Here is a 56,900-nt window from a genome sequence, read left to right as displayed (position 1 = left end):
ACGGCCAGGCGAAGGAGTCCATCCAGGTCGTGGACGTCTCGCAGCTCCTCCTGGAGTCCGTGAAGACGCCGGCCGACCCCGCGGGCGAGCAGGAGCAGGTGGACGCGCCGGAGCCCGAACCGGCAAAGTGATGTAGCGCATCGACGCGATGAGCGGCCGGACCTGCCTCGGGGGCAGGACCGGCCGCTTTTCCGTGCCCGGGACCCCGGGACTCCGCCTGCCGGACGTGACGACCGCCGCAGGCGAACTGTGAACTCGGACATGTACGCGACGACGTATCTGGAGCATCATGTGCCCCGGAGAAACCCGCGACGGCTACCGCCACAGCTCCCGGAACACCTCCTGGAACACCTCCCCGGCGGCGGGGACACCGGTTCACGAACGACGACCGACGAACGAGGCCCCCGTGCGCACACGCACCAGCACCGAGCACCCGCAGGCAGCGGTCACCAGCAGGGTGACGGCCCTCGCCGCGGGCTGTACGGCCCTGCTGCTGGCGCTCACGGCCTGCGCGGGCCCGTCCTCCGCGTCCGGCGGCAAGAACGGCGACACCCCGCCGGCGGCACAGTCCCGGTCCCAGTCGCGTACCCAGGCCCAGGCGGGCACGGCGCGCACCCCCGTCCCGCGCGGCACCGGCAGCCGTGTCTCGTACGACTTCAACGGCGACGGCCACCGCGACCTGGTCATCGACGACCTGGTGAAGGCCCCCGAGGACAGCCACGGCGACGACGCGGGCATCGGCATCGTGTACGGCTCCGACGCCCCGGGCCGCCCCCTGGACCCGGCCGCCCGGCAACTGCTGAGCGCCCGGGCGAACGCGGCGAAGTCCGGCGACACCCTGCCCGCCGCGTTCGACGCCGAGGCGGCCTGCGACCTGGACCGGGACGGCTTCACCGACCTGATCGTCTCCACCGACCCCCCGTACAACGGCATCGGCGCCCCGCCCGTCCCCCTCCAGATCCTCTTCGGCTCCCCGCAGGGCCTGATAGGCAAGGCGGTCACCGTACGCATCCCGCAGAAGGCCCGGTTCGGCGACGAATGGCCCGAGCAGCCGGTGTGCGGCGACTTCGACGGCGACGGCAAGGCCGACCTCGCGGTCACCGCCAGCGCCGGCCAGGTCACCTTCCTGCACGGCCCCTTCACCCGCACCGGCGCCCCGCGCAGCGCGGAACTGCTGCCCGACGGCGGCCCGTACCTCTACGCCCCCGAGCCCAGGACCGACACCAACAAGGACGGTTACGACGACCTCGTCGCCGCCGCCCGCCCGCACGCCCCCGGCCAGGCGGGCAAGGGCACCCTCCTCCTCGGCTCCGCGAAGGGCCCGGCGGGTCCCGGCAGCGCGTACGCGTTCGCCGCGGAAGACCTCCCCACCGCACCGCTGAAGACGACGGGCGCCACCCGCACCGCCCTCCTGGACCACGGCGACTACGACGGCGACAGGAAGCCGGACACGGTGGTGCGGACGTACCGGGGCGAGCGGCAGGACCTGATCGCCCTCTACACGGCGGGTAACACGGCCGAGCCCGCCGTCACCTTCTCCACGAAGCTGTTCCTCCCCTGAACTCCCCCTCCCGGGCCCCGGGGTGCGGCCCCTAGGGGATGTCACAGCTCGGCCGCAATGGCGGACGGGTTCCCCCGGCCCCCACTCCCCACCCCCGGGGACCAGGTACGTTCGACGGGTGGCTGGATTCAGGATCGGACGCGGCCGGGACAACCGCACCCCGCAACAACCGCAGCAGCGGCAGCAGCCGTACGGAGGGCAGGCACCACAGCCGCCGTACGGTGCTCAGCCGTGGCCGACGGCAGGAGGCCCGGGCAACGGCGCCGCGCCACCGCCGTACGGAGCCCCGCAGGGCCCTTCGTACAACGACGGCGGCTACGCGGGACACGGCCAGGGCGGACAGGGCGGCTACGGCGGGCACGGCGGCCGTCCGCACGGCCAGGGCGGCCACGACGGCCGGCACGGTCACGGCGGCGGCCACGGCGAACCGGAGTACTTCGGCGACCCCTACGCCGACCCCGCGCCCCACGACCCGTACGCCAACAACCCGGGCCACACGCAGGCGTTCCGCGTCGACGAGGACCCGTACGGCGACGGCAACACCTACCGCGCCGGTTCCGCCCCCGCCCAGCCGGCGGGCCCGCGGCTGCGCTGGAAGGAACTGCTGACCGGCATCGTGACCCGCCCGGGTCCGACGTTCTGGCAGATGCGGGACTACCCGGTCTGGGGCCCGGCGCTGGTCGTCACCTTCGTCTACGGTCTGCTCGCGCTGTTCGGCTTCGACCAGGCCCGCGAAGAAGCGATCAACGCGACGATCTCGACGGCCATCCCGTACGTCCTGTTCACCGGCATCGGCTTCGTCATCGGCGGCCTGGTCCTCGGCGCGGTGACCCACACCCTGGCCCGCCAGCTCGGCGGCACGGGCTCGTGGCAGCCGACGGTGGGCCTGTCGATGCTGATCATGTCGATGACCGACGCCCCGCGACTGCTCTTCGCCCTCTTCCTGGGCGGCGAGAACTCCCTGGTCCAGATCGTGGGCTGGCTGACCTGGCTGGCGGCGGGGGCGCTGTTCACGTCGATGGTCAGCAAGTCGCACGACCTGCCGTGGCCGAAGGCGCTGGGAGCATCGGCGATCCAGCTGATCGCGCTGCTGTCGATCATCAAGCTGGGCACGATCTGAGCGAGTGACGCGCAAGAAGGCCCCGGAACGCGGAAGCGTTCCGGGGCCTTCTGCACAGGTCTTGCCTCGACAGGCCCTACGCGTCGAGAACCTGCCCGTCCCGCCGCACGACGGGCTTCTCCACGCTCCACGGGAAGTTGATCCACTGATCGGTCTTCTTCCACACGTACTCGCACTTCACGAGGGAGTGGGACTTCTCGTAGATGACGGCGCTGCGCACCTCGGCGACATGGTCGACGCAGAAGTCGTGGACGAGCTTGAGGGTCTTGCCCGTATCGGCGACGTCATCCGCGATCAGGACCTTCTTCTCGGAGAAGTCGATCGCGTTGGGCACGGGCGCCAGCATGACGGGCATCTCCAGGGTGGTCCCGACGCCCGTGTAGAACTCCACATTCACCAGATGGATGTTCTTGCAGTCGAGCGCGTAGGCAAGCCCACCGGCGACGAACACCCCGCCACGCGCGATGCTCAGAACCACATCAGGCTCATAGCCATCATCGGCGACGGTCTGCGCCAGCTCGCGCACGGCCCGTCCGAAGCCCTCGTAGGTCAGGTTTTCCCGCACGTCACTAGCCATGATTGATCACACCTGGGTCCGATGGAAGTTCTGGAACGACCGCGAGGCCGTCGGCCCCCGCTGCCCCTGGTACCGCGACTCGTACCGCTCGGAGCCGTACGGGAACTCGGAGGACGAGGTCAGCTTGAACAGGCACAGCTGCCCGATCTTCATCCCCGGCCAGAGCTTTATGGGCAGGGTCGCGAGGTTCGACAGCTCCAGGGTCACGTGCCCGGAGAACCCGGGGTCGATGAACCCGGCCGTCGAGTGCGTCACCAGACCGAGCCGCCCGAGCGAGCTCTTGCCCTCCAGCCGCGAGGCCAGATCGTCGGGGAGCGAGATCACCTCGTACGTGGACGCCAGCACGAACTCGCCGGGGTGCAGGATGAACGCCTCGTCGCCTTCGGGCTCGACGGTACGGGTCAGATCAGGCTGTTCCACCGCCGGGTCGATGTGCGGGTACCGGTGGTTCTCGAACACCCGGAAGTAGCGGTCCAGCCGCACGTCGATGCTCGACGGCTGCACCATCGAAGGGTCGTACGGATCGATACGGACGCGGCCGGAGTCGATCTCGGCCCGGATGTCCTTGTCTGAGAGAAGCACGTCCCGAGGATACGCAGAACGCGCGAGCCCGCCCCAACCGGACCACCCGCGCGCCTGCCGACACCCTCCGCCCGACGCCCTACCGCTCTCTACCCACGCTCCTGCTCCCGGCCCTGCTCCACCGCACTACCGCTTCTCGAACGCCACCGGCACGGCCTGCCGCAACCGGGCACACCGGGGACACCGGATCAACCGCCCGGGCCCGATCCGGCCGGCCCCGAGCTGCTGCATCGGGAACGACGAGATAGCGAAAACGTGCCCTTCGGCACAGCGGACGACGGTGCGCTCCATCGACTCCATCAAGTCCCTTCCCCAACCACATATGGACGAGAAAGCCACATTAGGGGATGAACGGGACGCCACTCCACGCGGCACTCCGACCACCCACGCTACGCCCCCAACTCCCGCCCATCACACCCCCGTCCACACCCACTCCCCCACCACGCACACGACACGAAGGCCCCACGGCTCATCCGCCGGGGGCCTGACATGGGGTAGAGTGTGGAACGATGCAGCGCCGGTGATCGGCATGCTCTGCGGGTGTAGTTTAATGGTAGAACATGAGCTTCCCAAGCTCAGAGCGCGAGTTCGATTCTCGTCACCCGCTCCACGAAAGAGCCCCAGGCCAGCCGCCCGGGGCTTTCTTGTTGGCCCGGAACAGAATCCGGGTGTCGCCGACCGGCTTCGGTCGCCGGCCAGGCCGGGGTGTACAGCAGCTCAAAAGAAGGCCTGCCGCGCCGCCCCCGGCCGTGCTTGTACCGGCGACCTGCTCATACCAAGTCATAGTCCACCTCGTCGCCCCTCTCATCTGCCGTGGGTTCGTCGTAGAACCGGAGAGAAGCTCCCACTCAGTTGCTGTCCGGTGTGCGCTCACCAACCTGTAGGACCTGGGCAGCAGCGGACTCCACTGGCCGAGTAGGCCGTCGTGTGGCAGCAGTGACGTCGCCCAAGGGCTTGAGATGCGGCAGGGGAGTCAGGCGGCGATGAGGTCCTGCTCACGGTCCGGCGTACCGACCTTGGGCTGCCTGTTCGGCAGTGCGAGCCGGAAGACCTTGTGCCACGCGGAGAACACCTGCTTGGGCAGCGGGCCGGTGACGTACTCCAGCTCGTACTTCTCGAACAGCGCGCGCACCTTCACCGCGGCCTCGGCGTACCGGTTGCTCGGCAGGTCCGGGAACAGGTGGTGCTCGATCTGGTGCGACAGGTTGCCGGTCATGAAGTGCATGGCCTTGCTGCCGCTGATGTTCGCCGAGCCCATCATCTGGCGCAGGTACCACTGGCCGCGTGTCTCGCCCGTGATCGACCGGCGCTCGAAGACCTGTACGCCCTCGGGGAAATGCCCGCACATGATCACCGAGTGGGTCCAGAGGTTGCGGACCAGGTTCGCGGTGAACGTGGCGGCGAGTGTGGGGAGGAACGACGGGCCCGACAGCAGCGGGTGGATCACGTAGTCCTTGAGTACCTGCTTACGGATCTTGCGGCCGACGGCCCTGGCCCGCGCGCGGAACTCCGGGTTCTTGCGGCGGCGCTTGCTGAGGTTCTTGCCGAGCTCCAGGTCGTACGCTGCGATGCCGTACTCGAAGAAGCAGGCGTTGAGGAAGTTCCACAGCGGCTGGCCGAGGTGGAAGGGGTGCCACTTCTGGTCCTCGTCGACGCGCATGATGCCGTAGCCGAGGTCGTTGTCCTTGCCGATCACGTTCGTGTACGTGTGGTGCAGCTCGTTGTGCGAGTGCTTCCACTGATCGGACGGCGAGACGTGATCCCACTCCCAGGTGGTGGAGTGGATCTTCGGGTCCCGCATCCAGTCCCACTGGCCGTGCAGGACGTTGTGGCCGATCTCCATGTTGTCCATGATCTTCGCCACGGACAGCCCGGCGGTGCCGATCAGCCACGCGGGCGGGAAGATCGAGAACAGCAGCACACCCCTGCTGACCAGCTCCAGCTTGCGCTGCGCCGAGATGACCCGCCGGATGTAGGCGGCGTCCTTCTCGCCGCGGTCGGCGATCACCTCGTCGCGGATGGCGTCCAGCTCGCGTCCCAGTTCCTCGATCTGCTCCGCGGTCAGGTGGGCGGTGGGGTCGATGGCGGTCAAGGTGCTCCTACCGTTCGATGTCGCAGGGGCCCGCCGCGGCGGACACACAGGTCTGGATGAGGACGCCCGGCTCGGCCTCGGTGATCTCGCCGGTACGCAGGTCGCGGACAGCGCCGGCCTTGAGCGGCGTGACGCACCCGAAGCAGATGCCCATACGGCACCCGGAGGGCATGAGCACGCCGATCTCCTCGCCGATGTCCAGCAACGGCGTGGCGCCGTCCGCGTCGATGGTCTTGCCGGTGGCGCTGAACGTGACCTCGCCACCGTCGCCGGCGACGACGATGCCGGGGCGGAAGCGTTCGGTGTGCAGGCGCTCATGGACGCCGTGCTCTCCCCAGTGCTCCTCGGCGGCGTCGAGCAGACCTGCGGGCCCGCACGCCCAGGTCTCGCGCTCGGCCCAGTCGGGCACGAGCTCTTGGAGACGGGCGATGTCGAGCTTGCCGTCCGTGTCGGTGTGCACCTCGGTGAGCCGAAGCTTCTTGTCCGCGACCAGGCTGTGCAGTTCCTTGCGGAAGATCACGTCCTGAGGCTGTGGCGCGCAGTGGACCATGACGACGTCGTCGAGTTCGATGTCGCGCAGCATGCCCATCACGGGCGTGATGCCACTGCCGGCCGTCAGGTAGAGCACCTTGGCGGGCTTGGCCTGCGGCAGGACGAAGTCACCGGTCGCCTGGTCGAGCTGGATCAGCGTGCCCGGTTTCGCCCTGCGGACCAGGTGATTGCTGACCTTGCCGTCCGGGATCGCCTTGACGGTGATCGTGATGCGGCCGTCCCGGCGGTTCGTCGGCGAGGTGATGGAGTAGGCACGCCACAGGCGCACCCCATCGACGTCGACCCCGATCCGCACGTACTGGCCGGCTGTGTGGCCGTGCCAGCCTCGCCCCGGCCTGATCACGACAGTCGCGGCGTCATCGGTCTCGGAGTGCACGGCCTCGATGCGCCCACGCAGGTCAGCGCCCGTACGGAGCGGGCTGACCAGATCGAGGTAGTCCGACGGCAGCAGCGGCGTCGTGACCATCTCCAGCAGTTTCCACGCCCTGCCGCGGAGGGCTGTACTCGTCATGACTCCAGCTTGCTGCGCCTCCAGGCGTAAAGTCCTGACCACAGGACGTAAATCTGGTCGGCTGAATTGTTCGCAGGGAACAAAAAATGAGCTATGCAATCCGGAGGGCCAGCGAACTGACCCTGGATGAGACGACGGTCACCGCCCTTCGGGCCGCACTCAAGACCACCGCCGACGAAGTCGTCCAGGCGATCATCGACGAGGTTCCCCCCTACGCCCATGCCTTGTCGGGCCGCATGGGCGCCACGATCCGCAGAGCCGTCCGCACCGCCCTGGGGCACTACCTGGACCTTGCGAGCGGGAATGCCACAGGCGGCGACGCCGGGGACGCCGCCTACGAGCTGGGCCGCGGCGAGGTGCGCGACGGCCGTTCCATGGACGCCCTGCTCAGCGCCTACCGCGTCGGCGCCCGGGTCGCCTGGCGATGTCTGGCAGCGGGTGCCGTACCCGCGGGTCTGCCCGCCGCCGAGGTCGCCAAGTTCGCCGAGCTGACCTTCGCCTACATCGACGAGCTCTCCGCCGCGAGCGCCGCGGGCCACGCCGATGAACTGGCCGCCCGGGGCAGAGCCCACGAGCGTCACCTGGAACACCTGGCCCGCGACCTCCTCGCCGGCGCGAGCCCGGACGTGCTGCTGGCCTCCGGCCAACGGGCCAGGTGGCAGCCTCCGGTTTCACTGACCGCCGTCCTGCTGCCCGCCGCGCAGGCCCGGCCTGCCTACCGGACACTCGACCCGAGCACCCTCGTCCTCGACGATCTGCCGGATGCCACCGGTGTGCTCCTCGTCCCCGATGCCGACCGATCACGTCTCCTACGGCAGCTGACCGACCGCGCCGCCGTGGTCGGCCCGGCACGGCCATGGATCCACGCGTCCGCCTCGTACGCACGAGCCCTACGCGCGCGCTCCCTTTCCTCTGACATTCGCGACACCGAGGACCACCTACCTGACCTGGTGCTCAGCGCCGACGCGGACGCGTTCGCAGACCTGCGCGCCCGAGCCCTCGCACCGTTGCAGACCCTGCCTGCCGCAACCGCACGACGGCTGGAAGAGACGTTGCGGGCGTGGCTGCTGCACCAGGGCAGACGGGACGAGGTCGCGGCGGAGTTGTTCGTCCACCCCCAGACGGTCCGATACCGGATGTCGCAGATCCGGGAGCTGTTTCCCGATCTCGCATCACCACACCGGGTCCTTGAGCTGACGCTGGCGGTCGGCCTCCGGGTCGACTGACGCGTCACCCGTCCACCGCCGCGTCCGCGAGCGTCCGGAGATCCTGCCCGTTCCCGGTGCCAAGCCGCCATGACCCGGGAACCGGCGGCTTTCCGGTCGTCGTGGCAAGGGGCCGGGCCGCTCGCCCCAGGGGCCACCGCCGTCCTGCGGCGGCCCGTACCTCCCTCCCGGCAGCCGGTCGGACGACCGGCCAGGGCCGACCTGGCACACCGCGCGATGGAGAATGGGACGGAGTACGAAACGTGAGGTCAGGAGCTCCCATGACAAAACTGGTTCACCGACCTCGTGAGGACGCGGAGTTCGATTTCATCCTCGGGAGAAGCAAGGTTCCGGTTCTCGCATACTTCACCGGGGCATGGCCCAAGGCAATCGAGCCCTGTCGGGTGATGGATGTCGTCGTGGGCGACATCGCCGCCGCCTACGCGGGCCGCCTGACGGTCGTCCGCACCGACATCACGCGTTGCCCGGCGGTAACCGAGCGATACGGGATCACCGGAGCCCCGTCCTGCCTCCTGCTGAAGGAGGGAACGGCGGTGGCGCACGGCACGGGGCCCATGACCAGCGATGAGGTACGGCAGTTCCTGGACGGTCACCTCTGAGCGGCCGCTGCGGCACCCGGACCGCCGCTTCCCGTCGCGTTCGAAGCGGGCGCGGGCGGTTGGCAGCCCGTCTCCCGCCTCACCGCCGCAGGGCGGTTCGAGGTCGTGCGCGAGACCGCGGAGCCGCTCACTCCCAAGCGGGTTCGTACCGTCATCTCCGGCCAGTTCAGCTTGCGTCGAACGACCAGATGAGGCCGACTTCGTCGTTGGACACTGCGAGGAGCCCGAAGTCCCAGACGTACCGGGACATCGGCCGGCAACCGGAAACCCGCTCATAGAAATCCGGATTCTCACCGCCATGACTGGTGTTGGTGAAGAACGCCGAATCATCGGGAAAGCGTGAAAGCATCGCTGCCGCGTGGCGTTCCATCCCGGCTCTGCGCTCGGCGAAACCCTGTTGCCGCGGCACGTTCATCGCATTGGTCGCCAGCATGACGAGGAGACGCACCACCGAACGGCGCGGAACTTCGAACAGTCCGCTCCGCCACTCCGCAGCACCCTCCTCGTCCACCGGCGGAACGCGGAACGGGAAGGCGGGGTCTTCCAGCAACTCCGGCTCCCCCACCTCCGGGTCCTCGCCTCGCCACCCCCGAGGGTCCGCCACCTCCCTGCGCATGATCGCGGCGACGTCGGGCAGCCAGTTCTCCCCGGTCCGCGGACCCACCGCGATGAATGAGTATCGATGGCGGTACATCTCAACCGCCGCCGACCATATGCCGGCGTCCGGAGCCGCCGACGGTCCGCACGTAGGGTCGTGGTGGGATTCGCTGTGCATCCGAGGCCTCTCGCTTGGGCGTCGAGCTGAAGTCGATGTAGCGCCTGGACGTGACACGACATCATGCACGCATGATCACCATTCACCTGAAGTACGAGATCGACGCTGACAAGCTCGAGGATTTCGAGGAGTACGGTCGCCGCTGGGTCCGGCTCGTCAATCGGTTCGGCGGAACGCACCACGGCTACTTCCTGCCGAGTGAGGGCGACAGCGACATCGCGTACGCCTTGTTCTCCTTCCCCAGTCTGGCCGCCTACGAGCAGTACCGAACGGACAGCATGTCCGACCCCGAGTGCCGACAAGCGTTCCAGCTGGCTCGTGATACCCGCTGCATCAAGCGCTACGAGCGCCGTTTCCTCAGGCCGCTCGACGGCCTGTCCTAGCCGACGAGCTCCCGCGGACAGCAAGCCGTCCGGTGCAGTGCTGTGCCCAAGCCGTAATTCGCTTGCCCCGGCCGCGGGGCAACGCTGCACTGGGGCCGGACATCACGCGTCGTGGTGCCGGTGCTTCGAGGAGGTCGCCGCAGCGATGGAGATCCGTTCCACGACCGATGAGGACCTTGACGTCTTCGTCGACACGGTCCATGCCGCGTTCGGGCGCTTCCCGGAAACGCCGGTCGAGGGCGGCGGGCTGTGGTGGTCGGCGCTCGAGATGGACCGCTGCCTGCTTGCCCTGGCGGCGGACGGGCGGCCCGTCGGTACCGCCGGCGCGTACGCCTTCGAGCTCACCCTGCCCGGTGAGGCCCTCGTCCCGGTCTCAGGGGTGACCGCCGTCGGTGTCCTGCCCTCGCACCGGCGCCAGGGCGTGCTCAGCGCGATGATGCGGCATCAGCTCGGTGAGTTGCGGGCCCGTGGGGAGTTCCTGGCCGTGCTGCTGGCCTCCGAGGCTCCGATCTACGGCCGGTTCGGCTACGGACCGGCGACCTATACGGCGCGGCTGACAGTGCCGCGCCATCAGGCCGCCCTCGCCGTTCCCCGGGGGCGCGGCGCGGCCGACGCGTCGGCGGGCGGGGTGGACAAGGACGGCGGATCGGTCGAGGTGGTCCGGCGTGACGAGTGCGGCGCGGTCCTGGAAAAGGTCTACGACCGGTACCGCCGTGCCCAGCCCGGCGCGTTGTCCCGGCCTCACCGCTGGTGGGACTTGCGCGCGGGGCAGCCCCCGATCTCGCCCGCACCGCGCTACATCGCCGTCCACCGGGATGGCGATGGCGTCCCGGACGGGTACGCGAGCTACTCCATCGAGTCCGGCACCTTGACCGTCGACGAGACCATCGCCACCGACGACACCGTCTTCACGGCCCTGGCCCGGTTCGTGCTCGGGCACGATCTCGTTTCTCGGATCGTGTTCAGGCACGTGCCGCCCGAGCACCCGCTGCGCTGGCAGCTTGCGGATTTCCGGGCCGGCGAGGTGGGCGGCGACACCGACTGGCTCTGGGTGCGGCTGCTAGACGTCCCGGGCGCGCTGACCGCGCGCGGCTGGTTCATGGACGGCGAGCTGGTCCTCGACGTCGAGGACCCCTTCCTCGGCGAGCGCGGCCGGTACCTGCTGACCGTCCGGGACGGTCAGGCCGACTGCGTCCCGACGGGCCGGGAGCCCGACCTGTCCCTGGACGTCAGCGACCTGGGCTCGGTCTACCTCGGCGGCACCGCCCCGAGCACGCTGGTACGGGCCGGACACATCCGCGCTCACCGCCCGGGCGCGGCCACCCTGGCCGACGCCCTCTTCCGCGCCGAGCGCGCCCCTCACTGTCTGCACTGGTTCTGACCGCGCCCCCGCCGACCCTGCGCAGCGGGACGCCGAGGGGCGACGGGTACGTCAGCTCTGGGCGGTGTCGTCGTCGCCCGTCCGGTCGGCGTCCCCGGCCGCCGCTGCCTTCTCGCGCATCTTGCGCACCAGCTCCGCCTTCTGCTCGGCAGCGCTCTGGCGGTCGCGGTTGCGGTGAGGGCCGTTGTTCTGCCGCTCGGCGCGGGACTGCCGCTTGCGCTGGCCGCCGCCCTGGCCCACGGGGTTGTTGATGTTCTTGCTCACGGTCATGGGCTCTCCCGGTAAGGATGTGAAGTGATCTACGGATTCATCGGTGGGGACGGGCGGCGGCGACGATGTCGAGGGCGTCAGCGGGGGCCCATCACGCGCTCACTCGTGAATCGCCGTCTGGAAGAGCATGCCAAAGACGTTACCCGGTTCCGTCGGCGCCGCACGCCAACGTTTCCCCGTCCCGACGTCGGCCGGCCGGTTCCTCGTCGCCCCGGCCCGGTCTGCCGTGGGGCTCTGTTTCCGAGCACACTTCTCGGATGATGCACAGCAGGGACAGCCTGGCCGGCGAGTACCGGCGGCTTCTGGATCGCCCGTGTGACGATGCCGCGCCGCCCGTCCTCTCCCTCTTCGTCGTTGACCTCCCCTGGGGCCGGGACGGGGGCGCCGCGGAGTACGAACGGCGTCTGCGGGCGGTCCTCGCTGCCGCCGTGCGGCTGGGCGGCACCGCGGATTTCGAGCTGGAGAGCGTTCCGGGAGTGGTGGGACGCCACACAGGTCGGGCCGTCCCGCGTCCACATCTGGGTGGACAGTTGCGTCCACATCCGGGTGGACAGTTGGGGCGAATCCTTCTTCGGGTGCCACGATCTGCTCTGGGCCGCCTACGCGGCAGGCGCGGTCCGTGTCGACGGGCCTGCCGTCCGGAAGTCCGCCGCGTGGTCGGCGGAGCGGACGTCGTCGATCAGCGGGTCCGCCGGTGACCAGTGAGCTCGGTGGGTACGAGGACGTCGTCCGGTACGTACTCGACGGGGAGTTCCGCGAGTTCCGCCCCAGCGAACGGTGGCTGTCGGGCATCGGCTGGAGCGTCGTCCCGGTGCCTGCGGGAAGCGGTACCGATGACTCGCTCGTCCGGCGGATCGCCGCAGGGTGCCGAGCGGTGGGGGCCGATGCCGTTCTGGTGGCCGGTCCCGAGATCGGTTCCGGCATCCGTACGCACCTTCTGGCGTCGGCCGACCCGGGCCTGCTCGGGCAGCGCCCGCCTCTTCTCCTCGCCGCCCCGGGGCTGGGGGGTGCGGTCCTCTTTCCTCGGCCCGGTTACGCCCTGGTCGCCGGTACGTCGGCGTTCCTCGCGGGAGCCGTGCCGGAGGGGGTGGACCAGGGCCGGGCACGCTTCGCCCGTTACGTACGGGCTGTGGCGCGGCAATGGCCCGGTACGAAGGTGCCCGGTCTGGAGTTGTCCCGTCTGGAGTCGGCGGCCCGGTCGTATCCTCCCGTGCACGTCGCCTGGAAGCGCCCGGAAGACGTACCCGAGGGGACCTCCACCGACCGGCAACTCGCCCTCATGCGCGCCTTCGTGACGGGACAGTGCACGGGCGCGGAGTTCGCCATCGGCTGGCTGGACGCACGGCGGAGCTCGCAGCGGCGGGGAGAGCGGGTACGTGGTCCGTTGGAGGCGCTTCTCGACCGTGTCTTCTCCTTGGTGGAGGGCTACTCCGTGGACCCTCGGTTCAAGGAGGCCGACGATCTGTCGGACGAAGAGCTGAAGGACGTCCTCGTCGGACTGCTGGAGACAGGTGGTAGGGAGTAGGTAGTAGGTGTGCGAAGTAATCCTCTGATGAGGGAGATGCTGCGAGCTACGGACCTTGTCGGCTTGGGTGAGCAGGACATCCCTCCTCTGTTCCGTGAGGTGGTCGATCGCGGATGGTCGGTCACGGCCTCCGGTGGGCGGGTGCTGACCGGCCTCCGACCGGAGGCCCCTGGCTCCTTCTTCGACCGGCTCGCGGAAGAGACGACGGTCAATGGGAGAGGGATGACCGACTACGACCTCCCCGCCGCCCCGCACGTACGCTCCCCGCTCCTCGTCCGGAGGTGCCTGGCATACGTGTGTGCCTGCCTCCGGACCGCACAGGAGACGTTCGGCGATACGCAGGTGACGGCGTACGTCTCGTTGTCCTTCGCCTACACCGAGGAGCGGCTGCTCACCTCGAATGTCACCTTCTGTACACCGCTCCCCGACGTGAGTGCCTACATCCCGCGCCTCGAAGAGGTGAGGGACAGCGCGGTTGCCGAGATCACCCTTGAGGACTGCTCGATGGAGTGGTGGGGTCGTTGAGGTTCCGGTCAGCGTGGGGACGCGTGGTCACGGGCGGCTCGCGGGCACGGTGTCCTTCGCGGCCAACGTGTCGCCGGACCAGCAGAGCCGGTACAGGTCGACCTCGTCCAGCAGGTCGCGGCCGGAGCGGTAGAAATCGCAGGTCGTGCCGGGCGGCCGGGGTGCGGAACGGGCGTGGTCGGGCGGGTAGGGGTAGGGGCGGGCCGGTAGCAGGGCGGCCAGTTCGGCGCGTGGCCGGCCCGTGGTCAGTTCGTCGAACCGGGACGGTGGCAGGGCGCTCGTGGTCAGTTGCCAGGCCAGATAGACGGCGGCGGGTACGAAGAAGGCCGCTGCGACGACGGGCGCCACGGCCGCGGCCACGGACCGGCGGCGGGCGGCGCCCCGCACGTCGGCCAGCCGCCTGGCGGACTCCGGGGTGGCGTCCGTGTCCGTGTCCGCGTATGTGTGCGTGTCTGCGTACGTGTGCGTGTCTGCGTACGGGATCGGGTGCGTGTCCCGGTGGGCGTGAGCGGCCGCCTCCGCGTCCGGATGCGGAGGCGAATGCGGATCGGGAACGCGTCGGATGCGGTGCGCCGTGATCTGGTGCGGGAGGGCGGCGGTGACCCGGAACCCGTCCTCGTACGGGCCGGTCCGCAACGTGCCGCCGAGGACCGCCACTCGCTCCCGAAGGCCCGTCAGGCCCCTTCCGCCGACGCCGGACGTCGCGGATCCGGCCGCCGTGCGCGCCGGTCCGTCGGGCGACGAGGCGACGGCGTTCACGACGCTCACGTGCGTACGGTCGGGCCGGTGGGTGATCCGTACCCGGATCTGCCTGCCCGGCGCGTGCTTCACGGCGTTGGTGAGGGCCTCCTGCACGACCCGGTACATCCCGCGTTCGACCAGCGGGGACAGCGTGGGCACCGATCCGTGGCGCTCCCACCTGACCGGTACGCCGAACTCGACCGCTCGTCCCAGGAGGTCCTCCACGGTGTCCTGCGGGGAGGGCGGGGGCGATCCCGTACCCGTCGTACCCGTGCCCGTATCTGTTGCTGGTTCTGTTTCCGGCTCGTCGTGCAGGACCGCCACCGTTTCCCTCAGTTGTTCCACCGCGTCCGCGATCGTCCCGCGCAGCTCGGCCAGGTCGGTGCGGTCGCGGTCGGTGAGGTCCGGGGAGAGTTCCAGGGCTCCGGCGCGCAGGGCGACCAGGCTCAGGGCGTGGCCGAGGGAGTCGTGCATGTCGGCCGCGATGTCCGCCCGTTCGGCCAGCCGCGCCCGCTCCGCGACCAGGTGCTGCCGCTCCTCCAGGCGTCGGGCCAGCCGCCAGCCCTCCCGTACGAGTTCGCGTCGGCCGCGCCGGTGCCGTCCGGCCAGCCACGGCAGCAGAAGGGCGGCGGGCGGCACGGTCAGCGTGTAGAACCACCACACGGGCGGCACCCGCAGCACGGCACACACCGCGATGTCGACCGCGAGGCACCCGACGAGCACCAGGAGCGGGCCCCGGGCCGCGGCGACCCGGGCTCCCAGCAGGCAGCTCAGGGCCGCCAACGACAGGACCTGGGCGTTGGCGGGGGTCGCGGAGTCGGCCAGGCCCAGCGCGCACAGCCCGTTGACGAGGACGACCGCGGTCCCCGGGCGGCGGCGGGACAGCGGCACGGCCACCGCCAGGACCGCCAGCGGGAGGAACAGGTCCAGGACCGGCGACGGCGCGCCCGCGTCCCGGAACCCGTAACCGGTCGCGGCGGCGAGCACCGCCCACAGCGCCACGTCGCCGAGCACGGACCTGGCCGGGAGGACGGACCTGGCCGGGAGCACGGGTATGCGCGGGGGGTGCGGCGTGGTGTGCGGCATGGTGCGGCGACCGTCCTTCCGATGGGGCTCCTACCGGCCCGGTCGATTCTGCGCGACGGGCCCGGCCCTCTGACCGTGCGGTCAGGGCACCGGCCCGTCCGCACAAGGTCAGGCGTCCCGGCGGCGTAGCACGTACAGGCCGGCCAGGTGCGCCGCCGCGGCCCACGCCGCCACGATCAGGACCGCCGTCGCCGGCGCGTACGGCGCCTCGACGCCGGCGCGCATGAAGTGGTCCCCCGCACCGTGCGGCAGATAGTCGTTGACGGCGGCGAGCTCCGGGCCCCCGACCCCGAGGAGCACGGTCGGCAGCGCCCACAGCAGTGTGACGAGGATCGACAGCGCCCCGGCCGGGTGGCGCGTGACGAACGCGGTCCCGATCGTCGACGCGGCGACGAGCGCCAGGTAGAGGCCGATGGACAGGACCTGCCGGAGCGCCGTGCCGGCCTCGAACGAGGCCCGTCCGTCGAACGCCCCCCACGCCACCGCCACGCCCACGACCGCGTACACGACGCCGACGGCGAACGAGACGGCGGCCACCACCAGCGCCTTCGCCGCCTGGACCCGATGCCTCCGGGGCACCCACAGCAGGGCAGCCCGCACGCTCCCCGTCGCGTACTCCGAGGTCACCGTGACCGTGGCCAGGATGACGACGGCGAACTGGGTGAGGACGGCGGAGGAGGCCGCCGCGTTCCCGACCGGCTCCACCGGATGCGCGTTGATGCGGGCGATCGAGGCGTAGTAGTAGGTGAAGACGCTGGTGGTCGCGAGGCCCGCGAGGAGACAGAGGTAGGGGGCTCGGACCGACCACAGTTTGGTCCATTCGGAGGCGATGGCCCCGGTGAAGCCACCGGGGGCGCCTCCGCCGGGGGTGTCGCCGCCGGAGGTGCCTCCGGCGGCGTCGCGCACGGCTCGGGGCGGGTCCGTCCGGCGGCGGCCGGGGGGCGTCGTCGTGGTCACCGTGCTTCCCCTTCACCGGAAGTTGAGGCGGTTGTGGCGGTTGTGGCGGGTCCGTACGTCGGTTCCGCGCCGCCGCCCGTCGCGTACTCCACGCTGCGCGCGGTCAGGTCCATGTACGCCTGCTCCAGCGAGACCCGGACGTCGCTCAGCCCGTGCAGCCGGACCCGGCAGTGGTGGGCGAGGTCGCCGATCTCGGCGGCGGTGCGGCCCTCGACGGTGAGGTCGCCCGTCGCGGACGTCTCGACGCTCACGCCGTCGGCCGTCATCAGGCGACGGACCAGCGTCGCCCGTTCCTCGGGGTCGGGCACCACGGCACGCGCCGACGCGGGAGAGGCGGCGGCGAGGAAGTCCGTCATGGAGGTGTCGCTCAGCAGCCGGCCCCGCCCGATGACGACGAGACGGTCGGCCGTCAGCTGCATCTCGCTCATCAGGTGGCTGGAGAGGAACACGGTGCGGCCTTCCGCCGCCTGGTCGCGGACGAGCCGGCGGATCCACCGCACGCCGTCCGGGTCGAGGCCGTTGACCGGCTCGTCCAGCACCAGCACCGGAGGATCGCCGAGCAGCGCGCCCGCCACTCCGAGCCGCCCGCTCATGCCGAGCGAGTACGTACCCGCGGGCCGACGGGCCGCCTTGGTCAGGCCCACCGTCTCCAGCACCTCGTCCACACGGCGTACGGGGATGCCGTTGGACCGGGCCTGGGCGACGAGGTGCGTGCGGCCGGAACGGGCCGGGTGGACGGCCCGGGCGTCGAGCATCGCGCCGACCGCGCGCAGCGGCCGCCGCAGGCTCGCGTACGGGCGGCCGGCGATCAGGGCCCGGCCTCGGGTGGGGTGGTCCAGACCCAGGATCATGCGCATCGTGGTGGACTTCCCGGCGCCGTTGGGGCCCAGGAAACCGGTGACGCTGCCGGCCTTGATGTCGCAGGTCAGCCCATCCACGGCGAGGGTGTCGCCGTAGCGTTTCGTGAGTCCTTGGAGGGTGATCACGGAGTTCCTTCGCTGGTCGATGGCCGCGTTCGCCTTACGGAATCGACGCTAGGAGTCCGCGGCGCCCGCGCCCATCGGTCGATCGGCAGCGGTGTCCTGCCTTTCGTCGGGGGTACGCCAGGCCCTCGGGCGGATCTTCGGGCATACGGTCCGGGAGGCGTTCGTACGGTGGCGCCTCGGCCGTAGGCTCGCCGCGTGGAAGCCGGGGAAGCCGGGGAACGCGTGGGAGGCGGGGAACGCGTGGAAGACGGGGACGAGGCGACGCCGAGCAGCCGGCCGGTCCGGGTCCTGGTGGCCGACGACGAGGCGATGGTCCGGGCGGGGGTACGGGCCATCCTGGCCAGGGACCCGCAGGTCGAAGTGGTCGCGGAGGCGGGCGACGGGCACGAGGCCATCGCGCTCGCCCGTCGACACCGGCCCGACGTCGTGCTGTTGGACATCCAGATGCCCGGCCTGGACGGCCTGACGGCGGTGGCGCGGTTCCATCGCGAGCTGCCGCCGGTCGGCGTGATCATGCTGACGACCTTCGGTCAGGACGAGTACGTCACCCGCGCCCTGGAAGAGGGCGCCGACGGTTTCCTGCTGAAGGCGGACGACCCGAGGGAACTGCTCAACGGGGTACGGGCCGTGGGCGCCGGCGGGGCCTACCTGTCCCCGCGGGTCGCCGGCCGGGTCATCGCCGGGCTGCGCGCGCACCGGGCCGCGCATCCCCACCGCTCGCTGGAGCGGCTCACGGAACGGGAGCACGAGGTGCTGGCCGGCATCGGGGCGGGGCTGTCCAACGCGGAGATCGCGGGCCGTCTGCACCTGGTCGAGGGCACGGTGAAGGCGCATGTCAGCGCGGTGCTCGCGAAGTTGGGCGTACGCAACCGGGTGGAGGCGGCCATCTCCGCGTACGAGGCCGGGCTGGTCCCGCCGGGCCGCCGCTGATCCGGTCTAGGTCCTGGGCGTCCTGGGCGTCCTGGGCGACCTGAGCGGCCTGAGCGGCCTGAGCGGCCTGGGCGGCCTGGGCGGCCTGAGCGGCCTGAGCGGCCTGAGCATCGTGGGGGCCCTGGGTGGCCTGGCCAGCCTCTGTAATATTTGACCGATCGTTTCAGTATCGCCTAGAGTTCGAGCGTGGCCAGGACCAAGGAATTCGACCCCGAAGCCGCACTGCAGTCAGCCCTTGAGCTGTTCTGGCAGCGCGGCTACGAGGCGACTTCGATGGCGGACCTCGTCGAGCACCTCGACATCGGGCGCGCCAGCATCTACGCCACCTTCGGCAACAAGCACGAGCTGTATCTGAAAGCACTGGACCGGTACAACGAGAACCGCGATCCGAGCCTGCTGGGGGAACTGTCCCAGCCCGGCCCCGCACTGCCCGCCGTGCGGGCGCTCGTGCGGCGGTTCGCGGCCGAGGCGGAATCCGACGACCGGCGCGCACAAGGGTGCTTCGTCACCAACACGGCCGCCGAGCTGGGCCCGCACGACCCGGCGGCGGCCCGTCGGGTCGAGGCGAGCTGGGGCCACATCGAGACCCTGCTGCACTCGGCGCTGGTACGGGCCCAGTCGCAGGGCGAGCTGCCCACGGACCGCGATCCGCGCGCGCTCGCACGGATGCTTCTGGTGCTGATGCAGGGCCTGCGGGTCGTGGGCAAGGCGTCGAACGACCCGGGCCGGGTGCGGGACGCCGCCGAACAGGCGCTGACCCTGCTCGACTGAACGGCCGTCCCACCGAACCACGTTGCTCTACCGCACCACGCCGCACCACGCCGCACTACCGCGCCACCGCCCTACTGCTCCACTTCGCCCTACTGCTCCACTTCGCTACCGCTCGACCGGACCGCCCCTCCTGCGGGAGGGGTGACTTCATGGCCTCATAACAGAACGATCGGTCAAATATCGGGGGAGAAATGGCTGCCACGCAGCGCTGGAACAGCACCACCGAGGTCGCCTCGGCCCCGGCCGCCTCTCCCGGGGCCGCGCCCGGACCCGCCTTCGCGCTGCTCGGCGCCGTACAGATGGCGCTGATCTTCACGCTCACCTCGCTCATCGTGCCGCTGCCCCGGATCGGCCGTGCGTTCTCGCTCGACCGGACCGACCTGATCCTCCTCAGCTCCGCCTACGGGCTGTCCTTCTCCGGGCTGTTGCTCCTCGGCGGACGTGTCGCCGACCGGTTCGGCGGGCGGCGCGCCCTCACCGCCGGGCTGCTCGTCTTCACCGCGGCGTCCCTCGCCGCGCTGCTCGCCCCGGGTCCGGGGACTCTGCTCGCCGCCCGCTTCGCGCAGGGCGTGGGCGCCGCGCTCGCCGCGCCCGCAGCCATGGCCGTCCTGCGGGCCGCCTTCCCCCAACCTGCCGCGTACGGACGGGCGATGGCCACCTGGGGTGGGCTCTCGGTGCTCGGCGCGACCGCGGGGCACCTGCTCTCCGGGGTCATCTCGGCGCTCGCGTCCTGGCGGCTGACCCAGGCCGTCCCGGTCGCGGTGGCCGTCCTCGCCCTCGCCCTCGGGCCCCGGCTGCTGCCGGGGACGCCGGTCGGCAGCCCGCGCCGTTCTCTGGATCTGCCGGGCGCACTGCTCTCAACTGCCGGGATCACTCTGGCCAGTTACGGACTCGTCCTCACCGACGCCCGACCCTGGGGATCGGCGGCCGTCCTGATTCCCCTGCTCACCGGGGCCGCGCTCCTCATCGCGTTCCTGGGCGTCGAGCGCCGCTCCCACGACCCGCTGCTGCCCCTCGCGTTCCTCCGCGACCGCCGCCGGGCCATCGCGCTCGCCACCGTCGGACTGACCGCCGCCGGGACCGCCACGACGTTCATCCTCCTCTCGCTCCATCTTCAGCAGGAGCGCGACTGGTCGGCGCTGCAGACCTCCGCCGCCTTCGTTCCCTTCGCGGTGGCTCTGCTCGCCTCGGGCCGTACGGCAGGGCCGCTCATCGCCAGGTACGGGGCGCCGGCCGTCACCACCTCCGGGCTCGCCGTCGCCGCGACGGGCCTCGCACTGCTCGCGCTCACCGGCCTGGCCCCGCACACCCCGTACGCGTACGGGCTCCTCCCGGGCCTGCTCCTGCTGCCGGCCGGCGCGGCGGCCGCCTTCTCGGGGGCCGCCGTTCTCGCGACCGACCGGGTGGAGCCGCGGCGGACCGGGCTCGCGGGCGGCGTCCTGAACACCGCGATGGAGCTGGGCCCGACCGTCGTCCTCGCCGCTCTGCTCACCCTCGGCTCCGACGCCACCTCACTCGCCGCGACGGCAGCCGTGCTCGCCGCCGCCGCGTTCCTCAACACCCGTACCAAGTAACCGATCGACAACCCAGGGAGTCATCACCATGACCGCACGCTTCACCGGCAAGGCCGTCCTCGTCACCGGCGCGGGTTCCGGCATAGGCCGGGCCGTCGCTCTCGCCTTCGCCGCCGAGGGGGCCTCGGTGGTCGCGGCCGGACGGACCGCCGGACCGCTCGACGAGACGGTCGCCCTGATCGAGAAGGAGGGCGGGTCGGCGGTCGCGGTCACGGCGGACGTGACCCGGTCCGAGGACGTCAGGATGCTGGTCCGCCGCACCGTCGAGCTCTTCGGCAGCCTCGATGCCGCCGTCAACAACGCGGGCGTCTTCAGGGGCGGCGCGCCCGTGGGCGACCTCCCCGAGGAGGACTGGCGCACGCTGCTCGACGTCAATGTCACCGGTGTGTTCCTCTGCCTCCAGGCCGAGGTCGCCCGGATGCGCGAGCAGCCCACCGGCGGCGCGATCGTCAACATCGCCTCCAACCTCGGTGCGCACGCCCGCATCCCGGGCGTGGCCGGCTACATCGCCACCAAGGCGGCCGTCTCCGCCCTGACCCGGGCCGCCGCCCTGGACCACATCGCCGACGGCGTCCGCATCAACGCCGTCAGCCCCGGCGCGTCCGCCACCGCCATGTCGCTGCTGCCGGGCGAGACCGACGCCGACCGCGCCGAGCGGATGAAGAGCGCGTCGCCGCTGGGGCGGGTCTCCTCCACCGCCGAGGTCGCGGCGGCCGTGCTGTATCTGGCCTCGCCGGACGCCGCTTCGGTGGTCGGCGGCGATCTGGTCATCGACGGCGGCGCCTCCGCCTGAGCCCTGAGCCCTGAGCCCGGCCCCGGAGCCGGACCCGGTACCGGTCCTGGCCCCGGCTCCGGTCCCGGTCCAGGCCCTGGTCCCGCCGAGTGGGGCGTACCGCCGTCGCGTCAGGTCGAGCGCAGGCGCCCGCCCTTCTGCTCCTCCGGGGTCAGCAGGTCCCACGGCATCACCACGGGGACGCCCTTCACCCGTGTCACGTACGCGAGGTGTACGCCGGGCGTTCCCGTGCCGGGGTCGCGGCACAGGATCCAGTGGGCGATGTCGGTGCTGCCGACGCGGATTCCGTACTCCTTCAGGAGCCGGTCCAGTTGGGCGATGTAGCCGCCGGGCAGGTGGTCGCGGATGACGGCGGGGTCGATCGTGTCGAAGGAGCTGACGAGGACGTCGAGATCGCCGAACCGGCGTACCTTGCAGGCGACTTGGCCACCCTCGGGTCCGGACGTGTGCACGCGCAGCACCTGTTCGTGCACCTCGTCGCTCGTCAGCACCGACCAGTTGGCATGCGAGGCGAGGTCGGGCAGGTCCCGCTCCACCCGTGCGATGTGGCGCGCCATCAGGTCCGCCGCCCACGGATTGGCCCGCTCGGTGGGGGGTGGGGCGCCTCCGCACGGCCGGGACACGATCTCGGTGACGATTCCCCGGGTGACGGTGACGATCGTGTCCTGGCCCTCCGGGAATCCGGGGTAGAACCAGTTGAACGACGAGGAGAACGAGGCCGGCGGCCCGCTCCTCACGACCACCGGGTGCGGGGCCGACGCCGCCTCGCGTCGCCCGAACAGGCGCCCGAACAGCCCTCTCCCCCTGCCGGTCCGCGCCGGACGACCGGCCGACTCCCCGCCACCCGTACGGCCAACATCCGCAGGGCCGACACCCGTACGGCTACCACCCGCAGGGCCGCCATCCGCGAGGCCGTCACCCCCTGGGCCGCCACTCACGAAGCCGCTGACCGACGCGCCGCCGAACATCAGGTCCATGCGCAGGCTGTCCAGCGGCGGCCCGATCAGATCGGTGACCTCCTCGCCCGTCATTCCCTGCTGGATACCGGTCGTTGACATGCCGTCCCCTTACGTCGCACGGTCGCGGCAAGGTCCTGCCCAGCCCGTCCGCCTTCCACTCGGGCCGGAACCACGTCACCCGCCGCGACCGGGTCACCGGAAGGCCGGCAGGTTGCGCGCGACCCACTCCCCGAAGGGCCGGGCCGGGCGGTGGAGGACCTTCTCCACATCGGGTCCGATCGCCTGCTCGGCCGGCAGCGGGAGGCCGAGGACGTCCAGGGTGCCGCCGATGACCTCCTCCGGCATGAACCGGGCCAGGTGGCTGTGGGCCTCCTCGCGGGACAGCTCCACGAAGGCCACCTCCTCGCCCAGGGCCTCGGAGATCACCGCGGTCTGCCGACGGGGGCTGATGGGCTCGGGTCCGGTCAGCTCGTACGTACGGCCCGCATGGCCGTCCTCGGTCAGCGCGGCGGCGGCGACCGCGGCGATGTCCGCCGGGTCGACGACGGGCAGCGCCACATCGCCGAACGGGGCGAACACCGTGCGCCGCGTGCGGACCGACTCGGCCCAGGCGAAGGCGTTGGAGGCGAACCCGCCCGGGCGCAGGACGGTGAAGTCCGGTCCGGATGTGCGCACGGCCGCCTCGAACTCACGCAGGCGGGCGTGCGAAAGCTCCTCGGGGCGGGTGGCGCCGACCTGGGAGGAGAGCAGGACGATCCGCTTCACCCCGGCGGCCACAGCCGCGCCCAACAGCGCCTTCGGGCTCTCGCCGTGGCCGTTGAGCTCGCCGCCCAGCAGGAGGAAGAAGGCGTCGGCGCCCTTGAGGACCGGCGCCATGCTCGCGGCGTCCCCGACGTCGGCCCGGGCGTGCCGGGCGCCGTCCGGAAGCCCGGCGGCGGGGTGCGGTCGCCGCGATACGGCCACGACCTCCTCGCCCGCCCCGGCCAGCAGCGGCACCAGCGTCTGGCCGATGTTTCCGGTCGCACCCGTCACCACGATCATGTCTGCTCCTGAGTTGGTCAATTAGGTAGTTAGTTAGCTGGCTGACTTGAATGACGCTAGCACGCACCCCCGGGCCGCTGTCTATAGTTGGTTGGGTGACTGACTCAGTTAAGCCCCGAGGTTCCCGCGGGGCCCGGGGAGCCCGGGGAGCCGACAAGCGGCGGCGGCTCACCGCCGCCGCGGCCCAGGTCCTGCACGAGCAGGGCGTCGAACGGACCACCCTCGCCGACATCGCGCGCGTGGCCGAAGTCCCGGTAGGGAACGTCTACTACTACTTCAAGACCAAGGACGAACTCGTCCAGGCCGCACTCTCCGAGCACAGCGCGCACCTGGAGGAGCTCACCCGTCGGCTCGACGAGCTGCCCGACCCGCTCGACCGGCTCAAGGCCCTGATCGAGGCCTGGGTCGGCCGGCGCGACATCGCCGCCCGGTACGGCTGCCCCACCGGCACCCTGGCCGTCGAGCTCGACAAGCGCGCGGACGGGACGCTCGACGTGGAGGCCGGCACGGTGATCCGGAAGCTGCTCGACTGGACCGGGCACCAGTTCCGCACCCTGGGCCTGCCCGACCCGGACGGCCTCGCCGTCACCCTCGTCGCCGGCTACCAGGGCATGTCACTCCTGGCCAACGCCCTGCGCGATCCGGAGATCATGACCAGCGAGGGCGCGCGCCTCGTCCGCTGGCTCGACTCCTTGGAGGCTCCCGGCCTGCGCCCGGCCTGATCTCCGGGTTCCTGCGTCACCGCCGGACGGGTCAGTAGTGACGCACGGTGCCGTAGGCGCTGTAGACGTACAGGGCGACCACGCCCACGACGCAGGCCATGATCACCCACGAGCTGAACCCGGTGTGCCTTCCCCGGCCGTTTCGCCGCTCCGCCCTCCGGGACCGACGGGACCGCCGGAGGCGCTGGGTTCGCCGGGGCCGGTCGGACCGCCCGGACTCCGCCCGGCCCGGAGGCACCCGTATCGCGTCGGCCGCCGCCTCGGCCAGCAGCCGTCGGCAGGTCGCGGCGAGCGGGCCCATGCCGGCGGAGAGGGGCACCACGGCCTCCGAACGCGCCGGGGCGGTGGTGCCGCCGTCCAGGATGCGCCCCGCGCGCACGAGAACCTCGCCCGCGCCGCCCGCCGGAGCGAGGCTGATCCACCGCTCCACGTGCTCCCCCCGGATCACCATCCCGCCGGACCGCTCCCGGTACACGGTGTGTTCCCGCCACAGCATCGCCGCCAACTCCTCTGCGGTACCTCTCAGTTGTGCGCCCACCAGCCATCCCCCCACCTCGTAGCGAATCGAACAAGCATCGAACTCTACTGGCGGGCGCGGATCCTGGACCAGCAGCCCACCGCGACGGGCCACCACACCGGGCCGGTCGCGACCGGCGGTCGTTAGAGTTGCCGTCAAGGACGGGGGGCAGCTGTGGACTTCGGGGTGCTGGGTCCGCTGACCGTGCGGCGGGCCGGCGTACCGCTGGAACTGGGCACGCCGAAAGGGCGGGTGCTCCTGGCGGTCCTGCTGAGCCGGCCGGACCGGCCGGTCACCGAGGACGCGCTGGTGGAAGCGGTCTGGGGCACGGAGCAGCCGAAGAGCGCCACCAAGAACGTGCAGACCTACGTCCACCGCCTCCGGCACCGCCTGGAGGACGCGGGACGCATCACCCGGGAGGGCCGGGGCTATCGGCTGCGCGCCGACCGTGCCGAGCTGGACTCGGCGCGCTTCGAGGATCTGGCGGGCGCGGCCCGGGCGGCACTTGCGGCCGGTGACCACGAGCGCTCGCGCCGGCTCTTCGGCGAGGCCCTGGCGCTCTGGCGGGGCCCCGCGTTCGCCGGGATCGCCGACGTACCGGCGCTGCGGTCGGAGGCCTCCCGCCTCGATGAACTGCGGCTCGGCGTACGGGAGGAGCGGGTCGACGTCGATCTCCGGCTCGGTCGGCACAGCGAGGTTCTGGGCGAGCTGACCGCGCTGACGATGGAGCACCCGTTCCGCGAGCGGATGTGGGCGCAGCTCATGCTCGCGCTGTACCGCTGCGGCCGGCGGGCGGACGCTCTGCTGGCCTATCTCCAGGTCCGGGACGTCCTGGTCGAGGAGACCGGGCTGGAGCCCGGGCACCGGTTGCGGGACCTGCACCGGGCCATCCTCGGCGAGGATCCCGCGCTGGACCGCGCGGCGGTCACGGCTCACGCACCGGACCGGGTGGCCGTCGTGGGCCACGATGCCGCGCCGGACCGGACGCCGTTCGCTGCCGAGTACGCCGCGCCGGTCCGGACGGCTGTCACGGCCGACGACCCCGCCCCGGACCGGACGGCTGTCACGGCCGAGGACGCCGCCGCGCTGGGCACGGCCGAGGACGCCGCTCCGGACCCTGCGCCCGGCCCTGCGCCGGACCTCGCGGCGCTCGTGGCCGAGGAGCGGGCCCGGCCGGACGTCGCCCGTGCCCGGATGCTGCCCCCGGCGCTCGGCGATTTCAGCGGGCAGCAGGGCGAGTTGGCGGAGATCGAGGCGGTGCTCCGTACCGGGCACGCCGCCGACGAGCCCGCCGCGACGGTGACGGTCTCGGGCCCCGGCGGGGTCGGCAAGACCGCCCTCGCGGTGCAGGCCGCGCATCGGCTGCGGTCCGCGTACCCCGACGGCCAGCTCTTCGCGACGCTGGCCGGTACCCGTACGCAGCCGGTCTCCCCGACCGCCGTGCTCGGCCGCTTCCTGCGTGCGCTGGGAGTGCCCGCCACGGCCGTGCCGGACGATCCGGAGGAGCGCGTGGGCCTCTACCGGGGCCTGCTCGCGGAACGGCGGATCCTGGTGGTGCTCGACGACGCGTTCGACGAGAAGCAGTTGGCTCCCCTGCTGCCGGCGAGCGGTACGTGCGGGGTGATCGCCACCGGCCGCGTACGGCTGGGAGGTCTGGGCGGCGCGCACCGGGTCGAGCTCCGCGAGATGTCCGAGGCCGACAGTGCGGCCCTGCTGCGCGGCAGCACCGACGGACGCCTCGCCTCGGCTTCCGGGGCGGAGGTGTCCCAACTGGTCGGGCTGTGCGCGCGGTTGCCGCTCGCGCTGCGCATCGCCGGGTCGCTCCTGGTGTCCCGACCGCATTGGCGGCCGGCGGATCTCGTGTCCCGGTTGGCGGACGAACAGCACCGGCTGGACGCACTGCGCTATCGCGACCTCGAAGTACGGGCCAGTTTCGGGCTGAGTTACGAGGGCCTGCGGCCCGGCGCACGGCGGCTGTTCCGGCTCCTCGGGTTGCTGGAGGCGCCCGACTTCCCGCTCTGGGCAGCGGCCGCCGCCGTCGACGCCGACCTGCGGGAGGCCCAGGAACTCCTCGACGAGCTGGTGGACGTCCATCTGCTCGACGTCCGCCTGCCCGACGTCGACGGAACGCCGAGCGGGCAGGCGCGTTACGCGTTCCACGACCTGATCCGCGCGTACGCCCGGGAACGCGCGGAGGCGGAGGAGTCGGCTGCCGCCCGGGACGGGTCCGTCGTCCGCGTCCTGGGCGCGCTCCTGGCCTTCACGGACATCGCCGACCGTGACCACATGGGGCAGAACATGTTCCAGCAGGACGCCGACCGGTGGCGGCCCGCGCGGGTGGAGGCCGGCCTGCCGCCCTCCGTGCCGCCGATGGAGCTGCTGGACGCGGAACGCACCTCCTTGGTGGCAGGTGTGCGGCAGGCCGCCGAGCTGGGCCAGGACGAGCTGTGCTGGGAACTGGCCGTGGGCGCACACGCGTTGTTCGAGACGGAGCGGTACTTCGACGACTGGCAGGAGTGCTACGAAACGGCGATGGGCCTGGCGAGGGCCGCGGGACATCTGCGGGGCCGGGCCAGACTGCTCATCTCGATGGCCGGGCTTCTCTACACCCGGCGTCGGTACGGTCCGGCCGAGGAGTCCAACACCGAGGCCATGGGCCTGTTCGAGCGGATCGGGGACCGGCGGGGCCATCTGGAGGCGCTGAGCAACGCGCCGTTCTTCCTCGTGCCCAACGGCCGTCTGACCGAGGCGATCACGGCGGGCCGCGAGGCCTACGAACGGCTCGTCGCGGGCGGTCAGACGGCGGCGGCCCTGCACGCGTACTCACAGGTCGGCCTGGCTCATCTGCAGGCGGGCCGGCCGGAACGCGCGGCGGCGGTCCTCACGGAGATCGTCGCCGGGGCGCGGAAGCAGGGGATCCGGACCCTGATCGCACGGGACACCTACTGGCTCGGCCAGGCGCAGCTCGCACTCGGCCGGCACCGGGAGGCCGAGGAGTCGTTCGCCGAACTGACGGAGTGTGCCCGGGGCATCGGGGTGTCGGGCCCGTTCTACATCGCCCACGCCTGGGGCTGTCTCCACCTGGCCCGGGGCGAGTACGCCGAGGCGCGGAGTCGGCTCCTCGAAGGCGTCGAGGTCGCGCGCGCACTCCATGACCCCATGTTCGAGACCCGGGTTCTCGTCGACCTGCTCGACGCCCGTCTGTACGAGCTCCCTGACGACCATGACGGCCACGGCCCCCATGACCTGGCGGCCGCGATCGTCCAGGGGGAGCACGCGGTCGAGGTGGCCCGCGGGATCGACTACCCGTATCTGCTCGCGGGTGTGCTGGAGAAGCTCGCCCGGCTGCGGGCGGCGGCGGGAGACCCGGGCGTCGCGAATGACCTGGACGACGAGGCGAACGCCCTGCGGGACACGATCCGCTGAGCAGTGCCCGGGCGGCGGGGGTGCCCGGCAACACTCCCTGTGTGTACCGGCAACGCTCCCGGCGTGTACCCGACGTATTCCGCGAGGTGACAGCCTGCGCGTCACAGCGGAACCCTTCTCGGAACTCTCGTACATCGGTAGTGAGGTAGTAACAGTGCACAAGCGACGCATCGTTCTCGCGGCTTCTGCGGTCGCCCTGGGGCTCGGACTCTCGGCCTGCAACGGTGACGACGGCGAGCCGGCCACGAAGGAGACTCCGGCCGCGTCCGCGTCGGCCCCGGCCTCGTCCGAACCCAGCAGCGAGAGCCCGACCGACGACAGTGACGACGGCGGCAACGGAGGAGAGGCCCCCGCGGGCGACGCCACCGCCCCGGGCACCAAGCTCAAGGTCGGCGACCGGGCCGTGGTGCCGTTCCGGTACACGAGCGACAAGAAGGGCACCATCGCCGTCACCGTCACAGCCATCGAGAAGGGCGCCGAGTCCGACATGGCCGCCTTCGGCGACAAGGCGAAAGGCATGACGCCCTACTTCATCAAGATGAAGGTGGAGAACGTCGGCGGCACCGACCTCTCGTACGCCTCCCTCAAGCTCGACGGCGTACTGGAAGGCGGCGCGGGCACCGGCGTCATCCTCATGGGCGACATCCCGGGCAAGTGCGACCGCGAAACCGCACCCCGCGACTTCACCACCGAGGGCGCCTCCTACGAAACCTGCTCGCTGGCCGCGACGAAGACCACACCCGTCACCGGCGCCGAATTCGACGAAGGCGACACCTACAGCGACAGCCCGGTCGTCTGGACCAACTGACGGTCACGTCGTCCGGTACGGGCCGGCCTCGCTCAGCGCACCGGGAAGCCGAACGCGTACCCCTGTTCCTTCAGCCAGGGCAGGACCTCGCGCAGGGCGGCCACGGTCTCCGAGCGCTCTCCTCCCGCGTCGTGGAAGAGGACGGTCGGCCCGTTGGCGATCTCGCGCTTGACGGTGGCGACCATGGTGTCCGCACCGGGGTGTTCAAAGTCCTTGGTGTCGACGTTCCAGCCCAGCGGCCGCATCCCGTGGGACGCGGCGAGCTTCCGGCTGTACGGGGTGAAGGCGCCGCCCGGGGCCCGGTAGTACTGCGAGCGGACGCCGCCGGACGCCTTGGTGATCATGCGCTCGGCGTCCAGGATCTGCTGCCGCTGATAGGCCTCGGACTTGGTGTCCATGGTGGTGTCGTGCGAGACGGTGTGGTTGCACAGCCGGTGGCCGTCCGCCACGACCGCCTTGACCAGGTCCGGGTAGGCCCTGGCCTGGGTGCCGACCATGCAGAACGTGGCCTTCACCCCGCGGTCCTTCAGCAGGCGCAGCACCTGGGGCGTCCAGACCGGGTCCGGCCCGTCGTCGATGGTGATGTTGACGCCCCGGGCGCCGCGGTCCGAGGCGTGCGCGATGTCCGCCGCCACCTCGGCCACGGGCCGGTCCTGGGCGTCGGGTGAGGAGACACGCCCCTGCGGCGGCCGGGCTCCGGTGGTGTCGGCCTGCGCGGTCCACACCGAGGTGGCGGCGGCCAGCGCCGTCACGCCGAGCGCCGCCGCGAGGAGCCGGCTGTGCCAGGCCCTTCCCTTGTGCTTCGCCATGTCCGCCCGCCCCTTTTGCCGTCTCCACCGATGCCGTGCACCCACCTAGACATGCGAAGGTCCCGGCGGGATGCCTCGGTTACCGTTCGCGGACACAGCTGCAGGCGGTCGGCGACAAACGGAGAGCCGGTCAGCGGTCGCCGTCCTCGGCGCGGGTGTGCGCGACCAGGGCGTTGGCGTGGCCGTGGCCCAGGCCGTGTTCCGACTTGAGCCAGGCGACCAGTTCCCCGTGCCTGGTCAGCGGGGAGGAGCGGATGAGGTCCTTCCACTCGGAGACCGGGCGGCCGTACTTCTTCTCGATCGAGGGGAAGTAGCTCGCAGGGCCCTTCACGGCGTCGGTCATGGGGTGTCCCGTCTGTTGTGGTGCGCATGATGTCGCGGGTATGACCGGCGCCGGACGGCGAAGTCATCGGCCTCCGGCCGCCGATCAGGTCACCACTCGGTCTCGCCGTAAGGCTCCGGCAGCTCCGAGCGGCTTGGAGGGCGGTGACCCCGGAGGGCGGGGCATCAAGGCCGTTGCTCACACTGGTACGGACGTGGCGTACGGGCGAGCGGGGGAGTCGAGAGTGGAGCCGAGGCCGGCGAATCGGACGGGGACCCGGCTGGAGGACCAGGTGAAGGACTGGTCCTCCCGGCACCGCACGTGGCTGGTGGCCGGGCTCTGGGCGGTGGTCGTCCTGCTGATCGTCGGCTACTCGGTGCGGGAGCCGGTGAAGGACTGGTGGCTGGCGCGCGAGGCGTGCGGGGGCCAACTGCCCGCCGGGGACCTGGAGATCGTGCGGACGGACCTGCGGCTCGGGGAGGCGGAGGAGTCCTTCGACGCCGAGGACGGCACGTACAGCTGTGTGCTGAGGAACGAGAACGGCGGCCCCGTGGTCGCGGTCGACACCTACCCGGCGGGTCACGACCGTGACAGGGTGCTCGGGTTCGTGGGAACGTCCCGCCCGCCGGACGCCGTGCTGCCGGGCGGCCTGCCCGGCTTCGAGGAGGACCCCGGCATCGTCCATCTGATGCCGGAATGCCCGCGTGGCGTCCTGTCGGCGGCGGAGAAGAAGGAAGCGAGGGCGGAAGCGGGCGAGAAGGAGAAGGCGGCCCCGGAGCGTCGCCGGCTGCTCGTGAGCACCAGGACGTACTCCGCCCACAGCCCTGCGGAGAAGGCGGCCATGCTGCGGCTCGCCGTCCACATGACGAACGCGGTGACCGAGAAGCTCGGCTGCGGCGGCGAGCCGTTGCCCGCCCCGGCGGACGGCGCGGTGCCGGACGAGGGGACGTACGTGCCCCGCGCCCGGGCGAAGGGCACCGCCTGCGACGCCCTCGCCACCACCCGCGTCCCGGAGGCGGGGCGCGACGGCGACGTGCGCATCGCCGTCGCCGACGGCGGGATCGTCGGCCGGTGCACCCTGCGCGCCACGGAGGCGTACCCGGACGCGCGAAAGGGGACGTCGATCGTCGAGCTGACCTCCTGGCTCGGCGACTGGGGCCCGCTGGTCCACGAGATGGGCTCGGACCCCGACCCTCTGCCGATGGGCCGGGGCGCCGCCCGGAGGCCCGACCTCACCGAGCACCGGGCGTGGGCCGTCGCCAGGTGCGACGGGGACGACGTCGGCTTCGCCGCGCGCTGGGGTCAGGACTATCCCGACCGGCACCGGAAGCCGGGCACGGCGTACGTGCCGCCGACCGAGGCCGAACGGTACGAGCAGCGCGTGCTGCTGCGCACGTACGTGTCCGCGTTCGCGGCGGATCAGGTACGGCGCGGGGCCTGCACGGACCTGAAGCTGCCGGAGAAGCCCGAGAAGCCCGAGAAGCCTGAGTAGGCGGAGCAGCCTGAGCAGGGGGAGCGGCCTGAGCAGGTGGAGCGGCCTGAGCAGGCGTGGGGCGGAGCGCGGGCTCCGGAGGCACCGGAGGCGGACTCCGTTCTTTGCCCACTCTTTACCCGGATCGCGGCCGTTGCCGGGATGGCGACGCCGCGCGAGCGCGTTGGGGCCGGGTGGACCACCCCCACAACGGACAGGAATCCGACGTGACAGACGTGACAGACGTGACGGACCCGGCAGCCCCTGCGGCCCCGGCAGGTGGGCAGGACGAGGCGGAGGCGAGCGCCGCGGCCCGCGCGGCGGCCACCCTCTCCCGCCCGTTCACGGTCCGCGGCCTCACCTCCCGGAACCGGATCGCGATGGCGCCCATGACCCGGCAGTTCTCCCCGGACGGCGTTCCGGGGCAGGACGTGGCGGACTACTACACGCGGCGGGCCGCCGGTGACGTCGGGCTGATCATCACCGAGGGCACCTACGTCGACCACGAGTCCGCCGGGACCAGCGACCGGGTCCCGCGCTTCCACGGCGAGGCGGCGCTCGCGGGCTGGGGACATGTCGCGGACTCCGTGCACCGGGCGGGCGGCGCGATCATTCCGCAGCTCTGGCATGTGGGCGTCACCCGTACCGAGGGCGCCGGGCCCGTCCCGGACGCCGAGCCGGTCGGGCCCTCGGGGCTGTCGCTGAGCGGTGAGCCCAAGGGCCGTGCCATGACGCAGAAGGACCTCGACGACGTCATCGCCGCCTTCGCCGACGCGGCTGCCGCCGCCGAGCGCCTCGGCTTCGACGGCGCCGAACTGCACGGCGCCCACGGCTACTTGATCGACCAGTTCCTGTGGTCCGGCAGCAACCGGCGTACCGACGCCTACGGTGGCGACCTGGTCGCCCGGACCCGGTTCGCCGCCGAGATCGTGGCGGCCTGCCGCGCCGCCGTCTCCGACGCCTTCCCCCTCTTCTTCCGGATGTCCCAGTGGAAGTCGGACAACTACGAGGCGAAGCTCGCCCGGACGCCGGAGGAACTGGACGCCCTGCTCACGCCGTTGGCCGAGGCCGGCGTCGACGTCTTCCACGCGTCCACCCGCCGCTACTGGCTGCCGGAGTTCGAGGGCTCCGACCTCAACCTGGCCGGCTGGGTGAAGAAGATCAGCGGCCGGCCGACCCTCACCGTCGGCTCGGTCGGCCTGGACGGCGACTTCTTCAGCGCCTTCCAGGGCAACGACTCCCGGGTCACCGGCATCGAGCAGCTGCTCGACCGGATGGAGCGCGACGAGTTCGACATGGTCGCCGTCGGCCGCGCGCTGATCTCCGACCCCGAGTGGGCGGCGAAGACCCTGAACGGGCGCACGGCGGACATCACCCCGTTCTCCGCGGAGATGCTGAAGACCCTGCACTGACCCTCAAGCCCGCTGCCGCTGTGCCCTGTTCGCCGCCGCCGGGAGGTCCGCGCGGATCGCGGTGATCAGGGCGCGGCTGGCCTCGTGCGCGGCGGCGCTGCCCTCGGCGGGCGATGTACCGGCGCGCTGGTGCAGCACGACGCCGATGACCAGGCGATCGGCCCCGGCGACCTTCTGCCTGGTCGCCCAGACGAGGTTGCCGCCCGCCGGGGTGGAGGAGCCGGTCTTCAGGCCGATGACCCCGTCGTGCCCGAGCAGCTTGTTGGTGTTGCGGAAGGTCACCCCGGCGCCCGGGGCCGTGACGGAGCCGGTCGCCACGATCTGCCGGAAGGCCGGGTCCTTCATGGCGGCGCGGGCCAGCCTCAGTTGGTCCGCCGCCGTGCTCCTCGTGCTCGTCTCCATGCCGCTCACCCCGGTGTACGTGGTGGCGCTCATGCCGAGTCCGGCGGCGGTGCGGTTCATCTTCGCGACGAACGCCTTCTCGTCGCCCGCGTCCCAACGGCCAGCAGCCGGGCCACGTTGTTGCCGGACGGCACCATCATCAGTTCCAGCAGCCGACGTTGGGTGTACTTCCTCCCGGCGAGCACCGGGGCGGTCGTCTCGACGGAGGAGTACGACTCGTCGGCCGCCCGCTGATCGGCGACCACGGTCGCGCCGGGGGCGTCGGCGCGCATCGGACGGTCCTTGAGGATCACGTAGGCCGTCATGACCTTGGTGACACTGGCGATCGGCACCGGCTTCTGCTCGCCCCGGGTGCCGAGGCTGCCGATCCCCTCGACCGCCACGCTCGCCTGGCCCTCGCGCGGCCAGGGCAGATGCATCGACCGGGCGAGCGGCGCCACCCCCTCCCCCGGCCCCTCGCCGCCGGGCCCGGTCGCCGGCCCGCCGCCGCCGAACGCGTACCACCCTCCCGTGCCGGCCGCGAGGACCACGGCGGCGGTCAGCGGTACGAGGACCGAGCGCCGGAAACGCACACCGCTCCCGGCGGAAGGGGTGGCAGTGGGGGCTGCGGGCATGGGCTCCTCCAGGTGACAGCGCGGTTTCCCGTACCGGAGTCACCTTCGAGGAGTCGTTCTTCCGGACCCGTACAGCACCGTTTCCGCACCCGCGAGAGTGCGTTTCGGTTCCGTATCAGGCGGAGGGTGCGTGCGGAGCCAGGTCGAGGGTCGCGAGCGCTCCTCCGCCCGGGGCGTCGGCGAAGGCCAGCCGGGCGCCGAGCACCTCCGCCTGGCCCTGGGCGACCGTCAGGCCGAGACCGTGCCCCCGGCCGCGTTCGCTCGCGCCGGTGCGGAAGCGCTGCGGGCCCCGCTCCAGCAGGTCGGGCGGGAAGCCTGGACCGTGGTCGCGTACGGCGATCCGCGCGCCGGTGACGGTCACCTCGACGGGGTCCGCGCCGTGCCGGTGGGCGTTGGTGACGAGGTTGACCACGATCCGCTCCACCCGGCGCGGATCGGTCTCCACCACCTCGGCGTCCGCCACGGTGACGTGGGTGTCCGTGCCCGTACGCCGCACCACGTCGGCGACCAGTTCGCCCAGCGGCACCGCATCGAGGCGGGCCCGCTCGGCGCCCGCGTCCAGCCGGGAGATCTCCAGCAGGTCCTCGACCAGGGCGTTCAGGGCCCGCAGCCGGTCCCGTACGAGACCGGCCGCCTCGTCGGTCTCGGGCAGCAGCCCGGCGGCGGTGACCAGGCCCATCAGCGGGGTGCGCAGTTCGTGCGCGACGTCGGCGGTGAAGCGCCGCTCGTTCTCCAGCTTGCGCTGGAGGGCGTCCGCCATGTCGTCGACGGCCGCCGACATCTCGGTGATCTCGTCGCGGGCCCGCCCGGCGGGGCCGATGCGCGCGTCGAGGTCGCCGTCGGCGATCCGGCGGGCGGTACGGGCCCCGTGGCGCAGCCGCCGGTTGATCGGTTCCGTGGCGAGGGCGGCGAGCGGCACGACGAACAGGAGGGCGGCGAGGACGGACTTCACGATGCTGCGGTCCAGGAGCTGGAGGCTGCGGACCTCGGTGCTCATGTCGTCCCGGACGACGAGGACCTGGTCGTCGCCGACCGCCACCGCGCCCCACATCCAGTACCAGTTCGGCGGATCGGCGTCGTACCAGGTGGCGTATCCGCGGCCGGTGCCCGGCAGCTCGTCGCCGGTGACGTCGGCGAGATCGCGCGCCAGCGGCTCCGGCAGCTCGGCCCTGGTCCGTACGTCGATGTCGGCCGGCGCCTTCCCCGTACGGTCGAACTCCCGCTCGGCGGCGGTCAGCCGGGTCAGCGCCCGGTCGTTGCCGACGCGCAGGCCGCGCTCGCGGGTCGCGTCGTGCACCAGGAAGCCGACCACGGCGGCGACCGCGCAGCACGCTGCGGCGGCGAGTGCGGCGATCTTCCAGCGCAGGGCACGGGGGTTGAGGAAGTCCACGGCGGTCGTCGGCCGCTCAGCCGCGGACGAGCTTGTAGCCGAAGCCGCGGACGGTCTCGATCCGCCCGCTGCCGATCTTCTTGCGCAGCCGCAGCACGCACAGGTCCACGACCCGGGTGTCGCCCTCCCAGCCGTAGTCCCACACGTCGCGCAGCAGCCGCCTGCGGTCGAGCACGGAGCCGGGCGCGGCGGCGAACTCCAGCAGCAGGCGCAGCTCGGTCGGCGTCAGCGACAAGGTCTCACCGGCCCGGCGCACCTCCATGCCGAGGGTGTCGACGGTCAGGTCGCCGAAGGTCAGGACGTGATCGGGGGCCCGGTCGGACTTGCCGCGTGCGGGCCGGTCCGGCCGGTCCGCGTCCGGGCGGAAGGTGGCGCGGCGCAGCAGGGCGCGGATCCGGGCGACCAGTACGGCGGTGTCGACGGGCTTGACGACATAGTCGTCGGCCCCCGCCTCCAGGCCCGCGACCACGTCGAGGGCGTCGCCGCGCGCGGACATCATCAGGACCGGTACGGGGCTCTCCTCGCGGATCCGGTGGCAGAGGCCGATGCCGTCGAGCTCGGGCAGCATCACGTCGAGGATCAGCAGGTCGTGCCCGCCCGCACGGAAGGCCTCCAGACCGCTGAGCCCGTCGGCGGCGACCGCGACCCGGTAGCCGTAGCGTTCCAGGGCCAGCTGGACGGCGCGGCGGATGGTGGCGTCGTCCTCGACCACGAGCACGCTGATGGGGGCCGGGCCCCGGGCTTCGGACACGCTGCCTACCTGGGCGTTCGAGGTCATCGGTCGGTCGATCGCATCGTAGTCGGGGGAGGGCGGGTGGCCCGGTGATCGGCTCACCGGGTCATCGGCTCACCAGGTCATCGGCTCACCGGGTCAGTGGGTCAGTGGGTCAGTGGGTCAGTGGGTCAGCGTGGCCGCGACGGGGAGGTGGTCGCTGCCGGTGGCGGGGAGGGTCCAGGCCGCGCGCGGGGTCAGCCCCCGTACCAGTACGTCGTCGATGCGGGCCATCGGGAACGTGGCGGGCCAGGTGAACCCGAGGCCGGCGCCCGCCTCTCCCTGCGCGGACCGCAGCTGCGAGGTCACCGGGGCCAGCGCGCCGTCCCGGTACGTCCCGTTGAAGTCGCCCAGCACCACGACCCGGCGCGCGGGCTCCGCCCGGAGCGCGGCCGCCAGCTCCCGGGCCGCCTCGTTGCGGCGGCCCGTCGTGAAGCCGGCCGCCGAGACCCGTACCGACGCCAGATGGACCGCGTACACGGCGACGGGCGGTCCGTCCGGGGCCCGCACCGTGGCGCGCATCGCGCGGGTCCACGGCATGATCGGCACCGCCTTCACATCCGCCAGCGGGTGCCTGCTCCAGATGCCGACCCCGCCGAGCACCGCGTGGTGCGGGTAGGCGGCGGCCAGCTCGCGGGAGTAGACGGGCGCCGACGCGTCGGACAGCTCTTCGAGCGCCAGCACGTCCGCGCCCGCCCCGGCGAGCACGCGCGCGGTGCCGGCCGGATCGGTGTTCCCCTCGTCCACGTTGTGGCTGACCACGGTCAGATCGCCACCGCCGGAACGCTTGTCGGTCAGGGCACCGCCGAAGAGCGTGACCCACACGACGGCGGGCGCGAGGACCGCGACGGCGGCGAGCCGGGACCGGAGTACGGCGGCGAGAACGAGCAGGAACGGCACGCCCAGGCCCGTCCAGGGCAGCAGCGTCTGGAACAGGCTGCCCGCGTTGACGCCCGCGTTCGGGATCGATGCGTGCAGTGCCATCGCCGCCGCCCAGGCGACCGCCCCGGCGGCGAGCCACCGGGCGGCGCGGTGGCGTGCGGTGCCGTGGTGGCGGGCGGTGCGTCCGGCGGGAGCGGGGTCGGGCCCGGGGGCGGGCGTCATGTCCGTGGCAGGCGCTGCGGCTTCCGGTGGGCTCAGCACGGCACAGGTCTCCTGACAGTCGCGTACGCCGCGGATCGGGTACGTACGACAGCCTCCGGGAACGCCGCTTCCGGCCGGTCAGGGGTGTGCTTCGAGCACCGCGCGGCTCTGTTTCAGGTACGTATCGGCCCAGTGCGCGGCTCCGGGGTGCTCGACGCTCTCCCGGCCGCCCCGGTCGAACTCCTCGGTGAACGCCGGTTCGCCCACGACGGCCCGCGCCGCCGCCGTGACGCGGTCGACGTCGGCGCGCTCGGCGGGCGGCAGCGGGGCTCCGGCACGGCAGCGGGCAGCGGCGGCGGCGCCGAGGAGACGGGCGGCGCGGACCGCGTCCGGCACACGCCCCGCAAGGGCCGCCGCCCCGGCCAGGCCCTCCAGCGACAGGGCCAGGGCACGCGGCTCGGCGAGGACCCGGGCGATGTCCAGGCCGCGCAGATGGTGGGCGGCGGCCACGCCCGCCTCGCCCCGGAGTTCGGCGATGAAGCCGAGCTCCGCACAGACCAGGTGGTCGCCCGCCCGGGACGACACGGCGGCGAACCCGTCGCGGATCCGCAGGAGGTGCGCCTCGGCGGCGTCGAGGTCGCCGGAGCGGCGGGCGCCGAGGGCGAGGCCCATCCCGGAGTGGATCTCGCCGTAGGTGTAGCCCTGCTCGGCGGCGATGCGCCGCGCCCGCTCGTGCAGATCGCGGGCCCGGTCCCAGTCGCGGGCAAGCAGCGCCAGCCGGCCGAGCCCGGAGAGCCGGGCCGACACCTCCGCCTCAAGACCCAGCTCCCGCGCCATGCGCAGGCCCTCGTGCTGCCGTTGTTCGGCCTCCTCGTACGCGCCTTTGATCTCGGCGAGCGCGGCGAGCGGCGACACCGTCTGCAACTCGCCCCAGCGGTCGCCCAGTTCGCGGAAGAGCGCGGCGCTGCGGCGTCCGTCGCGGCCGAGTCCGGCGAGGTCGCCGCCGACCAGTGCGAGCGTCGACCGCAGGCCGAGCGCGGCCGCGGTGCCCCAGGAGTCGTCCGCCGCGGTGAAGAGGGCGAGCGCGCGGGCGTTCAGCGCCTCGCCCCCGGCGGTGTCGCCCGCGCTGAACAGGCCGTACGCGCACAGCCACAGCGCGCGGGCCCGCCGCACGGGGTCGGGCACGGCCTCGGCGGCAGCCGCGATCCCGGCCTCGGCCGTGGTCTCGGCCCTGGTCCCGGCCCTGGTCCCGGCCCTGGTCCCGGTCCCGACCTCGGCCCTGGTCCCGGCCCCGGTCTCGGTCCCGGACGCAGCGGCCCCGGCGAAGCCGTCGGTATCGCCGGTATCGCCGGTATCGCCGGTATCGCCGGTGTCGCCGGTCAGCAGGGTGAACGCTCGGTGCAGCAGCGCGAGTTCGGCCACGTCGGCAGCTCCGCCGGGTACGGCCGCCAGGACCGCGTGCAGGCTGCGGCGGGCCTCGGTGAGGCGGCCGCGCAGCAGCCACCACCAGGCCAGGGCGGTGGCCGGCCGCACGGTCTCGCCCGCCGCGCCCGGGTCGGTCGGCGCACGGCGTACCGCCTCGTCGAGGGCCGCCCGCAGATTCCCGGCCTCGGCGTCCAGCCGGTCCAGCCAAGGGCGTTGCTCCGCGCCGCGCAGCCGGGGTTCGGCGCGCACGGCGAACGCGAGGTAGTGGCGAAGGTGGCGGTGGCGTACGGCCGCGAGGCCCTCCGTCGCGTGCAGTTGCTCCGTCGCGTACGCGGCGACGGACTCCAGGAGCCGGTAGCGCGGCCCGTCCGGACCGTTCGCCACGACCACGAGCGACCGGTCGACGAGCCGCCCGACGAGGTCGAGCACATCGTCCCGGGCGACCCCGTCCCCCGCGCAGACCGCCTCGGCCGCGGCGAGATCGCAGCCGTCGCGGTGGACGGCGAGGCGGCGCAGGACGATGCGTTCGGGTTCGCCGAGCAGCTCCCAGCTCCAGTCGATGACCGCCCGCAGGGTCTGCTGGCGGGCCGGGGCGCCTCGCTGTCCGGTGGTCAGGACCCGGAAGCGGTCGCCCAGCCGCGCCGCCAACTCCCGTACGCCCAGCGCCCTTACGCGGGTGGCGGCGAGCTCCAGCGCCAGCGGGATGCCGTCGAGTCGGCGGCAGATCTCGGCCACGGCCTCCCGCTCGGGCCCGTCCGGATCGCGGGGGAAGCCGGGGGCCGAGGCACCGGCCCGCTCCACGAACAGCCGGGCGGCCTCGGCGGGCGGCAGCGGCTCGACCAGGAACACCGCCTCGCCCGCCAGGCCGAGGGGCTCCTGGCCGGTGGCGAGGACGCGCAGCCCGGGGGCGGTGCGCAGGAGCAGTTCGGCGAGCCCGGCGGCGGCGTCCACGACGTGCTCGCAGTTGTCCAGGACCAATAGGGTCCGGCGGTCGCGCAGGGCGGCGGCCAGCCGGTGCGGCAGGGAACGGGCCCCGGAGCCCGCGCCCGGTGCGGCGCTGGGGGCGTCGTCCCGGATGCCGAGGGTGGCGGCGACGATCTCGGCGAGGTCGGCGGCCGTGCCCGTACGGACACCCGCGAACTCGACGAACCAGATGCCGTCCTCCGGGCCGCTGTCCCCCGGTCCGTCGCCCTCCGGACCGTCCGTCGCGGCACGGTCCCTCTCGGCGGTCGCCGCGGCGACCGCCAGCCGGGTCTTGCCGACCCCGCCGGGCCCGGTGAGGGTCACCAGCCGCTCACTGGCGATGAGTTGAGAGATCCCGGCGAGCGCCGGACGGCGACCGACGAGCGGGGTCAGCGGCAGCGGAAGGTTCCCCTGAGGAGGGTGTGAAATCCGAGCAGCATGCGAAACCCGAGGAGCCACGGAAACCCCCCGCATCAACACCGGGTCCTGCCGCAGCACCGCCAGCCGCAGCGCGCCGAGTTCGGGCCCGGGGTCGACGCCCAGCTCCTCGGCGAGGCGGCCCCGGAGGTCGTCGTACGACGCGAGGGCCTCGCTCTGGCGGCCCGCCGAGTACAGCGCCCGCATCTGCACCGCGCGCAGCCGCTCCCGCAGCGGGTGCCGGGCCACGAGATCGGCCAGTTCCCCGGCGAGCAGCACATGGTCACCCGCCTCCCAGCGGGCCTCCGCCTGCTCCTCCAGCACGGACAGCCGCTGTTCCGCGAGGCGTTGGGCGGCCTCGCGGGCGAACGGGGCGTCCGCGAAGTCCGCGTAGGCGGGGCCCCGCCACAGCCCGAGGGCCTCGGTGAGCAGCGCGGCCCGCGCGCGCGGATCCCGTACGGGGCGGGCCTCGGTCACCAGGGCCCGGAAGCGGTCGGCGTCCACCTCGTCCGTACCGCGCTCCAGCCGCAGCCGGTAGCCCGGAGGCTGCCGCACCACGCGGTCGCGGCCGAGCACCCGGCGCAGCTGGGAGACCTTGGCCTGGAGCGCGCCCGAGGGCCGACCGGGCGGTGCGTCGCCCCAGAGGTCGTGGATGAGCCGGTCGGCGGAGACCGGGCCGCCGCCGTGGACGAGGAGGTCCGCCAGCAGGGCCCGGACCTTGCGCTCGGGGACGGTGATGTCACGTCCCTCGACGTCCCCCACCACCAGTGGGCCGAGCACCCCGAACCGCATACGGGCCACCGTACATGCGAGGAAAGGGCTGGTCGCGGGCGTTCCCGAAGAACTCCCGAAGGTTTCCCGAAGCCCTCCGGCGCACGGTCGTGCTCGCCCGCAGCGGCCGACCACGTACCGGGAGACCAGGAGCCGACCCCATGAGCACCGCACCCGACACCACCGACACCGACACCACCGCCGCCGCCGCGGCGCCCGAGCCCCGGAGCAGGGGGCAGGCGCAGCAGAAGCTCCCGCTGCTCGCGCTGCTCGCCCTCGCCACCGCCGTCTTCATCACCAGCCTCACCGAGACCCTCCCCGCAGGCCTGCTCCCGGCCATGAGCGACGATCTCCGGGTGAGCGAGTCCGCGACCGGGCAGACGGTCACGGTCTACGCGATCGGCACCGCCCTCACCGCGATCCCGCTGACGGCGGCCACCGCCGGATGGCGGCGCAAGCGACTGCTGCTCGCCGCCATGGCCGGCTTCGCCCTCGCCAACACCGTGACCGCCGTGTCGTCCAGTTACGGACTGACCATGGCGGCCCGGTTCGTCGCCGGGGTCGCGGCCGGGCTGGCCTGGGCGCTGCTCGCCGGATACGCGCGCCGGATGGCTCCGGCGCACCTCCAGGGCAAGGCCATCGCCATCGCCATGGCCGGTATCCCGGTGGCGCTGTCGCTCGGCGTGCCCGCCGGGACCTTCCTCGGCGACGCGCTCGGCTGGCGGGTGGCGTTCCTCTCCATGACCGGGCTCACCGTGCTGCTCCTGGCGTGGATCCACGCGGCCGTGCCGGACTTCCCCGGGCAGGAGCGCGGCGAGCGGCCGAGGATGCTGCGGACCCTGCGCATCCCGGGGGTGAGCCCGGTCCTGTTCGTCACGCTGTTCTTCGTCCTGGCCCACACCATCCTGTACGCGTACATCGCCACGTACCTGGAAGACCTCGGCCTCGGCGGCTCCACCGGGCTGGTCCTCCTCGTCTTCGGCGCCGCCTCGCTGGCGAGCATCTGGATCACCGGCGTCCTGATCCACGACCGGCTGCGCGGCCTCACCGTCGCGGGTGCCCTGCTGGTCGCCGTCGCCGCCGCGCTGCTGGCCGGGCTCTCCGACACCACCGCGCTCGTCTACGCCGCCGCCGCGCTGTGGGGCCTGGGCTGGGGCGGCGTGCCCACCCTGCTCCAGACCGCCGTGGGCGACGCGGGCGGCGCGTCCGCCGACGCGGCGCAGGCGATGCTGGTGACGCTCTGGAACGCCGCCATGGCGGGCGGCGGCATCGTCGGCGGAATCCTGCTCGACTCCGCCGGCAGCGCGTCCTTCCCCTGGACCGTCCTGCTGCTCCTGCTGCCGGTGATCGCGGTGGTCCTGTACGCCCGCGACGCGGGCTTCCCGGCCCGGCGGAATGTCACCGCGTCGGCCGCGGAGAGCGAGGGCGGCCCGGCATGAGCACAAGACGGACCCCCCGCGCCAGACAGGTCCACCTCGCCGCGCAGCTGCCCGGCATCCACAACGTGACCGTCTGGTCGGACCCCCGGTCCGAGAGCCAGATAGCGATCGACTCGTTCATCCGGCTCGCGCAGACCGTCGAACGCGGAAAGTTCGACTTCTTCTTCCTCGCCGAGGGGCTGCGACTGCGCGAACACCGGGGCCGTATCTACGACCTGGACATCGCGGGCCGCCCGGAGAACCTCACCGTGCTCGGCGCGCTGGCCGCCGTCACCACCCGCCTCGGGCTCGCCGCCACGGTCAACGCGACCTTCAACGAGCCGTACGAGGTGGCGCGCCGGTTCGCGACCCTCGACCATCTCAGCGGCGGGCGGGCCGCCTGGAACGTGGTCACCAGCTACGACGCGTTCACCGGCGAGAACTTCCGCCGGGGCGGCTTCCTGCCGGAGGCCGACCGGTACACCCGGGCCGCCGAATTCCTGTCCGTGGCCCGTACGTTGTGGGACAGCTGGTCGGACGGCGACCTGCGCGCCGACGCGGCGGCGGGCGAGTTCGTCCGGGCCGGAGCGGGCCGATTCGCCCACCACGGGCGGCACTTCGACATCGCGGGCCGGTTCACCACCCCGCCGGGGCCGCAGGGGCACCCGGTCGTCATCCAGTCCGGCGAGTCGGACGCGGGCCGCGAGTTCGCCGCGTCCGACGCCGACGTCATCTTCAGCAAGCACAACCGGCTCGACGCGGCCCAGGACTTCTACCGGGACGTGAAGCGGCGGCTGGCCCGGTACGGACGGGCGCCGGACGACCTGAAGATCCTGCCCACCGCCAACGCGGTCGTCGCCGACACCGACGAGGAGGCGGTGGCGTACGCGGAGGAGATCGGCCGCGAGCTGGTGAGCCCGCAGACCGCCATCGCCCATCTGGAGGCCGTCTGGGGCCGCGACCTGTCCGGCTACGACCCGGACGGGCCGCTGCCCGACATCGAGCCGGAGGACGACGCGCACTTCCTGAAGGGGCACTCGGTGTTCCGCAAGGGGCGGGCCGAGACGGCCCGGGAGTGGCGCAAGGTCGCCGAGGAACGCGGTCTGTCCATAAGGGAGTTGGTCATCGAGGTCGGTGGCCGGCCGACGTTCGTCGGCAGTCCGCGCACGGTCGCGGACGCCATCGACCACTTCGTGCAGACGGAGGGCGCCGACGGCTTCGTCCTCGTACCGCATCTGACGCCCGGCGGCCTGGACGACGTGGTGGACCGGGTGGTGCCGCTGCTCCAGGAGAAGGGCGTGTTCCGCGAGGACTACACCGGGACGACCCTGCGGGACCACCTCGGCCTGTCCACGAACGAAGAGACGTCGCCGTACGAAGACACCGAAGAGAACGAAGCGAAGGAGAAGCCCGTATGACCGGTGCCCCGCTGCATCTCGCCGTCGCGCTCGACGGCGCGGGCTGGCACCCCGCGGCATGGCGGGCCGCCGGAGCCCGGCCCGGAGAGCTGCTCTCGGCCGCGTACTGGGCCGACCTGGTCGCCGAGGCCGAGCGCGGCCTGCTCGACTACGTCACCTTCGAGGACGCCCTCGGCCTCCAGTCCGCCGCCTTCCACCGGCCCGACGACCGCACCGACCAGGTGCGGGGCAGCATGGACGCGGTGCTGCTCGCGGCCCACCTCGCACCCCTCACCACCCACATCGGGCTGGTCCCCACCACGAACGTCACGCACACCGAGCCGTTCCACGTCGGCATCGGCATCGGCACGCTCGACCATGCGAGCAGGGGCCGTGCGGGGTGGCGGCCGCAGATCTCCTCACGCGCCGCCGACGCCCGGCACTTCGGCCGCCGTACGACCCCGCAGCTGACCGACGCCGACGTGGCCGACCCGGAGCTGATCGCCGCCCGGCTGAGCGCGCTGTTCTCGGAGGGCGCGGAAGCGGTGGAGGCGGTGCGGCGGCTGTGGGACAGCTGGGAGGACGACGCGGAGATACGGGACGCGGCCACGGGCCGCTTCCTGGACCGCGACAAGGTCCACCACATCGACTTCGAAGGCACGCACTTCTCCGTCAAGGGCCCCTCGATCACGCCGCGTTCACCGCAGGGCGCGCCGCCGGTGGTGAGCCTGGCGCACGCCACGGTGCCGTACGAGTTCGCGGCGCTGGCCTCGGACGTCGTCCACATCACGCCGCACGACCGGGCGGGGGTCGCGGCGATCCTCGCGGAGGTCGACACGGCGGTGGAGCGCACCGGCCGCGACGTACGGGGGCGGCCGCTGCTGCGCTTCGCCGACCTGGTGGTCCTGCTGGACGAGCAGCCGGGCGAGGCCGAGCGCCGCAAGGAGCGTCTGGACGAACTGGCCGGGGCCCGGCTCGCCTCCGACGCCGCGATCTTCACCGGCACGCCCGGCGACCTGGCCGACCTGCTGCTGGACTGGCGTGGAGCCGGGCTCGACGGCTTCCGGCTCCGCCCCGGCGTCCTGCCGCACGACCTCACCGCGATCACCCGCGGCCTGGTGCCGGAGCTCCAGCGGCGCGGCGCGTTCCGGACGGCGTACGGGGCGACGACGCTCCGCGGTCACCTGGGCCTGGCCCGGCCCAGGAGCCGTTACGCGAAGGCGGGTTGAACCCGTTCCGCCCGTCCTCAGCGGGGCTCGGTGAGCGGGCCGTACGCGTCGGGGCGGCGGGTGGTCAGGAACGGGAACAGCTCCAGCCAGTCGCGGCGGGCGTCCAGGTCGAGATCGGCGACCAGGACGGCGGGCTCGTCGCGGGGGGCCTGGGCCAGGACGCGGCCGTACGGGTCCACGATGAAGGAGCTGCCATAGAAGGTGAGGCCGTTCTCGGCGCCGATGCGGTTCGGCACGATCATGAAGGTGGCGTTGGCGATGGCGTTGCCGGTGATCACCTTCTGCCAGAGCGGCTGGGAGTCGAAGCCGGGGAAGCCGGGCTCGGAGCCGATGGCGGTCGGGTAGACGAGGACGTCGGCCCCGGCGAGCGAGTAGGCGCGGGCCAGCTCCGGGAACCACTGGTCCCAGCAGGTGGGCAGGCCGAAACGGGCCTCGTCGACCGTGACCAGCGGAAAGGCGTCGTCGCCCGCCGGACCGGCCCGGAACCAGTCGTCCTCGTAATAGCCCTCGGTCACCGGGATGTGGGTCTTGCGGGTGCGCTGGGCGAGGGTGCCGTCGGGGGCGACGAGGATCGCGGTGTTGTAGCCGAGGCCGTCGTCCTCGCCGCCGGGCGCCGGGGCCTTCTCGTACAGCGAGGCGTGTACGTACACCCCGTGCTCGCGGGCGGCCTCGGCGGCGAAGGCGAAGGTGGGGCCGGTCAGCAGCTCCTCCGGGGCGGCGGGCTCGGGGTGGTCGGCGCGGCGGACGACCGCGAAGTACGGCGAGAGCGTCAGCTCCTGGAGGCAGACCACCCGGGCCCCCTCGGCGGCGGCGAGCCGGATGCCCTCCAGCAGGGCGGCGCGGTGCTCGGCGGGGTCTCGGTGCCAGCGCTGCTGGACCGCCGCGACGCGCAGGGGGGCGCGCTCGGCGGGGCGGGTCCGGGTCGGGGAGGCGGGCGGGTTGTACGCGGTGATCAGACGCATGACCAGTTCCAGGGGGGCGGGGTGTGGGGCGGAGGGGACGGGGCGAGCGGGCGATGACGAGAGCGTGCCGGAACGTTCCGGCAACAGGACCGAATCTAACCCTGCCGGAACGTTCCGGCAACCCTCCGGCCCATACGATCGCCGACATCGCGACCGCCTAGACTTCACCCCCGTGACCTCCCGGACCGTGACCCTGCTCGACGTAGCCCGCGCCGCCGGGGTCTCCAAGAGCACCGTGTCGGACGCGCTCCAGGGATCGGGGCGGGTCGCCGAGGCCACCCGGGACCGGGTCCGCTCGGTGGCGGAGGAGCTCGGCTACCGGCCCAACAGCGCCGCCCGGCGGCTGCGCCGCGCCAGCACCGGGGCCGTCGGGCTGCATCTGCCGGCCACCGCGACCCGGCTGGACTACTACATGAACCTCGCCTTCGGGGCGGTGGAGCGCGCCCAGGAGGACGGGCTCGACATGGTGCTGCTCGCGCCCTCGGGGGCATCGGGCGGGCGGATCGCCTCGCGCGTCGACGGGCTGCTGGTGATCGACCCCGAGGCGGGCGACAGCGCGGTGCCGGGGCTGCTCGACGCGGGCGTCCCGGTGGTGACCGGCGAGCGCTACCTCGGCCCGGCCACCGGCCCCAGCGGCGCCGTGGTCTGCGACAACGCGGCCTCGCTGACCGCCCTCCTCGACCATGTCACCGAGCGCGGCGCCCGCCGCCCCGCGCTCCTGGCCCCGTCCGGCTCCTCCGCCTGGGCGACCGCCCTGCGCGCGACGGCCCGGTCCTGGGGCCTGGCCCACGGGGTGGAGGTGGCGCTGCGCACCGTGCCGTTCGCGGCGACCCCGGCGGAGACCGAGGAGACCACCCGCGCACTGCTCACCGCCGACCCCGCCGTCGACGCCGTGATCTGCGCCCCCGACGGCTCCACCCCGGGCGTCCTGCGCGCGGCGGCCGCCCTCGGCCGCGAGGTCGGTGGGGGCGGCGGGAGCGGCGGGGTGGGCGGCGACAGGACGGACGGCGGCAGGACGGGCACCGGTCCCGGCACCGGCCTGCTCGTCGCGGCCTGCGTCGACGGTCCCGCCACGCGCAACGCCGCACCGCCCGTCACCGCCGTCGACCTGCGCCCCGCCGCGTACGGCCGCGCCTGCGCCGAGCTGCTCTGCGACATCCTCGCGAACCGCGCCGCCCCCGACACCGTCCGCCGCCACGCCTGGTCCCTGGAGACCCGCGCCTCCACCGGCCCCGCCTGAGCGACGCGCCACCCGGCCGCCCGGCGAGGCTCCGGGCGGGGAACAACACCCCCCGGGGCGGGGCGGAACGCGTCTCCGGGCGGGCAGGTCCGTGAGCCGGGGCTGCGGGTCGAGTCCGGGCGCGGCGACACCGGCCGCGCGCAGGACGCCCACACCAGCGCCCCGGCGGCCAGGACACAGGAGTCCATCGCCATGATCAGGGTCTCCCGGTCCACCGCGAGCACCGGCAGATCCGTGACCGGGTACGGCAGGAACTGCGCCAGGGCGACCGCGACGGCCACCCAGGGGCGCCGGACAGGAAGCGGAACGTTGAATTCCATGCCTTCGGAGGCCACGGCCGCGCCCGCCGACCACGCCCTCCGGACCCCGCCGGCCGTACCGGCGGCACCGGGACGCCGTCCGCCACGTCTCCTCAATGTGAACATCCTGCGTCGAGTGGCAACTGGCGTGGCGGCCTTGACATTTCGGCGAGCGGCCGGTGATAAGATCATCTTACTTCCAGTGGGCTGATGGCGTATGGGGGCATTCCGGGAGGAATGAATTCCTCGGCCCCACCTTCGGAGGGGCACCTCCCGAAGCGGCGCACGGTCGTGGCGAACGAGCCCTGGCTGCGTGCCGCATGACGGGGTGTCAAGCCGTTTCCGCCATGGCACTTGAAGTGAGTCTCATGACATTTCCACAGGGCCCCGTCATCTGGGCGCTGGTTGTCGTAGCACTGGTCGCCGTGGGTGCCGTTCTGCGGGCTCGCGCGACCAACGTCAAGCTGCGCAGACACAACACCGACCTGCGCGGTGAGCGCGACGCGCTCCTGCGCCAACGGGACGAACTCCACGTCGTCCACAACGGTCTGCTGCAACGTCAGTCCGCCGAACTCGCGGAGGTCCGCAAGGACGCCGAGGAGGAGACCAAGGCCGTCCTCAAGGCCGCCGTCCGCACCCTCCAGGGCCTCGCCGACGAGCAGCAGGTCGTGATCGAGAAGGCGCAGCGCAAGTACGGCGACGATCCCAGGATCCTCTCCGACCTGATGGCCATGGACCACGCCAACAGCCAGTTCGGCCGGCGCGCCCAGGGCATCGCCGTGCTCTGCGGCGGCTGGCTCGGCCGGCGCGAGACCGTGGCCTCCGTCTTCGACGTGGCCCGCAGCGCCCAGGGCCGTATCCGGCACTTCGACCGGGTCCGGGTCAACGGCCAGGTGAACTTCTCGGTGGTCAGCCGGGCGGTGGAGCCCGTCGCCGTGGTCCTCGCCGAGCTGCTCGCCAACGCCACGAACTACTCCGCCCCCGGCACCCCGGTGGAGATCAACATCCAGGCCGTGCCGACGGGCGTCTGCCTCATCGTCGACGACGCCGGGCTCGGCATGGGCCAGGAGGAGAAGGACCGCGCGGCGGCCCTCCTCTCCCCCCAGGCCGCGATCAGCGTCTCCAGCCTGGGCATCCCGCCGCAGTTCGGGTTCGCCGTCTCCGGGATGCTCGCCGCCCGCTACGGCTTCCGGGTCTCGGTGGACTCCGTTTCCCCCTATGGAGGCGTACGCGCGGTGGTCCTGATCCCCGACGAACTGCTCACCACCGAGGCGCCGCCCGCCGCGGCCCCCGTGGAAGCGCCCGAAGCCGTCGCTCCGCACCCGCAGCGGGTGGACCACCGGCAGGCCGCCCCCGCCCCGGCGCCCACCCCGCTGTTCCCGCCCACGCCCCAGCCGGACACCGCGACCCAGCCGCTGGCCCAGATCACCACCACCGCCGGGGGGCTGCCGAAGCGTCGTCGCAAGAGCCCGGTCTCCGCGGTGCCCTCGGCCGAGCCGCAGCCCGTGCGCAGCAACGAGGAGACCGCCTCCCGACTGGGCGCGTTCCAGCGCGGCACCCGGTCCGGACGCGACACGACGACGACGGAAGGACCCGAGTTCCAGTGAACCCCGATCTGTCCTGGGTGCTCAACGACCTGCTCCAGGTGCCCGGCGCCCGGCACGCGATCCTGGTCTCCGCCGACGGGCTGCTGCTCGCCAACTCCAGCGAGATCGGCCGCGACGACGCGGAGACCGTCGCCGCGGCCATGAGCTCCATGCAGTCCCTCAGCCGCGCCGTCGCCCCCTTCATCGGCACCCGCGACCCGGGCCGCTGGCGGCAGACGCTCCTGGAGTACGAGGACGGCTGGATCTTCCTGATCGCCGCCGGCACCGGCGCCTACCTCGCCGCCACCGCCGCCGCCGACGTGGACATGGAGGCGATGTCCTTCCGGATGCAGCAGCAGGTCACCGCGCTGGGGAAGGCGATGACCACGCCGCCCCGCCGACACGCGGACAGCGAGATATGACGGCGCCGGGCGAGGAGTCCAGCGTCAGCAGCGGGTTCGTCCGGTCCTATGTCATCACCGGCGGCCGGGGGCTGCCCGACGCGGAGGACCTCTCCCTCGTCACGCTGGTCACCCTCGCCCCCGAGAGCCAGCCGCCGCCGAACCCCAGCCCCGAGGTCAAGGCGATCTGGGAGCTGTGCTCCGGCGGCTACCTGTCCGTGGCCGAGGTGGCCGGCCACCTCGGCCTGCCGGTCGGGGTGGCCCGCCTGCTGCTCCAGGACTTAAACCAGCAGGGACACCTGCTGCGCCGGAAGGCGCCGCCGCCGGCCCAGCTCGTTGACAGGAAGATCCTCGAAGAGGTGTTGCATGGACTCCAAGTCCGGTTCGGCTGAGAGCATCTATGTGCCGGACGCGGTGCAACGCGCGGCGAAGATCCTCGTCGTCGGGCACTTCGCCGTGGGCAAGACGACGCTGATCGGCACGCTGTCCGAGATCACCCCTCTGCGCACCGAGGAGCGGATGACCCAGGCCGCGGCCCAGGTCGACGATCTGCGCGGCGCCCCCGACAAGAAGACGACCACGGTCGCCCTGGACTTCGGGCGGCTCACCCTCAGCGACGAGCTGGTGCTCTACCTGTTCGGCACGCCGGGCCAGCAGCGGTTCGTGGAGCTGTGGGAGGACATGGCGCGCGGTTCGCTGGGCGCGCTGCTCCTGGTCGACCCGGCGCGGCTCGCCGACACGTTCCCCGTCATCGACCTGGTCGAGACGTACGGGCTGGAGTACGCGGTCGCCGTCAACAGCTTCGACCCGTACTCGCAGCACGCCGAGAACGAGCTGCGCGAGGCGCTCGACCTGCTGCCGGACACCCCGGTCGTCTTCTGCGACGCGCGGGACCAGAAGTCCTCCGCGCAGGCGCTGATCACCCTGGTCCGCCACCTGCTCTCGCACGCGGCCTGACGCACGCGGCCGACCGCACCCGAAACGTATACCGAAGCCGGGGCCGACCGGGCCCCGCGATCACACCGAGGAAGCCGACATGGACCCGTCGCCGGGAGCCACCCCGTACAGCGCCCCCGCCGGGTGCCCCATGCACCAGCAGCAGACGTCGCTGTACGGGCCGGAGTTCGCCGCCGATCCGCACCGCTTCTACGACGCGGCACGCACCCACGGCCCCGCCGCGCCCATCGAGCTGGCCCCCGGCGTGGACGCCACGCTGATCGTGCAGCACGAGGCGGCGCTGCGGGTGCTGCAGAACCCGGCGCTGTTCGCCCGGGACTCGCGGCGCTGGGCCGCGCTGCGCGAGGGCGCCATACCCATGGACAGCCCGGTGCTGCCGATGATGATCTACCGGCCCAACTGCCTGTTCACCGACGGCGCGGAGCACCTGCGGCTGCGCAAGGCGGTCACCGAGTCGCTGGCCCGGCTCAACAGCAGCCGGCTCAGCCGTGACGTCGAGCGGATCGCCGACTATCTGATCGACCAGTTCATCGAGCGCGGCACCGCCGACCTGCTCAACGAGTACGCCAAGCTCCTGCCGCTGCTGCTGTTCAACCAGCTCTTCGGCTGCCCCGGCGACATCGGCGACCGGCTGACCCGCTCGATGTCGGCCATCTTCGACGGCGAGGACGTGCTCCGCGCCAACGCCGAGCTGACCGAGTGCCTGATGGAGCTGGTCGCGATCAAGCGCCGCCAGCCCGGCGAGGACATCACCTCCTGGCTGATCCAGCACCCGGCGGGGCTGCGGGACGAGGAGCTGAAGGACCAGCTGGTCATGCTGATGGGCGCGGGCGTCGAGCCCGAGCGCAATCTGATCGGCAACGCGCTGCTGCTGATGCTCGCCGGCGAGCAGCCGGGCGCACCCGAGCGGCGCGGTTCGGGGATGCTCGTCGAGGACGCGCTGGACGACGTCCTGTGGAACAACCCGCCGATCGCCAACTACGCCACGCACTACCCGGTACGGGACATCGAGCTGGACGGGGTGGTGCTGAAGGCGGAGACCCCGGTCCTGATCAGCTTCGCCGCCGCGAACAGCGACCCGGGGCTCACCGACGCCCGCCAGACCCTGAGCAAGGGCGCCCATCTGGCCTGGGGCGCGGGCCCGCACGTGTGCCCGGCCAAGTCGCCCGCGACGCTGATCGCGCTGACCGCGATCGAGAAGATCCTCAACACCGTCCCGGACCTCTCGCTGGCCGTGCCCGCCTCGGGTGTGGCCTGGCGGCCGGGCCCCTTCCACCGGGCCCTGGTGGCGCTGCCCGTACGGTTCACGCCGACGGCCGCGCGGCGTACGGGGACCGGGGTGCAGGCCCCGGCGCAGACCTCGGCCCAGCTGCCCGACCCGTACCGGAACGCCCCCGCCGCACCCCCTGTGACGCACCGTCACGAAGCGGATTCCGGCAAGAAGCAGAAGGGCTGGTGGAGTTCGTTCCTCGACGTGTTCCGCGTATGACTCACGGACCGACAATTCGCATATGACAACGGGCATTTGTGACGATTGCATGTGACGGGGGCAACAAAGATCGATGCTTGGCGCAGATATCCGGAGGGGTAGGTTCAGGTCGGTAACCACGGGCCTAGGTCAAGGAACTCTGCGTGAGCATCACGGGCGGTACGAGCAGGACCCCGGACGGTCGGCGCGCGGTCATCGGGCTGCTCCGCCGGCTCAATACACCCGAAGGACAGGCCGATCCGTACGGAATACTCGCGGAGCTGCGGACGATGGGTGACGTCGTCCGCGCTCCGTGGAACGGGTATTTCGTCACCGGCTTCGACACCTGCAGCCAGGTGCTCCGGGGCCGCAACTGGCTCGCCCCGGATCTCGCCTGGCAGGAGCGGCAGGACGACTCCAAGCAGTGGGACGCCATCGCGACCCGCGAGATGACCACCACCCTCGCCCGGCTCAACGCCCCCGAGCACACCTGCCAGCGCCGCTCGCTGGGCAATCTCTTCGACCGTTCCACCATCGAACGCCTCACCCCCGACGTCGAGCGCGACACCGACCGGCTGCTGGACGAGCTGGCGGAGAAGCTCCGCTGGGGTGAGGCGGACTTCGTCTCCACCGTCAGCGAGCAGCTGCCGATCAGCACCGTCGGCTCCTGGCTGGGGATACCGCCCGAGGACTATCCGGACATCCTGGAGATCACCCACAACCAGGTGTTCGCCCAGGAACTGCTGCCCACCAAGTCGCAGTTGGCCGTCTCCGCCGAGGCGACCCTGCGACTGCGCGCCTACTTCACCGAGCTGGTCGCCCGCCGCCGGGCGGAGCCCCGCCACGATGTGCTGACCGGCTGGATCCACACCTGGGACGCCATGGAGCCGGACCGGGAGCGGGCGGACGAGATCCTCTACCGGCTCACCATGTTCGTCACCATCGCCTCGCTGGAGACCACCGCGACGCTGCTCTCCTCGATGACCGCCCTGCTGACCGACCCGGCTCGGTGGGCGTGGCTGCGGGAGCACCCGGAGCACATCGACGCGGCCGTCGACGAGGCGCTGCGCTACGACCCGCCCATCCACATCAACACCCGGATCGCCGCCGAGGACACCGTCCTGGCCGGGGTCCCGATCAAGAAGGACAGCATGATCCACGTCCTGTACGGAGCCGCCAACCACGATCCGCGGCGGAACCCGGACCCGGACACCTTCGACATCCTGCGCGGCGGCAGCCACCTCACCTTCGGCGGCGGGGTGCACTACTGCCTGGGCGCGGCGCTGGCCAAGCTGGAGGCGCGGACGCTGCTGGCGCGGATGCTGGACCGTTTCCCCACCCTGCACACCGCCTCGCCGCCGGTCTACGCCCCCCGGATGGTCTTCAGACGGATCACCTCGCTGGGCGTGGCGCTGTGAAGCTCTCGCTGCCCGACTTCCTGACGGCGGGCGACCGCTCCGACGGCCTCCCCGCGACGGTACGCACCCGGCGTGAGGGCCCCGTCCTGTACGTGGAGCTGAACGCGCCGGAGTCCGGCAACGCGGTGACCGAGGCGATGCTCGACGAGCTGCTGGACGTCGTCGCCGCCCCGGACCCGGAGGTGCGGGTCCTGGTGCTCAGCGGCGCGGGCGAGGACTTCTGCCTCGGCGGCGACCGCACCGAGTTCGGCCAGTGGCTGGAGGAGGACCCGAGCGGCCGGGGCATCCGGGTCGCCGGGGAGAAGGCCCGCCGGGTCTGCGAGGCGATCTCCGGCGGCCGGGCCGTGACCATCGCCCGGGTGCAGGGCAAGGCGGTCGGCGCGGGGTTCGCGCTGGCCCTGGCCTGCGATCTGCGGGTCGGCGCCAAGACCGCCGCCTTCCGGCTGCCGGAGCTGGCGCTCGGGCTGCCGACCGCCTGGGGCGGGCTGCTGCCCCGGCTGATCCACGAGGTGGGCGCGGCCCGGGTCCGCGAGCTGATCCTGACCGGCCGGGCCTTCGAGGCCGCCGAGGCGTACGAGCTGTCGGTGCTCCAGCGGGTGGTGCCCGAGGCCGAGCTGGACGCGGCGGTCGCCGCCTGGGCGAAGCCGGTGGTCCGCCGCCCGGAGGCCGCGCTGCGGGTCACCAAGGCGCTGCTGAACTCCTACGCCGCCGCCACCCGGCTGGCCGACCCCTCGTTCCTCGACGCGGAGCTGATGGCCTCGGTCGCGGCCGCCACCCGGCGCACTCCGGCGGGCGGCAACGGGGCGGGCGGGTCACACTCGTAAAAACCCGAGTGGGAGGTCTGCGGCGTGGACGTACCGGTGTGGCTCTGGATCGTGTTCGCCGCGACCGTGATCGTCTCGCTGACGGTCGACCTGCTGGCGCATCGCAAGGCGCATGTCATCGGCTTCAAGGAGGCCGGACTGTGGAGCGCCCTGTGGGTGAGCCTCGCGCTGATCTTCGGCGCGGTCGTCTTCCTGGTCCTCGGGACGACCGCCGGAACGGAGTACACCACCGCCTGGCTGCTGGAGAAGAGCCTGTCGGTCGACAACCTCTTCGTCTTCGCGCTGATCTTCGCCTATTTCAAGGTGCCCCGGGAATACCAGCACCGGGTGCTCTTCTTCGGTGTCATCGGCGCGCTGGTGTTCCGGGCGGTGTTCCTGACACTCGGTGTCGCGGTGGTCAACCGCTTCACCTTCGTGCTGTTCCTCTTCGCCGCGATCCTTTTCTACAGCAGCTATAAAATCCTCAGCGGCCAGGAGGAGAATTTCGATCCGGGCAAGAGCTTCGCGGTGCGGCTGCTGCGGAAGATCATGCCGGTCCAGGACGACTATTCCGGTACGCATTTCGTCGTCCACAAGGAGGGGCGGCGGATCGCCACTCCACTGCTCGCGGTGGTCGCCGCGATCGAGGCGGCCGACCTCATCTTCGCGGTTGACAGCGTGCCGGCGGTGCTCGCGGTCAGCGACGACCTGTTCATCGTCTACACCAGCAACGCCTTCGCGATCCTGGGCCTGCGGGCCCTGTACTTCCTGCTGGCGGGGCTGCTGGACCGGTTCCACTACCTGAGCCACGGCCTGGCGGTCATCCTCGCCTTCATCGCGGTCAAGCTCGTCCTGCAGGCCTGCCACAAGATGATCAGCACCTCGATCCCGGAGATCCCCTCGCCGATCAGCCTGGCGGTGATCGTCGTCATTCTGGCGGTGTCGGTGACGCTGAGCATGCGCCGTCCACCGAAAGGCACGGACGGAGCGGACGCGCCCGAAGCTGATTCGAGCACGTAGGCAACGGCACAGCCGGATAAAGCGGAGGGAAAGCGCAGGGCAAGACTTTCCAAAATCTCGCGCCCCGCCTATCGTGAATAAATGGACAGCAAAAAGCGTGACCTTCACCAGCGGGCCGCTTTCATGTGCCCGACCTGCAAGCAGCCCGTCCCCTCCGAGATCCACCGCCACAAGTCCCTCGGGATCTTCGTCCCGGTATGGCGCGCGGGCCCCTGCGAGAACCCCGACTGCGCGGAGTACGCCGCCGAGGCGCGGCCCGCCCGGCACCGGACCCGGGGGTGACCCGGAAGCGCCCCCGGCGAGCGGTCGCCCGACGCGCGGACCGACCCCCGGCTGACTAGCGTGGGCCCTGCGGGCGGGACCCGTAGGGCGGGGCCGAAGGCAGGGACTCCAGGGAAGGACCGGCGCGCCATGGCTGTACAACCCGAGGGCACCCCGTGCTGGGCGGACGCCATGTTCGCCGACATCGAGGGCGCCAAGAGCTTCTACGGAGACGTGCTCGGCTGGACGTTCGGCGAGAGCTGGCCGGAGTTCGGCGGCTACACGCAGGCGTACGTGGACGGCAGGGCGGCCGCCGCCGTCTCCCCGCCCATGCCGGGCGCCGAAGAGGCCCCCTCGGCGTGGTGCCTCTACCTCGCCTCGCCGGACGCCGCCGCGACCGTCGAAAAGGTCCGCGCACAGGGCGGCGAGGTGCTGGTGGAGCCGATGCAGGTCGGCGAGTTCGGCACGATGGCGCTGGCCCGCGACCCCGGCGGAGCGGTCTTCGGCATCTGGCAGGCGAACACCCACGAGGGGTTCGAGACGACGATGGGCGAGCCCGGCGGGTACTGCTGGGGCGAGGTCTTCACCCGCGACCCGAAGCAGGTCGACGCGTTCTACCCCGAGGTCTTCTCGTACACGCCGCGGAAGTTCGACGACGAGTCGATGGACTTCGCCATGTTCGACGTCGAGGGGCAGACGGTCCTCGGCCGCATGGCGATGGGCGACGACTTCCCGCCCGATCTGCCCGCGTACCTGAACGTGTACTTCGCCGTGCCGGACTGCGACGCGGCGGTGGCGAAGGCGACCGAGCGCGGCGGGGTGCTGCGGTTCGGGCCGATGGACAGCCCCTTCGGCCGGTTCGCGGCGCTCAGCGACCCGCAGGGGGCCGCGTTCACCGTGATCGACGTGACCACCACCGAGGGCGAGATGCCGACGACGAGCACGGTGACCTGACCGACCCGCCCCCGACCCGGGGCCGACACCCCCACCACGGGCCGCGACCGGAGGACCGGCGCGGCCCGTTCGCGTGCCCCGTACATTCCTCCGATACGTCTCGCATCTGCGATGGATCATCGTCCAGAGAATGGTAAATGCCAGCCTGATTGCCCTAGCGTGTTGCACATGCAGTCCTACACAATCGGCCAGGCCGCACGACTTCTCGGAGTCAGTCCCGACACCGCCCGCCGCTGGGCGGACGCCGGCCGGGTCGCGACCCATCGCGACGAGGCCGGCCGGCGGCTGATCGACGGCCGCGCGCTGGCCGCCTTCTCGATCGAGGTCGGCCAGGGCGCGGGCGGCGAGGACGAGGCCGCGTACACCTCGGCCCGCAACGCGTTCCCCGGCATCGTCACCGCGGTGAAACTCGGCGATGTCGCGGCCCAGGTCGAGATCCAGGCCGGGCCGCACCGGCTCGTCTCGCTCCTGACCCGGGAGGCGGTGGAGGAGCTGGGCCTGGAGGTCGGCATGCAGGCGACCGCCCGTGTGAAGTCGACCAGCGTGCACATCGACCGCACCTGAGACCGGCCGACGACGGGCCCGGCCGGCCCCGCGCCGCCGGCCCGCCGCCGCCCACGTACCGCAGCCCCGCCCGCCCGGCGCC

General features: G+C 72.4%; 53 protein-coding genes, 1 tRNA gene and 1 pseudogene (1 of these 55 running past the window's edge). 35 read left to right on the top strand and 20 right to left on the bottom strand.

Annotated features, from left to right (window positions below):
• The 3 genes from G3I54_RS13720 to G3I54_RS13710 form a co-directional block, all read left to right on the top strand.
• Window positions 1-131 carry the 3' portion of a (Fe-S)-binding protein gene (locus G3I54_RS13720; RefSeq protein WP_164614471.1) on the top strand. Its footprint begins 2,137 nt before the window's first position, so 131 of the gene's 2,268 nt are visible here — the last part of the coding sequence; the start codon falls outside the window, past its left edge; the stop codon is at window positions 129-131.
• 275 nt (window positions 132-406) lie between these two features.
• A complete protein-coding gene (locus G3I54_RS13715) occupies window positions 407-1,561 on the top strand; it encodes a VCBS repeat-containing protein (protein ID WP_343240331.1) in 1,155 nt (384 codons plus the stop codon).
• Between the two features lie 118 nt (window positions 1,562-1,679).
• Window positions 1,680-2,681: a Yip1 family protein gene (locus G3I54_RS13710; RefSeq protein ID WP_164614467.1), complete on the top strand. Its 1,002-nt coding sequence runs from the start codon at window positions 1,680-1,682 to the stop codon at window positions 2,679-2,681.
• Window positions 2,682-2,757: 76 nt separating this feature from the next.
• Here G3I54_RS13710 and G3I54_RS13705 read toward each other — a convergent pair whose 3' ends face one another.
• The gene (locus tag G3I54_RS13705; RefSeq protein ID WP_093690008.1) at window positions 2,758-3,258 is read right to left on the bottom strand and encodes a phosphoribosyltransferase; all 501 of its coding nucleotides are present in this window, start codon (window positions 3,256-3,258) and stop codon (window positions 2,758-2,760) included.
• Between the two features lie 6 nt (window positions 3,259-3,264).
• The gene (gene dcd / locus G3I54_RS13700) at window positions 3,265-3,840 is read right to left on the bottom strand and encodes a dCTP deaminase (protein WP_030588741.1); all 576 of its coding nucleotides are present in this window, start codon (window positions 3,838-3,840) and stop codon (window positions 3,265-3,267) included.
• 536 nt (window positions 3,841-4,376) lie between these two features.
• Here dcd and G3I54_RS13695 point away from each other — a divergent pair.
• Window positions 4,377-4,450, top strand: a tRNA-Gly gene (locus G3I54_RS13695).
• 363 nt (window positions 4,451-4,813) lie between these two features.
• Here G3I54_RS13695 and G3I54_RS13690 read toward each other — a convergent pair.
• The gene (locus G3I54_RS13690) at window positions 4,814-5,932 is read right to left on the bottom strand and encodes an acyl-CoA desaturase (RefSeq protein WP_164614465.1); all 1,119 of its coding nucleotides are present in this window, start codon (window positions 5,930-5,932) and stop codon (window positions 4,814-4,816) included.
• Window positions 5,933-5,939: 7 nt separating this feature from the next.
• Entirely contained in the window at window positions 5,940-6,995 is a 1,056-nt protein-coding gene (locus tag G3I54_RS13685; protein ID WP_164614463.1) for a ferredoxin reductase, read from the bottom strand.
• Window positions 6,996-7,081: 86 nt separating this feature from the next.
• Between G3I54_RS13685 and G3I54_RS13680 the strand changes: the two genes are divergently transcribed.
• Together G3I54_RS13680 and G3I54_RS13675 are read left to right on the top strand one after the other, a co-directional pair.
• Window positions 7,082-8,221, top strand: coding sequence for a PucR family transcriptional regulator (locus tag G3I54_RS13680; protein WP_164614461.1), 1,140 nt, complete (start codon window positions 7,082-7,084; stop codon window positions 8,219-8,221).
• Between the two features lie 260 nt (window positions 8,222-8,481).
• Window positions 8,482-8,820, top strand: coding sequence for a thioredoxin domain-containing protein (locus G3I54_RS13675; RefSeq protein WP_164614459.1), 339 nt, complete (start codon window positions 8,482-8,484; stop codon window positions 8,818-8,820).
• A 166-nt stretch (window positions 8,821-8,986) separates the two neighbouring features.
• Here G3I54_RS13675 and G3I54_RS13670 read toward each other — a convergent pair whose 3' ends face one another.
• Complete coding sequence (locus G3I54_RS13670) at window positions 8,987-9,385, bottom strand: hypothetical protein (RefSeq protein ID WP_239144355.1); 399 nt, start codon at window positions 9,383-9,385, stop codon at window positions 8,987-8,989.
• A 281-nt stretch (window positions 9,386-9,666) separates the two neighbouring features.
• Between G3I54_RS13670 and G3I54_RS13665 the strand changes: the two genes are divergently transcribed.
• Window positions 9,667-9,978, top strand: a complete 312-nt coding sequence (locus G3I54_RS13665; RefSeq protein WP_164614457.1) for an NIPSNAP family protein — start codon at window positions 9,667-9,669, stop codon at window positions 9,976-9,978.
• Between the two features lie 145 nt (window positions 9,979-10,123).
• Window positions 10,124-11,359: a GNAT family N-acetyltransferase gene (locus G3I54_RS13660; protein WP_164614455.1), complete on the top strand. Its 1,236-nt coding sequence runs from the start codon at window positions 10,124-10,126 to the stop codon at window positions 11,357-11,359.
• Between the two features lie 51 nt (window positions 11,360-11,410).
• Here G3I54_RS13660 and G3I54_RS13655 read toward each other — a convergent pair whose 3' ends face one another.
• Window positions 11,411-11,629: a DUF6243 family protein gene (locus G3I54_RS13655; RefSeq protein WP_164614453.1), complete on the bottom strand. Its 219-nt coding sequence runs from the start codon at window positions 11,627-11,629 to the stop codon at window positions 11,411-11,413.
• Window positions 11,630-12,151: 522 nt separating this feature from the next.
• On the opposite strand from G3I54_RS13655, the gene G3I54_RS39450 reads away from it, so the two are divergent.
• The 3 genes from G3I54_RS39450 to G3I54_RS38985 are packed head-to-tail and all read left to right on the top strand — an operon-like array spanning window position 12,152 to window position 13,679.
• Window positions 12,152-12,334: a hypothetical protein gene (locus tag G3I54_RS39450; protein ID WP_239144354.1), complete on the top strand. Its 183-nt coding sequence runs from the start codon at window positions 12,152-12,154 to the stop codon at window positions 12,332-12,334.
• On the top strand, window positions 12,324-13,154 hold the full coding sequence (locus tag G3I54_RS13645) for a colicin immunity domain-containing protein (protein WP_164614450.1): 831 nt from the start codon (window positions 12,324-12,326) through the stop codon (window positions 13,152-13,154). The genes G3I54_RS39450 and G3I54_RS13645 overlap by 11 nt, the downstream gene beginning before the upstream one ends.
• A gap of 27 nt (window positions 13,155-13,181) precedes the next feature.
• Window positions 13,182-13,679, top strand: a complete 498-nt coding sequence (locus tag G3I54_RS38985) for a hypothetical protein (RefSeq protein WP_203686175.1) — start codon at window positions 13,182-13,184, stop codon at window positions 13,677-13,679.
• Between the two features lie 27 nt (window positions 13,680-13,706).
• On the opposite strand, the gene G3I54_RS13635 is transcribed toward G3I54_RS38985, so the two are convergent.
• The 3 genes from G3I54_RS13635 to G3I54_RS13625 all read right to left on the bottom strand — a co-directional run bounded on the left by G3I54_RS13635 (window position 13,707) and on the right by G3I54_RS13625 (window position 17,449).
• Window positions 13,707-15,506 (bottom strand): histidine kinase, encoded by a 1,800-nt coding sequence (locus G3I54_RS13635; RefSeq protein WP_203686173.1) that lies wholly within the window; start codon window positions 15,504-15,506, stop codon window positions 13,707-13,709.
• A 108-nt stretch (window positions 15,507-15,614) separates the two neighbouring features.
• Window positions 15,615-16,463: an ABC transporter permease gene (locus G3I54_RS13630; protein WP_164614448.1), complete on the bottom strand. Its 849-nt coding sequence runs from the start codon at window positions 16,461-16,463 to the stop codon at window positions 15,615-15,617.
• On the bottom strand, window positions 16,460-17,449 hold the full coding sequence (locus G3I54_RS13625; protein WP_164614446.1) for an ATP-binding cassette domain-containing protein: 990 nt from the start codon (window positions 17,447-17,449) through the stop codon (window positions 16,460-16,462). Before G3I54_RS13625 ends, G3I54_RS13630 begins: the two co-directional genes overlap by 4 nt.
• 240 nt (window positions 17,450-17,689) lie before the next feature.
• Here G3I54_RS13625 and G3I54_RS13620 point away from each other — a divergent pair, with 240 nt between their 5' ends.
• The 4 genes from G3I54_RS13620 (at window position 17,690) to G3I54_RS13605 (ending at window position 21,517) form a co-directional block, all read left to right on the top strand.
• Entirely contained in the window at window positions 17,690-18,379 is a 690-nt protein-coding gene (locus tag G3I54_RS13620; RefSeq protein WP_164614444.1) for a response regulator transcription factor, read from the top strand.
• Between the two features lie 186 nt (window positions 18,380-18,565).
• Window positions 18,566-19,150 (top strand): TetR/AcrR family transcriptional regulator, encoded by a 585-nt coding sequence (locus tag G3I54_RS13615; protein ID WP_164614442.1) that lies wholly within the window; start codon window positions 18,566-18,568, stop codon window positions 19,148-19,150.
• Between the two features lie 191 nt (window positions 19,151-19,341).
• Complete coding sequence (locus tag G3I54_RS13610; protein ID WP_164614440.1) at window positions 19,342-20,724, top strand: MFS transporter; 1,383 nt, start codon at window positions 19,342-19,344, stop codon at window positions 20,722-20,724.
• 28 nt (window positions 20,725-20,752) lie between these two features.
• Window positions 20,753-21,517, top strand: coding sequence for an SDR family oxidoreductase (locus tag G3I54_RS13605; protein WP_164614438.1), 765 nt, complete (start codon window positions 20,753-20,755; stop codon window positions 21,515-21,517).
• Window positions 21,518-21,627: 110 nt separating this feature from the next.
• On the opposite strand, the gene G3I54_RS13600 is transcribed toward G3I54_RS13605, so the two are convergent.
• Window positions 21,628-22,575 carry a DUF5320 domain-containing protein gene (locus G3I54_RS13600; RefSeq protein WP_164614436.1) on the bottom strand — a complete coding sequence of 316 codons (948 nt, stop codon included), beginning with the start codon at window positions 22,573-22,575 and terminating at the stop codon, window positions 21,628-21,630.
• A 93-nt stretch (window positions 22,576-22,668) separates the two neighbouring features.
• Entirely contained in the window at window positions 22,669-23,517 is an 849-nt protein-coding gene (locus G3I54_RS13595; protein ID WP_164614433.1) for an NAD(P)H-binding protein, read from the bottom strand.
• Window positions 23,518-23,612: 95 nt separating this feature from the next.
• Between G3I54_RS13595 and G3I54_RS13590 the strand changes: the two genes are divergently transcribed.
• Window positions 23,613-24,239 (top strand): TetR/AcrR family transcriptional regulator, encoded by a 627-nt coding sequence (locus G3I54_RS13590; RefSeq protein WP_343240330.1) that lies wholly within the window; start codon window positions 23,613-23,615, stop codon window positions 24,237-24,239.
• 31 nt (window positions 24,240-24,270) lie between these two features.
• Here G3I54_RS13590 and G3I54_RS13585 read toward each other — a convergent pair whose 3' ends face one another.
• On the bottom strand, window positions 24,271-24,735 hold the full coding sequence (locus G3I54_RS13585) for a hypothetical protein (RefSeq protein WP_164614429.1): 465 nt from the start codon (window positions 24,733-24,735) through the stop codon (window positions 24,271-24,273).
• Window positions 24,736-24,930: 195 nt separating this feature from the next.
• Between G3I54_RS13585 and G3I54_RS13580 the strand changes: the two genes are divergently transcribed.
• Window positions 24,931-28,182, top strand: a complete 3,252-nt coding sequence (locus tag G3I54_RS13580; RefSeq protein WP_164614427.1) for a BTAD domain-containing putative transcriptional regulator — start codon at window positions 24,931-24,933, stop codon at window positions 28,180-28,182.
• A gap of 154 nt (window positions 28,183-28,336) precedes the next feature.
• Window positions 28,337-28,990 carry a hypothetical protein gene (locus G3I54_RS13575; RefSeq protein WP_164614425.1) on the top strand — a complete coding sequence of 218 codons (654 nt, stop codon included), beginning with the start codon at window positions 28,337-28,339 and terminating at the stop codon, window positions 28,988-28,990.
• A gap of 32 nt (window positions 28,991-29,022) precedes the next feature.
• On the opposite strand, the gene G3I54_RS13570 is transcribed toward G3I54_RS13575, so the two are convergent.
• Together G3I54_RS13570 and G3I54_RS13565 are read right to left on the bottom strand one after the other, a co-directional pair.
• Window positions 29,023-29,799 carry a polysaccharide deacetylase family protein gene (locus G3I54_RS13570; RefSeq protein WP_164614423.1) on the bottom strand — a complete coding sequence of 259 codons (777 nt, stop codon included), beginning with the start codon at window positions 29,797-29,799 and terminating at the stop codon, window positions 29,023-29,025.
• Window positions 29,800-29,929: 130 nt separating this feature from the next.
• Window positions 29,930-30,142, bottom strand: coding sequence for a DUF4287 domain-containing protein (locus tag G3I54_RS13565; protein ID WP_137229774.1), 213 nt, complete (start codon window positions 30,140-30,142; stop codon window positions 29,930-29,932).
• 223 nt (window positions 30,143-30,365) lie between these two features.
• Between G3I54_RS13565 and G3I54_RS13560 the strand changes: the two genes are divergently transcribed.
• The gene (locus G3I54_RS13560; protein ID WP_164614421.1) at window positions 30,366-31,613 is read left to right on the top strand and encodes a hypothetical protein; all 1,248 of its coding nucleotides are present in this window, start codon (window positions 30,366-30,368) and stop codon (window positions 31,611-31,613) included.
• A 224-nt stretch (window positions 31,614-31,837) separates the two neighbouring features.
• Complete coding sequence (locus tag G3I54_RS13555) at window positions 31,838-33,004, top strand: NADH:flavin oxidoreductase (protein WP_164614656.1); 1,167 nt, start codon at window positions 31,838-31,840, stop codon at window positions 33,002-33,004.
• A gap of 3 nt (window positions 33,005-33,007) precedes the next feature.
• Here the strand turns inward: G3I54_RS13555 and G3I54_RS13550 are convergent.
• From G3I54_RS13550 to G3I54_RS13530, 5 genes and pseudogenes are all read right to left on the bottom strand, one after another.
• Window positions 33,008-33,978, bottom strand: a pseudogene (locus tag G3I54_RS13550) (serine hydrolase).
• Between the two features lie 157 nt (window positions 33,979-34,135).
• A complete protein-coding gene (locus tag G3I54_RS13545) occupies window positions 34,136-35,410 on the bottom strand; it encodes a HAMP domain-containing sensor histidine kinase (RefSeq protein WP_164614419.1) in 1,275 nt (424 codons plus the stop codon).
• A 16-nt stretch (window positions 35,411-35,426) separates the two neighbouring features.
• On the bottom strand, window positions 35,427-36,188 hold the full coding sequence (cseB, locus tag G3I54_RS13540) for a two-component system response regulator CseB (RefSeq protein ID WP_164614417.1): 762 nt from the start codon (window positions 36,186-36,188) through the stop codon (window positions 35,427-35,429).
• Window positions 36,189-36,305: 117 nt separating this feature from the next.
• Complete coding sequence (locus tag G3I54_RS13535) at window positions 36,306-37,325, bottom strand: endonuclease/exonuclease/phosphatase family protein (RefSeq protein WP_343240329.1); 1,020 nt, start codon at window positions 37,323-37,325, stop codon at window positions 36,306-36,308.
• Between the two features lie 78 nt (window positions 37,326-37,403).
• On the bottom strand, window positions 37,404-40,862 hold the full coding sequence (locus G3I54_RS13530) for a BTAD domain-containing putative transcriptional regulator (RefSeq protein WP_203686171.1): 3,459 nt from the start codon (window positions 40,860-40,862) through the stop codon (window positions 37,404-37,406).
• Between the two features lie 140 nt (window positions 40,863-41,002).
• Between G3I54_RS13530 and G3I54_RS13525 the strand changes: the two genes are divergently transcribed.
• From G3I54_RS13525 to G3I54_RS13515, 3 genes are read left to right on the top strand one after another with little or no spacing between them, the layout of a single operon-like run.
• Window positions 41,003-42,280 carry an MFS transporter gene (locus G3I54_RS13525; protein WP_164614415.1) on the top strand — a complete coding sequence of 426 codons (1,278 nt, stop codon included), beginning with the start codon at window positions 41,003-41,005 and terminating at the stop codon, window positions 42,278-42,280.
• Entirely contained in the window at window positions 42,277-43,677 is a 1,401-nt protein-coding gene (locus G3I54_RS13520; RefSeq protein WP_164614413.1) for an NtaA/DmoA family FMN-dependent monooxygenase, read from the top strand. The genes G3I54_RS13525 and G3I54_RS13520 overlap by 4 nt, the downstream gene beginning before the upstream one ends.
• A complete protein-coding gene (locus G3I54_RS13515) occupies window positions 43,674-44,885 on the top strand; it encodes an LLM class flavin-dependent oxidoreductase (protein ID WP_164614411.1) in 1,212 nt (403 codons plus the stop codon). The genes G3I54_RS13520 and G3I54_RS13515 overlap by 4 nt, the downstream gene beginning before the upstream one ends.
• A 17-nt stretch (window positions 44,886-44,902) precedes the next feature.
• On the opposite strand, the gene G3I54_RS13510 is transcribed toward G3I54_RS13515, so the two are convergent.
• Window positions 44,903-45,847: a carbon-nitrogen hydrolase gene (locus G3I54_RS13510; protein ID WP_164614409.1), complete on the bottom strand. Its 945-nt coding sequence runs from the start codon at window positions 45,845-45,847 to the stop codon at window positions 44,903-44,905.
• Window positions 45,848-46,019: 172 nt separating this feature from the next.
• Here G3I54_RS13510 and G3I54_RS13505 point away from each other — a divergent pair, with 172 nt between their 5' ends.
• The 12 genes from G3I54_RS13505 to G3I54_RS13450 all read left to right on the top strand — a co-directional run bounded on the left by G3I54_RS13505 (window position 46,020) and on the right by G3I54_RS13450 (window position 56,818).
• Window positions 46,020-47,087, top strand: a complete 1,068-nt coding sequence (locus tag G3I54_RS13505) for a LacI family DNA-binding transcriptional regulator (RefSeq protein WP_164614407.1) — start codon at window positions 46,020-46,022, stop codon at window positions 47,085-47,087.
• Window positions 47,088-47,754: 667 nt separating this feature from the next.
• Window positions 47,755-48,993: an ATP-binding protein gene (locus G3I54_RS13500; RefSeq protein WP_164614405.1), complete on the top strand. Its 1,239-nt coding sequence runs from the start codon at window positions 47,755-47,757 to the stop codon at window positions 48,991-48,993.
• On the top strand, window positions 48,990-49,394 hold the full coding sequence (locus tag G3I54_RS13495; protein WP_164614402.1) for a roadblock/LC7 domain-containing protein: 405 nt from the start codon (window positions 48,990-48,992) through the stop codon (window positions 49,392-49,394). Before G3I54_RS13500 ends, G3I54_RS13495 begins: the two co-directional genes overlap by 4 nt.
• The gene (locus tag G3I54_RS13490) at window positions 49,391-49,765 is read left to right on the top strand and encodes a DUF742 domain-containing protein (RefSeq protein WP_164614400.1); all 375 of its coding nucleotides are present in this window, start codon (window positions 49,391-49,393) and stop codon (window positions 49,763-49,765) included. Before G3I54_RS13495 ends, G3I54_RS13490 begins: the two co-directional genes overlap by 4 nt.
• Entirely contained in the window at window positions 49,740-50,330 is a 591-nt protein-coding gene (locus tag G3I54_RS13485) for an ATP/GTP-binding protein (protein ID WP_030075676.1), read from the top strand. Before G3I54_RS13490 ends, G3I54_RS13485 begins: the two co-directional genes overlap by 26 nt.
• 79 nt (window positions 50,331-50,409) lie before the next feature.
• Window positions 50,410-51,819 (top strand): cytochrome P450, encoded by a 1,410-nt coding sequence (locus tag G3I54_RS13480; RefSeq protein ID WP_164614398.1) that lies wholly within the window; start codon window positions 50,410-50,412, stop codon window positions 51,817-51,819.
• A 269-nt stretch (window positions 51,820-52,088) separates the two neighbouring features.
• Complete coding sequence (locus tag G3I54_RS13475; RefSeq protein WP_164614649.1) at window positions 52,089-53,216, top strand: cytochrome P450; 1,128 nt, start codon at window positions 52,089-52,091, stop codon at window positions 53,214-53,216.
• Window positions 53,213-54,040 (top strand): enoyl-CoA hydratase/isomerase family protein, encoded by an 828-nt coding sequence (locus G3I54_RS13470; protein ID WP_164614396.1) that lies wholly within the window; start codon window positions 53,213-53,215, stop codon window positions 54,038-54,040. Before G3I54_RS13475 ends, G3I54_RS13470 begins: the two co-directional genes overlap by 4 nt.
• Before the next feature lie 24 nt (window positions 54,041-54,064).
• A complete protein-coding gene (locus G3I54_RS13465; protein ID WP_164614394.1) occupies window positions 54,065-55,039 on the top strand; it encodes a TerC family protein in 975 nt (324 codons plus the stop codon).
• An 81-nt stretch (window positions 55,040-55,120) separates the two neighbouring features.
• On the top strand, window positions 55,121-55,321 hold the full coding sequence (locus G3I54_RS13460) for a hypothetical protein (RefSeq protein ID WP_164614392.1): 201 nt from the start codon (window positions 55,121-55,123) through the stop codon (window positions 55,319-55,321).
• A gap of 129 nt (window positions 55,322-55,450) precedes the next feature.
• On the top strand, window positions 55,451-56,254 hold the full coding sequence (locus G3I54_RS13455) for a VOC family protein (RefSeq protein ID WP_164614390.1): 804 nt from the start codon (window positions 55,451-55,453) through the stop codon (window positions 56,252-56,254).
• A 168-nt stretch (window positions 56,255-56,422) separates the two neighbouring features.
• Entirely contained in the window at window positions 56,423-56,818 is a 396-nt protein-coding gene (locus G3I54_RS13450) for a helix-turn-helix transcriptional regulator (RefSeq protein WP_164614388.1), read from the top strand.
• The last annotated feature ends 82 nt before the right edge of the window (window positions 56,819-56,900 follow it).

The organism is Streptomyces sp. SID14515 (assembly GCF_010548505.1).
Lineage (GTDB): Bacteria > Actinomycetota > Actinomycetes > Streptomycetales > Streptomycetaceae > Streptomyces > Streptomyces caviscabies.
This window is presented reverse-complemented; position numbering and strand designations above follow the sequence as displayed.

Bases quoted from the DNA above. Each gene is read 5' to 3' on its own strand.
- G3I54_RS13705 (WP_093690008.1), bottom strand. From the start codon at position 3,258: ATGGCTAGTGACGTGCGGGAAAACCTGACCTACGAGGGCTTCGGACGG.
- G3I54_RS13685 (WP_164614463.1), bottom strand. From the start codon at position 6,995: ATGACGAGTACAGCCCTCCGCGGCAGGGCGTGGAAACTGCTGGAGATG.
- G3I54_RS13680 (WP_164614461.1), top strand. From the start codon at position 7,082: ATGAGCTATGCAATCCGGAGGGCCAGCGAACTGACCCTGGATGAGACG.
- G3I54_RS13675 (WP_164614459.1), top strand. From the start codon at position 8,482: ATGACAAAACTGGTTCACCGACCTCGTGAGGACGCGGAGTTCGATTTC.
- G3I54_RS13665 (WP_164614457.1), top strand. From the start codon at position 9,667: ATGATCACCATTCACCTGAAGTACGAGATCGACGCTGACAAGCTCGAG.
- G3I54_RS13660 (WP_164614455.1), top strand. From the start codon at position 10,124: ATGGAGATCCGTTCCACGACCGATGAGGACCTTGACGTCTTCGTCGAC.
- G3I54_RS13655 (WP_164614453.1), bottom strand. From the start codon at position 11,629: ATGACCGTGAGCAAGAACATCAACAACCCCGTGGGCCAGGGCGGCGGC.
- G3I54_RS38985 (WP_203686175.1), top strand. From the start codon at position 13,182: ATGAGGGAGATGCTGCGAGCTACGGACCTTGTCGGCTTGGGTGAGCAG.
- G3I54_RS13635 (WP_203686173.1), bottom strand. From the start codon at position 15,506: ATGCCGCACACCACGCCGCACCCCCCGCGCATACCCGTGCTCCCGGCC.
- G3I54_RS13610 (WP_164614440.1), top strand. From the start codon at position 19,342: ATGGCTGCCACGCAGCGCTGGAACAGCACCACCGAGGTCGCCTCGGCC.
- G3I54_RS13605 (WP_164614438.1), top strand. From the start codon at position 20,753: ATGACCGCACGCTTCACCGGCAAGGCCGTCCTCGTCACCGGCGCGGGT.
- G3I54_RS13600 (WP_164614436.1), bottom strand. From the start codon at position 22,575: ATGTCAACGACCGGTATCCAGCAGGGAATGACGGGCGAGGAGGTCACC.
- G3I54_RS13595 (WP_164614433.1), bottom strand. From the start codon at position 23,517: ATGATCGTGGTGACGGGTGCGACCGGAAACATCGGCCAGACGCTGGTG.
- G3I54_RS13585 (WP_164614429.1), bottom strand. From the start codon at position 24,735: ATGCTGTGGCGGGAACACACCGTGTACCGGGAGCGGTCCGGCGGGATG.
- G3I54_RS13570 (WP_164614423.1), bottom strand. From the start codon at position 29,799: ATGGCGAAGCACAAGGGAAGGGCCTGGCACAGCCGGCTCCTCGCGGCG.
- G3I54_RS13565 (WP_137229774.1), bottom strand. From the start codon at position 30,142: ATGACCGACGCCGTGAAGGGCCCTGCGAGCTACTTCCCCTCGATCGAG.
- cseB (WP_164614417.1), bottom strand. From the start codon at position 36,188: ATGACCTCGAACGCCCAGGTAGGCAGCGTGTCCGAAGCCCGGGGCCCG.
- G3I54_RS13530 (WP_203686171.1), bottom strand. From the start codon at position 40,862: ATGCGGTTCGGGGTGCTCGGCCCACTGGTGGTGGGGGACGTCGAGGGA.
- G3I54_RS13525 (WP_164614415.1), top strand. From the start codon at position 41,003: ATGAGCACCGCACCCGACACCACCGACACCGACACCACCGCCGCCGCC.
- G3I54_RS13520 (WP_164614413.1), top strand. From the start codon at position 42,277: ATGAGCACAAGACGGACCCCCCGCGCCAGACAGGTCCACCTCGCCGCG.
- G3I54_RS13515 (WP_164614411.1), top strand. From the start codon at position 43,674: ATGACCGGTGCCCCGCTGCATCTCGCCGTCGCGCTCGACGGCGCGGGC.
- G3I54_RS13510 (WP_164614409.1), bottom strand. From the start codon at position 45,847: ATGCGTCTGATCACCGCGTACAACCCGCCCGCCTCCCCGACCCGGACC.
- G3I54_RS13500 (WP_164614405.1), top strand. From the start codon at position 47,755: ATGACATTTCCACAGGGCCCCGTCATCTGGGCGCTGGTTGTCGTAGCA.
- G3I54_RS13490 (WP_164614400.1), top strand. From the start codon at position 49,391: ATGACGGCGCCGGGCGAGGAGTCCAGCGTCAGCAGCGGGTTCGTCCGG.
- G3I54_RS13485 (WP_030075676.1), top strand. From the start codon at position 49,740: ATGGACTCCAAGTCCGGTTCGGCTGAGAGCATCTATGTGCCGGACGCG.
- G3I54_RS13480 (WP_164614398.1), top strand. From the start codon at position 50,410: ATGGACCCGTCGCCGGGAGCCACCCCGTACAGCGCCCCCGCCGGGTGC.
- G3I54_RS13475 (WP_164614649.1), top strand. From the start codon at position 52,089: ATGGGTGACGTCGTCCGCGCTCCGTGGAACGGGTATTTCGTCACCGGC.
- G3I54_RS13460 (WP_164614392.1), top strand. From the start codon at position 55,121: ATGGACAGCAAAAAGCGTGACCTTCACCAGCGGGCCGCTTTCATGTGC.
- G3I54_RS13455 (WP_164614390.1), top strand. From the start codon at position 55,451: ATGGCTGTACAACCCGAGGGCACCCCGTGCTGGGCGGACGCCATGTTC.
- G3I54_RS13450 (WP_164614388.1), top strand. From the start codon at position 56,423: ATGCAGTCCTACACAATCGGCCAGGCCGCACGACTTCTCGGAGTCAGT.